44 protein-coding genes and 2 pseudogenes are annotated in these 53,891 nt (G+C 71.2%); 27 read left to right on the top strand and 19 right to left on the bottom strand.

Annotated elements, in window-relative coordinates; all coding sequences use genetic code 11:
* Positions 1 to 50: 50 nt before the first annotated feature.
* A complete protein-coding gene (locus tag ACFWVP_RS29905) occupies positions 51 to 458 on the bottom strand; it encodes a hypothetical protein (RefSeq protein WP_384501094.1) in 408 nt (135 codons plus the stop codon).
* Positions 459 to 554: 96 nt separating this feature from the next.
* Positions 555 to 1,670, bottom strand: a complete 1,116-nt coding sequence (locus tag ACFWVP_RS29900) for a chemotaxis protein (RefSeq protein ID WP_384501093.1) — start codon at positions 1,668 to 1,670, stop codon at positions 555 to 557.
* A 135-nt stretch (positions 1,671 to 1,805) separates the two neighbouring features.
* Between ACFWVP_RS29900 and ACFWVP_RS29895 the strand changes: the two genes are divergently transcribed.
* Together ACFWVP_RS29895 and glsA are read left to right on the top strand one after the other, a co-directional pair.
* On the top strand, positions 1,806 to 2,300 hold the full coding sequence (locus tag ACFWVP_RS29895) for a DUF1269 domain-containing protein (RefSeq protein WP_384501092.1): 495 nt from the start codon (positions 1,806 to 1,808) through the stop codon (positions 2,298 to 2,300).
* Positions 2,301 to 2,340: 40 nt separating this feature from the next.
* The gene (gene glsA, locus ACFWVP_RS29890; RefSeq protein WP_384501091.1) at positions 2,341 to 3,693 is read left to right on the top strand and encodes a glutaminase A; all 1,353 of its coding nucleotides are present in this window, start codon (positions 2,341 to 2,343) and stop codon (positions 3,691 to 3,693) included.
* A gap of 17 nt (positions 3,694 to 3,710) precedes the next feature.
* Here glsA and ACFWVP_RS29885 read toward each other — a convergent pair whose 3' ends face one another.
* Positions 3,711 to 4,535 carry an endonuclease I family protein gene (locus ACFWVP_RS29885; protein WP_384501090.1) on the bottom strand — a complete coding sequence of 275 codons (825 nt, stop codon included), beginning with the start codon at positions 4,533 to 4,535 and terminating at the stop codon, positions 3,711 to 3,713.
* Positions 4,536 to 4,780: 245 nt separating this feature from the next.
* On the opposite strand from ACFWVP_RS29885, the gene ACFWVP_RS29880 reads away from it, so the two are divergent.
* The 4 genes from ACFWVP_RS29880 to ACFWVP_RS29865 all read left to right on the top strand — a co-directional run bounded on the left by ACFWVP_RS29880 (position 4,781) and on the right by ACFWVP_RS29865 (position 9,680).
* A complete protein-coding gene (locus ACFWVP_RS29880) occupies positions 4,781 to 4,993 on the top strand; it encodes a hypothetical protein (RefSeq protein WP_384501089.1) in 213 nt (70 codons plus the stop codon).
* Positions 4,994 to 5,052: 59 nt separating this feature from the next.
* Positions 5,053 to 6,210 (top strand): methyltransferase, encoded by a 1,158-nt coding sequence (locus ACFWVP_RS29875; RefSeq protein WP_384501088.1) that lies wholly within the window; start codon positions 5,053 to 5,055, stop codon positions 6,208 to 6,210.
* 281 nt (positions 6,211 to 6,491) lie between these two features.
* Complete coding sequence (locus ACFWVP_RS29870; RefSeq protein WP_384501087.1) at positions 6,492 to 7,391, top strand: oxygenase MpaB family protein; 900 nt, start codon at positions 6,492 to 6,494, stop codon at positions 7,389 to 7,391.
* 27 nt (positions 7,392 to 7,418) lie between these two features.
* Positions 7,419 to 9,680, top strand: a complete 2,262-nt coding sequence (locus ACFWVP_RS29865; protein ID WP_384501086.1) for a tetratricopeptide repeat protein — start codon at positions 7,419 to 7,421, stop codon at positions 9,678 to 9,680.
* Between the two features lie 7 nt (positions 9,681 to 9,687).
* On the opposite strand, the gene ACFWVP_RS29860 is transcribed toward ACFWVP_RS29865, so the two are convergent.
* Positions 9,688 to 10,317, bottom strand: a complete 630-nt coding sequence (locus tag ACFWVP_RS29860; RefSeq protein ID WP_384501085.1) for a DinB family protein — start codon at positions 10,315 to 10,317, stop codon at positions 9,688 to 9,690.
* A 145-nt stretch (positions 10,318 to 10,462) separates the two neighbouring features.
* Between ACFWVP_RS29860 and ACFWVP_RS29855 the strand changes: the two are divergent.
* Positions 10,463 to 12,036, top strand: a pseudogene (locus ACFWVP_RS29855) (phytoene desaturase family protein).
* A 15-nt stretch (positions 12,037 to 12,051) separates the two neighbouring features.
* Here ACFWVP_RS29855 and ACFWVP_RS29850 read toward each other — a convergent pair.
* The 5 genes from ACFWVP_RS29850 to ACFWVP_RS29830 form a co-directional block, all read right to left on the bottom strand.
* On the bottom strand, positions 12,052 to 13,026 hold the full coding sequence (locus ACFWVP_RS29850) for an acetylxylan esterase (RefSeq protein ID WP_384501084.1): 975 nt from the start codon (positions 13,024 to 13,026) through the stop codon (positions 12,052 to 12,054).
* A gap of 4 nt (positions 13,027 to 13,030) precedes the next feature.
* Positions 13,031 to 13,477 carry a polysaccharide lyase beta-sandwich domain-containing protein gene (locus ACFWVP_RS29845; protein WP_384501083.1) on the bottom strand — a complete coding sequence of 149 codons (447 nt, stop codon included), beginning with the start codon at positions 13,475 to 13,477 and terminating at the stop codon, positions 13,031 to 13,033.
* Positions 13,478 to 13,775: 298 nt separating this feature from the next.
* Entirely contained in the window at positions 13,776 to 15,134 is a 1,359-nt protein-coding gene (locus tag ACFWVP_RS29840) for an endo-1,4-beta-xylanase (RefSeq protein WP_384501099.1), read from the bottom strand.
* Positions 15,135 to 15,964: 830 nt separating this feature from the next.
* Positions 15,965 to 16,606: an SIMPL domain-containing protein gene (locus ACFWVP_RS29835; RefSeq protein WP_384501082.1), complete on the bottom strand. Its 642-nt coding sequence runs from the start codon at positions 16,604 to 16,606 to the stop codon at positions 15,965 to 15,967.
* A 37-nt stretch (positions 16,607 to 16,643) separates the two neighbouring features.
* Positions 16,644 to 18,497, bottom strand: a complete 1,854-nt coding sequence (locus tag ACFWVP_RS29830) for a serine hydrolase (protein WP_384501098.1) — start codon at positions 18,495 to 18,497, stop codon at positions 16,644 to 16,646.
* A 299-nt stretch (positions 18,498 to 18,796) separates the two neighbouring features.
* On the opposite strand from ACFWVP_RS29830, the pseudogene ACFWVP_RS29825 reads away from it, so the two are divergent.
* The 4 genes and pseudogenes from ACFWVP_RS29825 to ACFWVP_RS29810 all read left to right on the top strand — a co-directional run bounded on the left by ACFWVP_RS29825 (position 18,797) and on the right by ACFWVP_RS29810 (position 23,414).
* A pseudogene (locus ACFWVP_RS29825) lies at positions 18,797 to 19,901 on the top strand (calcium:proton antiporter).
* A 163-nt stretch (positions 19,902 to 20,064) separates the two neighbouring features.
* Positions 20,065 to 21,576, top strand: a complete 1,512-nt coding sequence (locus ACFWVP_RS29820; RefSeq protein WP_384501081.1) for an acyl-CoA synthetase — start codon at positions 20,065 to 20,067, stop codon at positions 21,574 to 21,576.
* 263 nt (positions 21,577 to 21,839) lie between these two features.
* Entirely contained in the window at positions 21,840 to 22,406 is a 567-nt protein-coding gene (locus tag ACFWVP_RS29815; RefSeq protein WP_384501080.1) for a sortase, read from the top strand.
* Between the two features lie 99 nt (positions 22,407 to 22,505).
* The gene (locus tag ACFWVP_RS29810; RefSeq protein WP_384501079.1) at positions 22,506 to 23,414 is read left to right on the top strand and encodes a class F sortase; all 909 of its coding nucleotides are present in this window, start codon (positions 22,506 to 22,508) and stop codon (positions 23,412 to 23,414) included.
* Positions 23,415 to 23,436: 22 nt separating this feature from the next.
* Here ACFWVP_RS29810 and paaK read toward each other — a convergent pair whose 3' ends face one another.
* Both paaK and ACFWVP_RS29800 read right to left on the bottom strand, forming a co-directional pair.
* The gene (gene paaK, locus ACFWVP_RS29805; RefSeq protein ID WP_384501078.1) at positions 23,437 to 24,726 is read right to left on the bottom strand and encodes a phenylacetate--CoA ligase PaaK; all 1,290 of its coding nucleotides are present in this window, start codon (positions 24,724 to 24,726) and stop codon (positions 23,437 to 23,439) included.
* A 120-nt stretch (positions 24,727 to 24,846) separates the two neighbouring features.
* The gene (locus ACFWVP_RS29800) at positions 24,847 to 25,314 is read right to left on the bottom strand and encodes a DUF1348 family protein (protein WP_384501077.1); all 468 of its coding nucleotides are present in this window, start codon (positions 25,312 to 25,314) and stop codon (positions 24,847 to 24,849) included.
* A 93-nt stretch (positions 25,315 to 25,407) separates the two neighbouring features.
* Here ACFWVP_RS29800 and ACFWVP_RS29795 point away from each other — a divergent pair, with 93 nt between their 5' ends.
* Together ACFWVP_RS29795 and ACFWVP_RS29790 are read left to right on the top strand one after the other, a co-directional pair.
* A complete protein-coding gene (locus tag ACFWVP_RS29795; RefSeq protein ID WP_384501076.1) occupies positions 25,408 to 25,968 on the top strand; it encodes a TetR/AcrR family transcriptional regulator in 561 nt (186 codons plus the stop codon).
* A 54-nt stretch (positions 25,969 to 26,022) separates the two neighbouring features.
* Positions 26,023 to 26,619, top strand: a complete 597-nt coding sequence (locus ACFWVP_RS29790; RefSeq protein ID WP_384501075.1) for an alpha/beta fold hydrolase — start codon at positions 26,023 to 26,025, stop codon at positions 26,617 to 26,619.
* Between the two features lie 40 nt (positions 26,620 to 26,659).
* Here ACFWVP_RS29790 and ACFWVP_RS29785 read toward each other — a convergent pair whose 3' ends face one another.
* Positions 26,660 to 28,294, bottom strand: a complete 1,635-nt coding sequence (locus tag ACFWVP_RS29785; protein WP_384501074.1) for an FAD-dependent oxidoreductase — start codon at positions 28,292 to 28,294, stop codon at positions 26,660 to 26,662.
* A gap of 260 nt (positions 28,295 to 28,554) precedes the next feature.
* Between ACFWVP_RS29785 and ACFWVP_RS29780 the strand changes: the two genes are divergently transcribed.
* The 7 genes from ACFWVP_RS29780 (at position 28,555) to ACFWVP_RS29750 (ending at position 33,811) form a co-directional block, all read left to right on the top strand.
* Complete coding sequence (locus ACFWVP_RS29780; RefSeq protein WP_384501073.1) at positions 28,555 to 29,676, top strand: SchA/CurD-like domain-containing protein; 1,122 nt, start codon at positions 28,555 to 28,557, stop codon at positions 29,674 to 29,676.
* Between the two features lie 75 nt (positions 29,677 to 29,751).
* On the top strand, positions 29,752 to 30,195 hold the full coding sequence (locus ACFWVP_RS29775) for a cupin domain-containing protein (RefSeq protein ID WP_384501072.1): 444 nt from the start codon (positions 29,752 to 29,754) through the stop codon (positions 30,193 to 30,195).
* Positions 30,192 to 31,460 (top strand): beta-ketoacyl-[acyl-carrier-protein] synthase family protein, encoded by a 1,269-nt coding sequence (locus tag ACFWVP_RS29770; protein ID WP_384501071.1) that lies wholly within the window; start codon positions 30,192 to 30,194, stop codon positions 31,458 to 31,460. Before ACFWVP_RS29775 ends, ACFWVP_RS29770 begins: the two co-directional genes overlap by 4 nt.
* On the top strand, positions 31,457 to 32,707 hold the full coding sequence (locus tag ACFWVP_RS29765) for a ketosynthase chain-length factor (RefSeq protein ID WP_384501070.1): 1,251 nt from the start codon (positions 31,457 to 31,459) through the stop codon (positions 32,705 to 32,707). Before ACFWVP_RS29770 ends, ACFWVP_RS29765 begins: the two co-directional genes overlap by 4 nt.
* A 16-nt stretch (positions 32,708 to 32,723) precedes the next feature.
* Entirely contained in the window at positions 32,724 to 32,981 is a 258-nt protein-coding gene (locus tag ACFWVP_RS29760) for an acyl carrier protein (protein ID WP_384501069.1), read from the top strand.
* Between the two features lies 1 nt (position 32,982).
* Positions 32,983 to 33,462: an SRPBCC family protein gene (locus ACFWVP_RS29755; protein ID WP_384501068.1), complete on the top strand. Its 480-nt coding sequence runs from the start codon at positions 32,983 to 32,985 to the stop codon at positions 33,460 to 33,462.
* Positions 33,463 to 33,481: 19 nt separating this feature from the next.
* Positions 33,482 to 33,811 carry a TcmI family type II polyketide cyclase gene (locus ACFWVP_RS29750; protein WP_384501067.1) on the top strand — a complete coding sequence of 110 codons (330 nt, stop codon included), beginning with the start codon at positions 33,482 to 33,484 and terminating at the stop codon, positions 33,809 to 33,811.
* A gap of 72 nt (positions 33,812 to 33,883) precedes the next feature.
* Here ACFWVP_RS29750 and ACFWVP_RS29745 read toward each other — a convergent pair whose 3' ends face one another.
* Positions 33,884 to 34,987, bottom strand: coding sequence for a methyltransferase (locus tag ACFWVP_RS29745; protein ID WP_384501066.1), 1,104 nt, complete (start codon positions 34,985 to 34,987; stop codon positions 33,884 to 33,886).
* A gap of 35 nt (positions 34,988 to 35,022) precedes the next feature.
* Positions 35,023 to 36,105: a nitrous oxide reductase family maturation protein NosD gene (locus ACFWVP_RS29740; RefSeq protein WP_384501065.1), complete on the bottom strand. Its 1,083-nt coding sequence runs from the start codon at positions 36,103 to 36,105 to the stop codon at positions 35,023 to 35,025.
* Positions 36,106 to 36,278: 173 nt separating this feature from the next.
* Between ACFWVP_RS29740 and ACFWVP_RS29735 the strand changes: the two genes are divergently transcribed.
* Both ACFWVP_RS29735 and ACFWVP_RS29730 read left to right on the top strand, forming a co-directional pair.
* Entirely contained in the window at positions 36,279 to 36,707 is a 429-nt protein-coding gene (locus ACFWVP_RS29735) for an ACT domain-containing protein (RefSeq protein WP_384501097.1), read from the top strand.
* A 65-nt stretch (positions 36,708 to 36,772) separates the two neighbouring features.
* A complete protein-coding gene (locus ACFWVP_RS29730) occupies positions 36,773 to 37,273 on the top strand; it encodes a hypothetical protein (RefSeq protein WP_307123115.1) in 501 nt (166 codons plus the stop codon).
* Here the strand turns inward: ACFWVP_RS29730 and ACFWVP_RS29725 are convergent.
* The gene (locus tag ACFWVP_RS29725; RefSeq protein ID WP_384501064.1) at positions 37,212 to 39,476 is read right to left on the bottom strand and encodes a germacradienol/geosmin synthase; all 2,265 of its coding nucleotides are present in this window, start codon (positions 39,474 to 39,476) and stop codon (positions 37,212 to 37,214) included. The genes ACFWVP_RS29730 and ACFWVP_RS29725 overlap by 62 nt on opposite strands.
* Positions 39,477 to 39,716: 240 nt before the next feature.
* On the opposite strand from ACFWVP_RS29725, the gene ACFWVP_RS29720 reads away from it, so the two are divergent.
* A complete protein-coding gene (locus ACFWVP_RS29720; RefSeq protein ID WP_384501063.1) occupies positions 39,717 to 41,051 on the top strand; it encodes an N-acetylmuramoyl-L-alanine amidase in 1,335 nt (444 codons plus the stop codon).
* Between the two features lie 102 nt (positions 41,052 to 41,153).
* Here the strand turns inward: ACFWVP_RS29720 and ACFWVP_RS29715 are convergent, their stop codons facing one another.
* Positions 41,154 to 42,290, bottom strand: a complete 1,137-nt coding sequence (locus tag ACFWVP_RS29715; protein ID WP_384501062.1) for an aminoglycoside phosphotransferase family protein — start codon at positions 42,288 to 42,290, stop codon at positions 41,154 to 41,156.
* A 231-nt stretch (positions 42,291 to 42,521) separates the two neighbouring features.
* On the opposite strand from ACFWVP_RS29715, the gene ACFWVP_RS29710 reads away from it, so the two are divergent.
* Positions 42,522 to 44,018: a hypothetical protein gene (locus tag ACFWVP_RS29710; protein ID WP_384501061.1), complete on the top strand. Its 1,497-nt coding sequence runs from the start codon at positions 42,522 to 42,524 to the stop codon at positions 44,016 to 44,018.
* 77 nt (positions 44,019 to 44,095) lie between these two features.
* Here ACFWVP_RS29710 and ACFWVP_RS29705 read toward each other — a convergent pair whose 3' ends face one another.
* On the bottom strand, positions 44,096 to 45,541 hold the full coding sequence (locus ACFWVP_RS29705) for a PP2C family protein-serine/threonine phosphatase (RefSeq protein WP_384501060.1): 1,446 nt from the start codon (positions 45,539 to 45,541) through the stop codon (positions 44,096 to 44,098).
* Positions 45,542 to 46,089: 548 nt separating this feature from the next.
* On the opposite strand from ACFWVP_RS29705, the gene rpmG reads away from it, so the two are divergent.
* The gene (gene rpmG, locus ACFWVP_RS29700; RefSeq protein ID WP_384501059.1) at positions 46,090 to 46,254 is read left to right on the top strand and encodes a 50S ribosomal protein L33; all 165 of its coding nucleotides are present in this window, start codon (positions 46,090 to 46,092) and stop codon (positions 46,252 to 46,254) included.
* Between the two features lie 324 nt (positions 46,255 to 46,578).
* Here rpmG and ACFWVP_RS29695 read toward each other — a convergent pair whose 3' ends face one another.
* Positions 46,579 to 47,079, bottom strand: coding sequence for a tetratricopeptide repeat protein (locus ACFWVP_RS29695; RefSeq protein ID WP_384501058.1), 501 nt, complete (start codon positions 47,077 to 47,079; stop codon positions 46,579 to 46,581).
* Positions 47,080 to 47,141: 62 nt separating this feature from the next.
* Here ACFWVP_RS29695 and ACFWVP_RS29690 point away from each other — a divergent pair, with 62 nt between their 5' ends.
* Complete coding sequence (locus ACFWVP_RS29690) at positions 47,142 to 47,975, top strand: VanZ family protein (RefSeq protein WP_384501057.1); 834 nt, start codon at positions 47,142 to 47,144, stop codon at positions 47,973 to 47,975.
* Between the two features lie 2 nt (positions 47,976 to 47,977).
* On the opposite strand, the gene ACFWVP_RS29685 is transcribed toward ACFWVP_RS29690, so the two are convergent.
* Entirely contained in the window at positions 47,978 to 49,720 is a 1,743-nt protein-coding gene (locus ACFWVP_RS29685) for a glycoside hydrolase family 6 protein (RefSeq protein ID WP_384501056.1), read from the bottom strand.
* A 1,189-nt stretch (positions 49,721 to 50,909) separates the two neighbouring features.
* On the opposite strand from ACFWVP_RS29685, the gene ACFWVP_RS29680 reads away from it, so the two are divergent.
* Positions 50,910 to 53,747: a glycoside hydrolase family 48 protein gene (locus ACFWVP_RS29680; protein WP_384501096.1), complete on the top strand. Its 2,838-nt coding sequence runs from the start codon at positions 50,910 to 50,912 to the stop codon at positions 53,745 to 53,747.
* The last annotated feature ends 144 nt before the right edge of the window (positions 53,748 to 53,891 follow it).

Below are 53,891 nucleotides of genomic sequence, written 5' to 3'. Positions count from 1 at the left end.
GCCCGCACGGAGCGGGCCGGCCGCGGTACGTCCGTGAGACGGGCGCGAGATCAGCCCACCGTCGTGCGGACGACGGGCGAGACAGTGCCACCGCCGACGATCCGCAGGGCGTTCTCGCCCTTGATGCCGAGCCGCACCCGCAGACTGTAGCCGCCGTCGCCGGTGGTCCTCATGCTCGCGGGCAGGGACACCCAGCGCTTGCCCTGCTTCTGCTGGAGGGTCACCTGGGTGCCGGGGCGGATGTGCCGGGCGGATCCGTGGACACGGAACTCCTGCCAGGCCGCGACGCGGCTCAGGGTCGTCCGCGCGGTGAGCGCGGGCCGGGCCGTCACACTCTCCGCGCTCGCCCCGGACGGCGGCGCGGGGACACCGGAGGACGCGGCGGCCCCGCCCACCGCACCGGCCAGCACCACCGCTGCGAGCAGGGCCGCCGCCGACGCGCGCCTGAATCGGTCCATGAATGGCTCTCCTTCGTGCACAGAGTGATCAGTGAGATCAACTCGGAGCGCCAAACCTAGACATAATTCACATAATCCCAACGCAAGGACACGCTCTCAGAAGCGCAGAGCCGCGGCGATCCGGCCGTGACCCGCGAGGGAGTCGTCCGCGACGAACACCACCTCGCAGCCGTTGTCCAGCGCCGCCTCGATGAGCTCGTCCACGATGTCCTCGCGCACCTGGCCGTCCGCCGCCTGCCTCCCGGCGTCGTCGGCCGGCTCCAGGTGCCCGTCGGTGACCCTGGCCGTCCGCTGGAAGTGCTCCTCCACGGCCACCAGGCCGGCACGGCCCTCCCGTACCGCGGCCCACACCTCGTCGAGGCCGCCCGCGAAGGAGTTGCCGCCCCGGGCGTTGTCGAGCCGTTCCTGGATGCCGGCCGCGGTCTGCCGCTGCCGGTCCTGGAGCGCGGGGGTCAGGTCCTTGAGGAGTTCGGCCGCGGTCGTCTCCGCGGTCGTGCCCTTCGCGGCCCTGCCGACGGCCGACCTGGAGGTCTCGCCCACCTCGTCGAGCAGGGCGAGCGCGGGCGGGAGGCCGACCAGGAACAGCGGCCGCGGGTCCGCCGCCAGGACCGCGCGCAGCTTCTCGTCGACCGTACGCAGGAAATTGCGCGCGTCCTCGCTGCTGTACGTGCTCGGGGTGTCCCCGATCCGCTCCTCGCGCTGCGGGTTGGGCTCCTCGTGCGGGGCCGTGAGCGGGAATCCGCCCCTGTTCTCCTTGCGCAGTCCGTCGTTCGTCCCCGACCACAGCGCCGCGTGCTCGGCGGACAGGCTCAGGACCCAGAAGAGCTGCGCCCGTGCCTTCGCCGCGACCAGGTTGCGGGTGAGGTAGGTGTCGCTGAGGACCACTCGTTCGGGCGCGGTGCGCGGCAGTTGCCAGATCTGGTACTCGTCGGCGTCGGCGAGGATGACCAGGGCGTCCAGGGCCCGTCGCTGGTCCACCTCCTCGGCCGCCCGGTCGAGCTGCGCCCTGATCGCGGCGCGGGACTCGCGGCTCACCCGCGGGTCGGCCTCCAGCCGGTTGGCGGCCTCGGCCACCAGGTTGCGCAGCCGTACGGCGTCCTGGGCGTTGTCCGGCGCCCGGCGGTGGGTCGGCATCGTCAGGGACAGGGCCGGATAGGGCCTGGTCGCCCGAAGTTCCTGCAACAGGCCGGCGGTCAGGGCGTCCGTATCCATCGTTCCCTCCCGGAGGGTCAAGGTCCGCGGTGCTGGGGCCGCCCTGCGGGCTGGGGCGGGTCGTTCGACGAGTCAATTCATACCTTTTGATCCTAGGATGAGCGAGTTATCCCCTTTCTTTCGGAGGTATGTGCGATGTCCACGCTCACCGTGTGGAAGTTCCACTCGGCCGACGGCGCCGAGAACGTCGAAGCGGCCCTGAAGTCCCTCCAGAAGGAAGGCCTGATCAAGATCCTCGACGCCGCCGTCGTGACCTGGCCCGCCGAGCGCCCCAAGCCGAAGACGAAGCAGCTGATCAACCTGGTCGGCGCCGGTGCGCTGAGCGGGACGTTCTGGGGGATGCTCTTCGGGCTCATCTTCCTGATGCCGCTGCTCGGCGCCGCCATCGGCGCCGCGGCCGGGGCGCTCGGCGGGAAGCTCGCCGACGTCGGCATCGACGACGAGTTCATCGCCGAGGTCAAGCAGAAGGTGACACCGGGGACCTCGGCGCTCTTCCTGCTGACCATGGACGAGGTGCCGAGCCGCATCAGCGAGTCGCTCCCCGGCGGCGGGGCCGAACTGCTGCACAGCAACCTCGACACCGAGCGTGAGGCCAGGCTCCGCGACATCTTCGGCGACGACGCGGAATGACCGCGCGGGAGCCGTACGTCCGCGACCCCGGCCGGCCGGGATGACCGCGGCCGATGCCGTCACGGACGCCCTGGGAGAGCTGCACGCCCGGTTCGTCGGTGTGCGCGACGGAGAACAGGCGGACTACATCCCGCAGTTGACGCGTGCCGACCCGGGTGACTTCGGGCTGGCGCTCGTCAGCATGGACGGCCACTGCTACAGCGCGGGGGAGGCGGACACCCCCTTCACCGTGCAGTCGGTGTCCAAACCCTTCGTCTACGCGCTCGCCCTGTCCTCGCTCGGCCTGGACGAGGTGGACCGCTGGGTGGGCGCGGAGCCCAGTGGTGAGGCGTACAACGCCATCAGCCTGGAGCCCGGCACGGGGCGGCCCGCCAACGCCATGGTCAACGCCGGTGCGATCGTCACCACCGCCCTGGTCCCCGACACCCCGGAGTCCCCCGCCTTCAACCGGATCCTGGCCTGCCTGAGCCGGTTCGCCGGGCGGCTGCTGGACGTGGACGAGGAGGTGTACGCGTCCGAGGCCGCCACCGGGGACCGCAACAGGGCGCTCGCCTACCTGATCCGCAGCACGGGGACCGGGCACCTGGACCCGGTGGCCGCCGTGGACACGTACTTCCGGCAGTGCGCGGTGCGGGTGACGGCCGTGGACCTCGCGGTGATGTCGGCCACCCTCGCGTACGGCGGGGTCAACCCGATCACCGGCGAGACCGTCGTCTCTCCGGAGGTCGCCGCGCAGGTGCTCGCCGTGATGGCCACCTGCGGCATGTACGACGGCTCCGGCGAATGGCTGCTGCGCGTCGGGCTGCCGGCCAAGAGCGGGGTGTCGGGCGGTCTGATCGCCGCGGGCCCGGCCCGCTTCGGCCTGGCCGCCTACAGCCCGCCGCTGGACGCGGCCGGCACCTCGGTCCGGGGACGCGCAGCCCTCGGAGCGCTTTCGGAGCGGTACGGGCTCCACCTCATGAGGAACCCGGCGCTGCCCGGCTCCACCGTCACGCTGGCCACCACCGCCGACGCGCTGCCCTCCGCACCCTCGGGCCGGCGTGAGCGTGCCCTGCGCGAGCGGGTCGGGATCGTCGCGGCCCAGGGAGCCCTGGACTTCACCGCCGCCGAGCGGGTGCTGTACGCACTGGACGAGTCCGGACCGGAGCGGACGGGTTCCGTCGTGCTCGACCTGAGCGAGGTGACGGGGGCCGACTCCGTCGCCCTGGAGCTGCTGCACGCGGGTCTGGCGCGGCTCGTCGCGGACGGGCGGCGCGCGGCAGTCGTCGACCCGGGGGACCGGCTCGGCCCGCCCGACCTCGTCCGCGAACGGACCGGCCGCGACCTGCCGCGCTTCGCCTCCCGCGAGGAGGCACTGGAGCGCTGCGCGCAGGTCATGGCCGGTCCGGACTGAGCGTCCGGCGGCCTCGCCTACCAGATTGCCTCGACCCACTCCGGGTGGTCGATGAACGGGTTCCGGTTGTGCTGGTACTCGTCGAATATGACCTCGTTGCGGTTCCGCTCGAAGCTGTTCGGCGGGTCCTCCTGGCTCCACTGCTTCAGTACGGAGAGCCGCCCGATGTACGGGGCCGAACCGTTGTTCACGCTGTTGTTCGGTTCGAGGTCGGCCCAGGAGTCGTCGCCCTCGTACCGGACCGCCATGTACAGGATCATCCGGGCGACGTCGCCCTTGACCGCGTCGCGCGGTTCGAAGGAGTCGCTGTCGGTGTAGTTGCCGGGAGCCCCGGACACCGTGCTGCCGCCGTTGTCGAAGTCCTTGTTGCCGCGGATGGAGTTGACCTGGACGTCCTCGGGGCGCAGGTGGTGGATGTCGGTGCCGGGGCCGGTGGAGGTGCCGAAGTCGCCGTGCGACTTGGCCCAGACGTGCTCACGGTTCCACTGGCCGACGCTGCCGCCGTTGCTGCTCTTGGACTGCGAGCGGCCGGTGTAGAGCAAAACCACGTTGGAGGAGTTGGCCGGGTCCTCGTCGGTGTTCTTGAGGGCCTCCCAGACCTGGCTGTAGGACAGCTTGGTCTGGTCGCTGATGATCGTGTGCAGCGAGCTCTTGAGTGCGGTGCCGGTTTTGCCCAGCGCGTCCTGGTAGTACGTGTCGTCGAGGGCGGTGAGCGACGTCGTGGCGGCGGCCGGGGCGGTGGCGGTGGCCGCGGGTGCGGCGGCCGCGACGCCCGTGAGTACGGCGATCGAGGCGGCTGTGGCCAGTAGTGGACGCGCGTAGAAACGGCGGCGACTGGACATGGGGGGTGTCCTCTCCGGAGCAGCGGGAACCGCGCCGCCACCACCGGGTACGTGGCGGGAACGGTGCCGTGGTTGCCGAGTGATGCCTGGTGAGCCGGGAGCCTTCCACACGTACGGTGCCCGTCGTGTGAACGTTGCGTATTCATCATGTGCAGGTCAAGTGACGGGCTGGAGGGGTCCGTCGGCGCAACGGATGCGGCAACTCCGTCCCGGCGCGAGAATTGCCGCAAGGACGAGGAGGCGGCATGAGCGAAGAGTCCGAAACCATATCCGCATCCGTGCCGGAGGAGCAGGGGGTGACTCCCGACCGTCTGCTGCACACAGGCGGGAACGACCTGCCGACCGCGGAGGACCTGGTGCTCGCCTCAGGGCGGGACCTGACCCCGCAGACCCTGGAGTGGGCACGGCGCAGGCTGGCCGAGGAAGGCCGGTCGGCCCTGGACAAGCGGCTTCCGTAGGACCCCGTGGCGGGCAGCGTGCGGAACGCTCCCCGCCACTCGGTTAGCCTGAACACAATATGAACCGTTTGACGACGTCACAGGGCGCATTCGATCTCGCCCGCTTTCCCGAGGACCCGCGCGACCCGTTCCGTGCGTGGGACGCCGCCGACGAGTACCTGCTGCGCCGGCTGGAGGGCGAGCAGGACAGCGAGCCGGTCGACCTGTCCGGCACCGTCGCCGTGGTCGGCGACCGCTGGGGCGCGCTCGCCACCGCGCTGGCCCGACACCGCCCCGTACAGATCACCGACTCCTACCTCGCGCGGCGCGCCACCGAGGCCAACCTGGTCCGCAACGGCGGCGACCCGGACTCGGTGCGCACGCGGTCGGTGCGCGACACCCCGCCGGAGCGCGTCGACGTGCTGCTCGTACGGGTGCCCAAGAGCCTCGCGCTCCTGGAGGACCAGTTGCACCGGCTCGCGCCGGCCGTCCACGCCGGGACCGTCGTCATCGGCACCGGCATGGTCAAGGAGATCCACACCTCCACCCTCAAGCTCTTCGAGCGGATCATCGGCCCCACCCGCACCTCCCTCGCGGTGAAGAAGGCCCGGCTCATCTTCTGCACACCCGATCCGGCGCTGACCAGGAGCCCCAGCCCCTGGCCGTACCACTACGACCTGCCGGACGACGTCGGTGCCGTCTCCGGCCGGACCGTCACCAACCACGCCGGGATCTTCTGCGCCGAGCGCCTGGACATCGGCACCCGCTTCTTCCTGAAGCACCTGCCCGGGCGGACCGGCGCCGACCGCGTCGTCGACCTCGGCTGCGGCAACGGAGTCCTGGGGCTGTCGGCCGCACTCGCCAACCCCGAGGCCTCCGTCACCTTCATCGACGAGTCGTACCAGGCCGTCGCCTCCGCGGCGGCGACCTTCCGGGCCAACACGGGACCGGACGCCAAGGCGGACTTCCTGGTCGGGGACGGGACGGCGGACCTGCCCGCGGGAAGCGTGGACCTCGTCCTCAGCAACCCGCCGTTCCACTCGCACCAGGCGGTCTCCGACGCCACGGCCCGGAACATGTTCCACGGTGCGCGTGCCGCGCTGCGTTCCGGCGGTGAGCTGTGGGTCGTCGGCAACCGCCACCTCGGCTACCACACGCAGCTGCGCCGGACGTTCGGCAACTGCACCACCGTGGCCGGCGACCCCAAGTTCGTCGTCCTGCGGGCCGTCAAGCGCTGACCCGGCCCGGGACAGGTTCTCCCGGCCCGGCCGGGACGGCACCGCGGGTGCGTCCGCGTCCCGGGGCACGGTCCCGGGGACGCGGCGGCCCGGGGCACGATCCCGGGGACGCGGCGGCCCGGCTCCTCCGCACGGCCCCACCCCTCCCCGGAACGGGCGCGGTTGCGGTATGCATGTACCGAGGCGGCGGCGTCACCGTACGTTTCGCGATCCTACGAGCACGACCGCACCCCGGCACGACGACCCCTCCCGGTTCCCAGTCGAGCGGAAGGTACGAGCCGATGGACGAGCCCACGAGAGACGCGGACCCCGGGCTGTTCGGCCCCGGTTCCGTCACCTGGCAGATGCACGGGGACCCCATGATGTGGGTCGCCGGGGTACGCGCCCTCTACCTCCAGGCGCTGCACCCGCGTGCCGTCCGCGGTGTCACGCAGAACTCCGACTTCCGTGAGGACGCCTGGGGACGGCTGATGCGCACGGCCGGTTTCGTCGGCACCCTCACCTACGGCACCACCGAGGCCGCGGAGACGTACGGCGCCCGGGTCCGCGGGATCCACCGCCTCCTCAAGGCCACCGACCCGGCGACCGGGGAGAGCTACGGCGTCGACGAACCCGGACTCCTGCTCTGGGTGCACTGCGCCGAGGTCGACTCCTACCTCCAGGTGCAGCGCCGCTCCGGCTTCCCCCTCACCGACGCCCAGGCCGACCGGTACGTCGACGAACAGCGCGTCTCCGCCCGTCTCGTCGGCCTCGACCCCTCCCACGTCCCCGCGACGACCGCGGCACTCGCCGCCCACCTGCGACGGGTCCGCCCCGAACTCGCCGCAGGCCCCGAGGCGCGGGACGTCGACGACTTCCTGCGCAGCCCACCGGTCCACGCCCTGCTGACACCGGCGCGCGCCCTGCTCTGGCGGCGTGTGGCGGCACTCGCCTACGACTCCCTGCCCCCGTACGCCCACGAGCTGTACGGCAGGGCGGCGCCGCCCCCGGAAGCCGTCGACCGACGGCTGCGCACCACCGGTGCCACCCTGCGCCGCATCCCCGCACGCCTCCGCTGGTGCCTGCCGCCCGGACACATCGTGAAGGCGATGAAACGACTCGGTCCCGACAGCCGCCCCGCCCCGTACAAACTCCGCAGACAGGCCGCCATACTGGACGCGCCGGGGAGGGCGCAGCAGTAGGCGAAGCAACGGGGGCGACAACAGGCGATGGCGGACACCAGGCTGATCCGGAGCCGGTACCGGCTGCTCGACATGATCGGGCGCGGCGGCATGGGCGAGGTGTGGCGTGCCCGTGACGAATCGCTGGGCCGCCACGTGGCCGTGAAATGCCTCAAACCGGTGGGCCCCCAGCACGACCGGTCCTTCACCCGCATCCTGCGCGAACGCTTCCGCCGCGAGGCACGGGTGGCCGCCGCGCTCCAGCACCGGGGCGTCACCGTCGTCCACGACTTCGGCGAGTCCGAGAGCGGCGTCCTCTACCTCGTCATGGAACTCCTGGAAGGCCGCAACCTCAGCCAGCTCCTGGAGGACAACAAGCAGCACCCGCTACCGGTCCCCGACGTCGTCGACATCGCGGAACAGGTCGCCGACGCCCTCGGATACACCCATCAGCAGGGCATCGTGCACCGGGACCTCAAGCCCGCCAACATCATGCGGCTCGACGACGGCACGGTGAAGATCTGCGACTTCGGCATCGCACGGCTGGGCCACGACATCGGCTTCAGCTCACGGCTCACCGGCACGGGAATCGCCATGGGCACCCCGCACTACATGTCGCCCGAGCAGATCAGCGGCGGTGAGGTCGACCACCGCAGCGACCTCTACTCACTGGGCTGCGTGCTCTACGAGATCGCCACGGGCGTGCCGCCTTTCGACCTCGACGACGCCTGGGCGGTGCTCGTCGGGCACCGTGACACCCAGCCCGAACCACTGCGCACCCACCGCGCCGAACTGCCGGGGTTCTTCGACCGGGTCGTCCTGGACCTGCTGGCCAAGACGCCCGGGGAGCGGCCCGCCGACGCGAGCGACCTGCGCCAGCGCATCGCCCTCGGCCGCACCGGCGAACAGCCCCGCGGACCCGGGGCCGGAGGGATCCGGCTCGCCCCGCCCGTGCCCGTCCCGCACCCCGGCCCGCCGGCCGCTTCTTGGACGCCGCGGCTGCCCTCCTGGACCCGCGATATGACCACCGGGCACAAGGCGACCGGCGCGGCACACCCCGGGACCCCGCCCGTCGACCACTCGGCGGGCCTGACCGGTGCGTGGACCACCGGGCTCGGACTGCTGCCCCTCCCCGGCCCCCCGGCCGCCCGGACCCCGCGCCCCACCCCGTCGCCCGAGCTCCTCGCCACCCTGGCCGGCCGCCACAGCGCCGGGCTGAACCTGGCACGCCTGGGCCACTGGGAGGAGGCCGCGGAGGTGCACAGGTCGGTCGCGGACGCACGCGAACAGGCCCTCGGCCCCGACCACCCCGACACCCTCACCAGCCGGTACGAGGTCGCTTTCACCCTCAGCCGCACCGGACACGCGGCCGACGCGCTGCGCGCCTTCGCGCGGGTCACCGACGGACGCCAACGCTCCCTGGGCCCCGACCACCCCGAGACGCTGGCGGCCCGCCAGGAGACGGCGTACGTCCTGGGGCAGCTCGGCCGGCACGCCGAGGCCCACCAGGTGTACGCCGCCGTGCTCGCCTCCCGGGAGCGCTCCATGGGCCCGGACCACCCGGACACCCTGCGCTGCCGCCACAACCTGGCCTTCAACCTCAGCCGGCTGGGTCACGTCGAGGAGTCGTACCGGATGGCCCGCGAGGTGGCGGACGCCCGCGGCCGGCTGCTCGGGGCGACGCACCCGGACACCCTGGCCACCCTGTACGAGGTGGCGTACACCCTCGGCCGGCTGGACCGCTGGGACGAGGCCCTGCGGACGTACCGCGAGGTCGCGCGGGCCCGTGCCGTCGGCCTCGGCGCCGACCACCCCGACACCCTGTCCGCGCGCTACGAGGTCGGCATCAGCCTCGGCAGGCTCGGCCGCAGTGCCGAGGCCCTGGAGCTGTACCGCGCACTGGTCGAGGACCGCACCCGGATCGAAGGGCCCGCGGCCGCGGAGACCCTGCGCGCCCGGCACGGCCTCGGCGTCAACCTCGGACGGATGGCCCGCTGGGAGGAAGCCCTCGTCGAGTCGCGCGACGTGTGCGCGATCCGCGAACGCGTCCTGGGCCCCGACCACCCCGACACACTCGTCAGCCGCCGGGAGGTCGCCGTCGGACTGGGCTGGCTAGGCCGGTGGGCCGACGCCCTCACCGACTACCGGGCGGTCGCCGAGGCCCGCGAACGGGTCCTGGGTGTCGGCCACCCCGACGCACTCGTCAGCCGCAACGACGAGGCGTACTGCCTGGAACAGCTCGGCCGCGGCACCGAGGCGGTGGAGCTGTACCGGCGGGTCGCGGACCTGCGCGGCCCGCAGCCGCACTGAGCGCTGCTCAGGCCCCCCGGGCCCGAGCGCGGTAGAGGTCGCGCAGCAGCGCGATCTCGGCCCCTTGGTGCAGCAGTTCCTGATTGACCCACCAGACGATGTCGATGAACGGGTCCCCCGGATCGCCGCCGTGCGGATAGGTGCTGTACCCGACCGTGTCGAGCGCCGCGTCGTCGACGCCGAGCAGCGCGGCACGCCACGCGGCCGCCCCGGCCTCGAAGGCCGCGATCGCCCCGGCGGCGTCCCCGACGACCCGCTGGTCGTCCCGCGTCAGGGTGTGCCCGCCGGCCGTGTGGTCCGCGCGCAGCGTCAGCAGCTCGGTGAGGTGGCTCAGGCGCCACGCGAGGGTGGTGAACGGTGGCGGCGACGGATGAGGGGGCGGCATGGTGTCACGCCCCCATTCGCCCGTGCCGGCGAGCTGGGTCGCGGCCGGGCCCGGACCGGCGCTCCGGCGGCGGACCGACCAGCAGCCCGGCACGGGCTCCCACAGGTACTCCTCGTCCGTCATCACCGGGGCCTCGACGGCCGTGCCGTTGCCGCTGTCCACGAACGGGCCCGTCATCCGGTTCCCGAGGCGCTCGCGAGCCCGGTCGAACTGCTCCAGCAGCGGGACCAGACGTGCCGGCGGTGTGGCCATGGACTCTCCTGTGGTGAGGACGGGGCAGAGCATTTGCAGCGCGCACCCTGCCACAGCGGCACCCCGAGCCGCGCACCGTTTTCCGCGCCTGCGGCCGGTCGCAGTGCTCTGGCCGGCAGAGATCGTCCCGTGTTACGAAGGGGCCATGCCCTCGGACGAGACACACGCACCCGGCACACCCACGCACGACACCTACGACGCGGTGATCGTCGGCGGCGGCCACAACGGCCTCGTGGCCGCCGCCTACCTCGCCCGCGCCGGGCAGTCCGTCCTCGTCCTGGAGCGCCTCGGCACCACCGGGGGAGCGGCCGTCTCGACGCGCCCGTTCGACGGGATCGACGCCCGGCTGTCCCGCTACTCCTACCTCGTCTCGCTGCTCCCGCCGAAGATCGTCCGCGACCTCGGCCTCGACTTCGCCGTACGCAGGCGCACAGTGTCCTCGTACACCCCGGCCGTGCGCGGCGGACGCGCCACCGGGCTGCTCGTCGGCGGCGACGGCACCCGGGCGTCCTTCGCCGGACTCACCGGCGACGACCGCGAGTACGACGCCTGGCGGCGCTTCTACGCGATGACGGGACGGGTCGCCGAGCGGGTCTTCCCGACGCTCACCGAACCCCTGCCGGCCCGCGACGTGCTGCGGGCGCGGATCGACGACGCGGACGCCTGGCGGACACTGTTCGAGGAACCCATCGGGGTCGCCGTCGAGGAGCGGTTCACCGACGACCTCGTACGCGGAGTCGTGCTGACCGATGCCCTGATCGGCACCTTCGCCGACGCCCACGACCCCTCGCTGCTCCAGAACCGCTGCTTCCTCTACCACGTGATCGGCGGCGGCACGGGGACTGGGACGTCCCCGTCGGCGGGATGGGCGCGCTCACCGACGCGCTTGCCCTGGCGGCCCGGGCGGCCGGCGCCGAGATCCGCGTCCTGCACGAGGCCACCCGGATCGACACGGACGGCATCCGCGCGGAGGTCACGGTCCGCTCGCCCGACGGCGAACGGGTGGTCGGCGCCCGCCGCGTCCTGGTCAACGCCTCGCCGCAGGCACTGGCCTCGCTCCTCGGTGACGAGCCGCCCGCCCCTGCCGAGGGCGCACAGCTCAAGGTGAACATGCTGCTCACCCGGCTGCCGAGACTGCGCGACCACGCCGTCGACCCGCACCGGGCGTTCGCCGGGACGTTCCACATCGCGGAGGGGTACACCCAGCTCGCCGACGCCTACCGCGACGCGGCGGCGGGACGGCTGCCCGCCGCCCCGCCTTCCGAGATCTACTGCCACTCACTGACCGACCCGTCGATCCTCGGACCCGGCCTCGCGGCCCGCGGCTACCAGACCCTGACCCTCTTCGGGCTGCACACCCCCGCCCGGCTCTTCGCCGCGGACAACGGGGCGACGCGCGCGGCCCTGCTCAAGGCCACCCTCGCGGAACTCGACAGCCATCTGGAGGAGCCGATCGCCGACTGCCTGGCCCTCGACGGCGACGGCGAGCCGTGCGTCGAGGCGAAGACACCGCTCGACCTGGAGGCGGACCTGAGGCTCCCCGGTGGCCACATCTTCCACCGGGACCTGTCCTTCCCGTACGCCACCGAGGACACCGGCCGCTGGGGCGTCGAGACGGCGAACGCCAACGTCCTGCTGTGCGGGGCGGGCGCGGTGCGCGGCGGCGGGGTCAGCGGGGTGCCCGGCCACAACGCCGCCATGGCGGCGCTGGGCCGGTGACGGACCGTCCGTCGCCTACCCGCCGAACACTCCGCGCAGCGCGGCGAGCTTGCGCGGCAGGTCGTACTCCGCGCCGCCCTCGTGCCCGTTGTAGGGGAACACCTCGATCTCGGCCGGGCCGGCGTACGCGTGGTACGCCGCGAACACGGTCGAGGACGGGCAGATCCGGTCCATCAGCCCCACCGAGAACCACGCCGGAGCGGTAGCCCGCGCCGCGAAGTTCATCCCGTCGAAGTACGACAGGGTCTCCATCGCCTCCTCGACCCTGAAGCGGTGACCGGACAGCCAGCGGGCGATCTCCGCGTACGGCCCCGCGTCCGTGATCTGCGACCCGCGCCGGAAGTGGCACAGGAACGGCACGTCGGCGACCGCCGCCGCCACGTCGTCGCGCAGCCCGGCCACCGCGAGGACGAGACCGCCGCCCTGGCTGCCGCCGAGCACCGCGACCCGACAGGGGTCCACGGCCTCGTGGGCCTTCACCGCGTCCACGGCCCGTACCGCGCCGGTGATGAGCCGCCCGTAGTAGTGCCGGGCGGGATCCTCGATGCCGCGGGTGACGAACCCGGGGGAGGAGGAGCCGTGTCCGTCCGGGCCGAAATCCGGGGTGTCCGCGGTGTTCTTGCCGCCGCCGCCCTGGCCCCGGTTGTCCATGACGAGGTGGGCGTAGCCGAGCGCACTCCAGGTCAGCCAGGAGTAGGGGATGCCGCGCCCGCCGTTGTAGCCGATGTACTGCACCACGGCGGGCAGCGGCCCGGTGCGGACGCGCGGCAGCATCAGCCACGCCTTCACCGGCTGGCCGCCCCAACCGCGGAAGGTCACGTCGGAAACGTCCACGGTCGCGAATCCGGCGTCGTACGGCACGAAGGTGGCGTCCAGGTCGTGGCGGGCCGTCTCGGTGAGCGTCTTCTCCCAGAAGGCGTCGAAGCCGGCCGGCTCCTCCGGCCGCGGCCGGTACTCGCGCAACCGCTCCAGGGGCATGTCGAACAGCAAGGGTCTAGCTCCTCTTCAGGGTGAGGTCGAGGGTCGCGCCGTGCAGGTTCGCCGTGTCGGCGGTGATCCGGACGCCCCGGCCGGTGGAGGCGACGTGGACGCCCGGGTCCGCCGCGACGACCTTCAGACCGCGCCGGGCGAGGTCCACGACGACGGAGGACCGCAGCTGGGTCGGGTCCGACAGCGCCACCGTGACCGCCCGGCCGTCCGCCCGCACGACCACCGAGGCGGGTCCGTCGGCGGTCAGCTCCTGGGCGGTGCCCGCGGTCCAGAAGTTCGCGGCGAGCAGACCGTCCGATCGACGGCGCACGGCGTGCGCCGCCGTCGAGTCGGAGACGAGCTCCACCGGGGGCGCCGCCGCCCACTGTCCGGTGCGCGCGGCGGAGCTGGGCGGCTGGTTCGCCGGGCCGCCGCTCCCCCGCCGCCCGGCTCCGGGTCCGGGTCCGGTCACCGTGTTCCCGGCGGCCGGTTACGGCGTGGTGCGGGTGGCGGGCGTCCACGCGCTGCTGGACTTCGGCCCGCACGGCGGGCCGCGTGGAAAGTGAGCGGGGGTGACGGTCCGGCTCGCGGCCCGGGCCGTGGGCCTCGCCTGCCTCGGGTCTCCCTGCCTCGCGCCGCAACCGGCCCCAAGCCCCGCTGACGGCGGACCGCCCCGCCCGGTCGGGAGGACCGGGCGGGGCGGGAGCGCGGGAGGGGAGGGGCGGTTGCGGGTTTCACCTCTCCCGGCCCCGGCCGGTGACCGACTCAGTTCATGAGGCGGTGCAGGAACCGACGACAGGCGCCGAGGTGTTGCCGTTGGTGTTGACGGTGAACCCGAAGGACGTCGAGGCGCCCGCAGCGAGACTCCCGTTGTACGTGGGCCTGACCGTCATGACGTTGCCACTGGAGTCCCAGGTGGGCGAGCCGTTCCAGGTGGCGGAGACCTTCTGCGGCGACGTCACGGTCACCGGCACCGTCCAGGTGCTGATCGCCGAACTGCCGGCCTTGATGGTCACCTGCCCGTTGTAACCGCCGTTCCAGGCTGCGGTCCGGGTGTAGGTGGCCGTGCAACTGCCGGAACCGCCGCCGTCGCCGCCACCGGGGGACCCGCCGAGCGCGGCGAGCACCGCGTCGTACGCCGGCTTCTTGTCGTAGTTCCCGTCGAACAGGAGCGGGGTGCCGCTGCTGCGCCACGAGTACTTGTCGGTGACCCCCCACACCGTGATGCCGGTGCAGCGCGAGACCGCCAGGCAGGCGTTCACGACACCGGCGTACGAGGCGGCCTGGGCCGAGCCCGAGCCCTCGATGTCCAGCTCCGTGATCTGCACGTCGACACCGAGGTCGGCGAAGCGCTGCAGATTGGCGCGGTAGTCGGAGGGGACGGGGGAGTTGCTGTTGAAGTGCGACTGGAACCCGACGCAGTCGATCGGCACACCGCGCTGCTTGAAGTCCTTCACCATGTCGTAGACCGCGTTGCTCTTCGCGTTCTGACCGTCGGTGTTGTAGTCGTTGTAGCAGAGCTTGGCGCCGGCATCGGCCGTACGGGCGGTCCGGAACGCCTCCTCGATGAAGCCGTTCCCGAGCTTGTCCTGGAACGGCGAACTGCGGCGCGCCCCGCTGCTGCCGTCCTGGTACGCCTCGTTCACCACGTCCCAGGAGTCGATCTTCCCCTTGTAATGGGTCATCACCTGCGTGATGTGGTTGTTCATCGCCGTACGGAGATCGGCGGCGCCCAGGCCACCGACCCAGCCCGGCAACTGCGAATGCCAGACGAGCGTGTGGCCCCGTACCTTCATGCCCTTGCTCTGGGCGTGGCTGACGATCCGGTCGGCGGACGAGAAGTTGAACGAGTTGCGGGTGCCCTCGAGCGCGTCCCACTTCATCTCGTTCTCGGGCGTGACCGAGTCGAACTGGGCGTCCAGCGTGGACGCGTACTGCGCCTCGCCGAGGTGGTTGGCGGCCACCGCCGTGCCGAAGTACCGGCCCTTCGCCTCCGCGGCGTTGCCGAGCGTGCCGACGGCCTCCGCCGGACCGGCGAGCGACACCACGCCCGCCACGGCGAGGACACCGGCCGTGACGAGAGACAGTGCCCGCCTGGTGCGGGCCGGCAGGTGCGGGCGGACGGACATGCCGCCGGGGGATATCTGTGCCATCGCGTTTCCAGCCTCTTCTTCCGGATGCCGGGCGGATCCAACGGAGCGCCCGGGCGGGTGAGTCGGACCGTGCGAGGAGCTGTGCAGCCGCCGGTGGATACGCCGAAGGGCGCTTCCGCGGCGGGAGGCGAGCAGTGGAACAGGGGGAGCGAGGGAGAGTATGCGCCCCACGGGAAGGCGCGTCAACGGCATGTTTCCGAAATATTTCCGAGCGAATAACTGCTCATTTGATTAAGCGTGCCCATTTCACCTGCGTAGACGATGTGAGTCCGTCTCGGGATGGGACTCGCAAACGAGGGAAAGGCGTAATCGCGCGCGAGCGTTACGAAAGACATTCACGACCGCGAGCGAAAGTTTCGGTCCTTGGTGTGCGGCTTCGCGCGAGGGGTGCGAGCCGGGCCTCGCGCGATGCTGGAGTCGCCGGTCGGGGCGCAGGGTGCGGCGAGGCCGGCGGCGGTGGGGCCGTTCGCCGCCTCGCCGGCCACGTGCATGTCGGGCTGCGAGCCGAGAAACAGGCGGAAGCCGCTGCGTACGTCCGAGACCACCAGGTCGCCCGCGCGACCCGAGGCGGCGGTCCGCCGTGGCTGGCACCCCTGATCGCCGGGAGGCCCGTCAGGGCCGCATCCCGGGTCCCCGTTCCGTCCGCCCGGCGGCGCACGCCCGCCGCGCCGACTCCGGTGCTTTCCGGACCGCGGCGCGTTCGCCGTCGCCCCGTGCCCGCACCGATGGTCCCCCGGAGGCCGGGGAAGGGCGCGGGCCGTCCCTGACTCGGCCCGCGCCCGCTGTCGCGCCTCGCGGCGCCTGTCTCAACTGCCGGTGAGGGAAAGGCCGATCACGACACCCGCCGACACCGTCACCTTGCCGGGCGTCAGATCGCCCTCGCCGCTCCCGCTGTTCTGGCTGTGCCCGCGGTAACTCTGCGGCTGCTCCGAGTCGACGTCCTTGATGTGGACGACGGGCCCGAGCCGTACCTCGGCCGCGGCGGCGTACAGCGCGGCCTTCTCCAGCGCCGCGGCCACCGCCGCCGTACGCGCCTGGGCGCGCAGTTCCTTCTTGGTGCTCACATCGAACTCGACACCCTCGACCTGGTTGGCCCCCGCGTCGACGACATCGACGAGCACGGTCTCCAGGATGTCCAGATCCCGCAGCTCGATCACGAACGAGGCGGTGCACTCGTACCCCAGGAACGTGCGCTCGCCGCCGTACGCCCACTGCGACGACAGGTTCAACCGCGACGTCGACACCGCGGTGTCGGGCACCCCGTGTCCGCGCAGGACCTCACGGATCCGGTTCACCCCACCCCGGGTGGCGGCGAACGCCTCACCCGGCTTGTTCCTGGTCTGCTCGATCGCGACGCGGAGACGTGCCAGGTCCGGCGCGGCGTCCACGCTCGCCGCCCCGAACACCGACACGCCCCACGGGGCGTCTATGGACTGTGTTCCGTTCATGCCGGTCATCCAACCAGCGATTCGCCGGCCGTACCGCTCAGTCGGCGGAGAGGGTCCAGCCGGTCGCCTCCATGCGACCGGAGTCGCCCGGCCTGTTTCCGTCGAAGAGGGTGCGGCTGCCGTCCCGGACGCGCAGTCCGTCGACGTACGCACCGCGTCCCACGTACAACTGGTCGGTGGTGTACCGCCAGCGCAGCCTGACCTCCGTGCCGCGCCAGGCCGCCAGATCCGCGTCGAGACGGTGCCAGACACGCCCCGACCAGCCGGACACCGAGCCCGTCGGGTGCGGTTGATCCCGCTGGAGCTGATCCGCGTGCGCGGGGGCGGTCGTGAACGGCACCGGCTGCCACGTCGCTCCGGAGTCCGACGACGCCTCCAGGCTCAGGAAGTCCGACGCCGGCTCGGTGTCCCACCAGAGCGCGCAGCTCAGCGCCGCGCGGGCGGAGACCGGGCGCAGTGCCGGAAGCGTCAGCGTGGCCGTGGCCGCGCTCTCCATGCCGGAGAACCAGGCGGTACCGCCCCCGGCGGGACGGACGGGCACGGCGCGCGCCATCCGGTTGGCGGCCGCGACCCGCGGCGCACTGCCCGAGCGCCAGTTGCGCACGGGGTGCACGGAGTTTCCGAGGATGATGAGGAACGAATCCGTCGTCGGGTCGATGACCAGGCTGGTGCCGGTGAATCCGGTATGGCCGGCCGTGCGCGGGGTGGCCATCGCACCCATGTACCAGTGCTGGTAGAGCTCGAAGCCCAGCCCGTGTTCATCGCCGGGGAACGCGGTGTTGAAGTCGGCGAACAGCAGCTCCACCGACTCCTCGGACAGGATCCGGGACCTGCCGTACACGCCCCCGTTGAGGAGCGTGCGGGCCAGGACGGCCAGGTCCCAGGCGCAGGAGAAGACCCCAGCGTGCCCTGCGACCCCGTCCAGGCTGTACGCGTTCTCGTCGTGGACCTCGCCCCAGACCAGCCCGCGCTCCAGCCCCGACCAGGGCAGCCGGGCGTCCTCGGTGGCGGCGATCTTCGGCTTCCACGAGGCGGGGGGGTTGTACCGGGTGCGCTGCATGCCGAGCGGAGCGGTGATCTCCTCGCGGAGCAGTGCGTCCTGGGCGCGCCCGGTGACCTTCTCCAGGACCAGCTGCAGTGAGATGAGATTGAGGTCGGAGTAGAGGTACTTCGTACCCGGGGCGGAGGTCGGCACCTCGTCCCACAGGAGGCGGAGCTTCCCCTCGCGGGTGGGCGCCTTGTACAGCGGGATCCAGGACCGGAAGCCCGAGGTGTGGGTGAGCAGCTGACGGATCGTGATGTCCTGCTTGCCGCCGCCCGCGAAGTCCGGCAGGTACGAGGCGACCGCCGCCTCCAGCTCCAGCGTGCCCCGTTCGATCTGCTGCACGGCCAGGATCGAGGTGAACAACTTCGACACCGAGGCCAGGTCGAAGACCGTGTCCTCGGCCATCGCGATCTGCTGGTCCGCGGGGAACTCCACCCCCGTGTCGGTCTTCTCGTCGTAGGCCGCGTACCGCACCGCCTTGCCGATCGGCCGGTGCAGGGCCACGGTGCCGCCGCGCCCGGCGAGCAGCACCGCGCCCGCGTACCAGGGGTGGGCGGGCGAGTCGGCGAGGTACTTCTCCGCGTCGGACACGAGGCGGCCGAGCGGTTCCTCCAGCAGCCCGGCGCGCGCGGCGGAGCCCCGGCGCAGCGTGGGTCTGCCCGACCCTGGTCCCATACCCGTCCCGGTTCCCGCTCCCGTGCCCGCCGCGTCCTGCCCGGCGCCGACCGCCGTTCCCGCCGCTCCCGCGAAGGGGATCGGCGCGAGGGCGAGTGCTCCGCCCAGCGCCAGTATCCCGCCGCCCATCCTCCGACGGCTCATTCCCCGGTCCGACACGTCCCCGGCCATCCGGAACCCCTTCCCCTTCATGTCGAAAGCACCAGCGCGAAAGTAACTTCCGAAATCTCGTCCGATGATGAAACTTCCTGCCGAAGCAGAGATTACTGTCACCTCCGCCGCCCCGTACGTCTCTGACGGAACAAAGAATCTGACGCCACATCAGCAAACTGACGCGCGGCGGGACACCCACCCCCGGCCGGTGCGACGGCGAGGAGCGTGCGGCACGGCGGACCACCGTCGTGGACGACCGCCGTGGACATCCGCCTCCCACCGCGCGACTCCCGCCTCCCGCCGGCACCCTGAGTCCCATGAACGCGAGCGCGGCGGTCCGTGCCCTCACCCGCCGGACCGACGCGGTGCCGGTGATCGCGGCGGCTCGCCCTCGTGTTCAGCTGGGGACGCGACCTCTCCCCGTTCGCGGTCGCGGTCGTCGCGCTCCGCCTCGCGGGCGCGGTGCTCGCAGCCGTCCACCACGCGGAGGTGATCGCCCACCGGGCCGGCGACCCCTACGGCTCGCTGATCCTCGCGGTCGCGGTCACCGTCATCGAAGTGGCCCTGATCGTCACCCTGACGGTGGACGGCGGCCCCAAGGCGTCCACGCTCGCCCGCGACACCGTCTTCGCCGCCGTCATGATCACCTGCAACGGCATCGTCGGCCTCTCCCTCATGGCCGGCGCCTACGCGGCCGGGTCGCCGTCTTCAACGCGGAGGGCCCCGGCGCGGCCATGGCGACGGTGACGACACTCGCCACCCTCAGCCTGGTCCTTCCCACCTCCACCATCGGAAAGCCCGGCCCCGAGTTCTCCCCGGCCCAGCTCGGCTTCGCCGCCGTCGCCTCCCTCCTGCTCCACGGTCTGTTCGTCGCCGTACAGACCGTGCGGCACCGCGAGTACTTCCTGCCGCTCACCCAGGACGGCAGACCGCGTGAGGAGGACGTCCCGGCCGCCCTGCCGGGACGCGGGGCGACCACCCTCAGCCTGGTCATGCTCCTGGTGGCGCTCGTCGCGGTCGTCGGGGACGCCGAGGCCGTGTTGCCGACCGTCGAATCGGGGGTCGAGGCCGCCGGGATCCCGCAGTCCGTGGTCGGCGTCGTCATCGCCCTGCTCGTCCTCCTGCCGGAGACCCTCGCCGCCGTACGGGCCGCCCGCCGCGGACGGGTGCAGACCAGCCTCAACCTGGCCCTCGGCTCGGCGATGGCCGGCATCGGCTACACGATCCCGGCGATCGCGCTCACCTCGATCTGGCTGGACGGACCCCTGCACCTCGACCTCGGCGCCACCCCACATGGTGTTGCTCGCGCTGACCGTCGTGGTGGGCGCCCTGACCGTCGTACCCGGGCGTGCCACGCTGCTCCAGGGCGGGGTGCACCTGGCGATCTTCGCCGCGTTCGCCTTCCTGGCGATCAGCCCTTGAAGCCTCCTGAAGCCTGAAGCCCCTTGAACCCTTCTGAAGCCTGCTGGGGCCCCTGGCATCCGCGGCCGCACCTCCCGGTGACGGTCCGTCCCCGGCGCCCGTCAGCCCCGTGCCGGACGCCCGACCCTTGACCCCCGGCCCCCGGGCCGCCCAGGATCACGCCATGACAGGTGTACGCAGCAGCACAGTCGACGGTGTCGTGGCGCGCAGCGCACGGCGCGACCCCGCCCGCACCGCCGTGCGGTACCAAGGCCGGTCCTGGACCTACGCCGCGCTGGACGAGGCGGTCGGCACGGCCGCCGCCGTCCTGACCGGCGCCCACGGACTGCGCCCCGGGGACCGGGTCGCCTCCTACGCCCACAACTCCGACGTGTACCTGATCGCCTACCTGGCCTGCGCCCGGGCCGGACTCGTGCACGTACCGGTCAATCAGAACCTCACCGGTGACGACCTGGCGTACATCCTGCGCCAGTCCGGCAGCTCCCTCGTCCTCACCGATCCCGACCTGGCCCCGCGCGTCCCCGCCGGACACACCACACGTGCCCTGCGGGACGCACCGGACTCGCTCCTCGGCGAACTGGACACCCCGCGCCCCTTCACCCCCGTACACGAGACCGGCGCCGACGACCTGGTCCAGCTGCTCTACACCTCCGGCACCACCGCCCAGCCCAAGGGCGCGATGATGACCCACGGCGCCCTGGTCCACGAGTACGTCAGCGCCATCACCGCCCTCGACCTGCGCGCCACCGACCGGCCCGTCCACACGCTGCCGCTCTACCACTCCGCGCAGATGCACGTGTTCCTGCTGCCCTACCTCGCCGTGGGCGCCGAGAACACCATCCTCGACGCCCCGGACGCGGGCCGGATCTTCGACCTTGTCGAGTCCGGGCAGGCGGACAGCCTGTTCGCCCCGCCCACCGTCTGGATCGGTCTCGCCAACCACCCGGACTTCGCGACCCGCGAGCTCGGCGGCCTGCGCAAGGCGTACTACGGCGCGTCGATCATGCCGGTGCCCGTACTGGAACGACTCCGTGCCCGGCTGCCCGGACTGGCCTTCTACAACTGCTTCGGGCAGAGCGAGATCGGCCCGCTCGCCACCGTCCTCGGCCCCGACGAGCACGAAGGGCGGATGGAGTCCTGCGGCCGTCCCGTGCTCTTCGTCGAGGCGAGGGTGGTCGACGAGCACGGCAAGGAGGTGCCCGACGGGACGGCCGGCGAGGTGGTCTACCGCTCCCCGCAGCTGTGCCAGGGCTACTGGGGCAAGCCGGAGGAGAGCGCGGAGGCGTTCCGCGACGGCTGGTTCCACTCCGGCGACCTCGCCGTACGCGATCCCGAGGGCTACCTCACGGTCGTCGACCGGGTGAAGGACGTCATCAACTCCGGGGGCGTACTCGTGGCCTCACGCCAGGTGGAGGATGCTCTCTACACCCACCCCGCGGTGGCCGAGACGGCGGTCGTGGGACTGCCGGACGACCGTTGGATCGAGGCCGTCACCGCGATCGTCGTCCTCCGTGGCGAGGCGACGGAACACGAACTGATCGAGCACGCCCGCGAGAAGCTGGCCCACTTCAAGGCTCCGAAGAAGGTCCTGTTCGTGGACGAACTGCCCCGCAACGCCAGCGGCAAGATCCTCAAGAGGGAGCTGCGGGACCGGTTCTCCCCGCCGCGTTCCTGACGGCCGGGCTCCCGCCGCAGCGAGTGTCCGGCCGGTCTCTTAGCCCGTTCGCCGCCGGGCAGCTGATCGTTCCTCGGGCCCCGACCCCGCTCGGGTGACCTGCGCAAACGATCACCGGGGGTGGGATTCCTGCGCCTGGGCGGGTGAAGCCGGGGTCCACGCGTCCTGTTGCGGAGGTGACGAGCTGTGGGTTGCCTCGGGAGCGGAGCACAGCAGAGGCGCCGCGCAGACAGGCCGGACCCTGCTCCCGTTGGAGGATCCTCATGCGCAACACACGCATCGGTGCGGGTATCTGTCTGGCCGTCGCAGCCCTCGCCCTCCCGGCCCCGGCCGCGGTGGCGGCGGACGCCTCCTCGGTCCCGGCCGCGGAGGCGGTGGACACCCCCTCGGCCCGGGCGACGGTCGCGGCGGACGCCCCCGCCGGCGGACAGGGCATTCACATCCGCCCGGGGAAGGCGTCGCCGGGCACGCGGGTCACCGTCAGCACCAGAGCCTGCGGCAAGGAGATCTACGGCAAGGGCGTCTCGGAGGCCGCAGGGGACTTCCACCTCTTCGCGGGCGAACGCCCGGGCGTACTCGTCGGTGTGTTCGAGATCCCGGCAGGAACCGCACCGGGCACCGACACGGTGACCGTGAAGTGCCCGCCTCGGATCAAGCTCACCGACACGTACGAGATCGTCGGCCGCGCCCCGACCGGCGCCGTGGACGCCGGCTTCGGCGTCCCCACGGACCAGGGCATCCAACTGACGGCGGGAAGCGTCCTGCTCGCCGGAGCCGCGGCCGGGGGAGTGGTGAGGATGCGGCGCCGGACGGCAGCCGTCGGCGACTGACCCGAACCGTACGAGCCCTGTCGCGCGGGCCCCGGACGCCACACCGGTCCGGGGCCCGCGGACTCCCCACCCACCCGCGGCGAAGCAGAGGCACACGCGATGGAATCCGGGCGCAGGACCAGCACCTCACCGCAGGCGTTCCCAGCCGTCAGACACCTCGTCTGGGCCCTGGTGGCGGGCACCGCCCTGGTGATCAGCGGAACACGTGACGGGAACCCGCCGCAGCCGCCGGCCGCCCGGTCCGCCCCGGCTCCCGCACCCCCCGCCGCGGGCGGCTCGCCGGACACGGCCGCGCCGCCCGGCGACTCGTCCCCGGCCCCCGCGAGCGCCCTCGCCTACCTGGCGCCGGTCAGCCCCGCCCCCGTGCCGCCCGGCTACCTGCGCGCCGACCCAGTACCACCGGCGCTCGCGCCCCGGCCACCCGTACGCCCCGCGCCCCTGCGCCCCGTACCGACACGTCCCGCGCCGGCCACACCCATGGCGACACCGGCCCCCGCCCGAACGGCCCTCACCCGCGGTGCCACCCCGACCGCCGTACGGCCGCTGCCACGGTCGGAACCGGTCCGGCTGCGGGTCCCGTCCCTCGGGGTGGACGCACCCCTGATGAAGCTCGCCCTCGACGCGGCGGGAGCCCTGCGGCCACCGCCCGACAACAACCCGGTCCTCGCGGGCTGGTACGCCGGCGGAACCGTCCCCGGCTCCGTGGGCACCGCCGTCACGGCCGGGCACGTCGACACCCGCATGGGTCCCGGCGTCTTCTACCGGCTGGGGACCGTACGCAAGGGCGCCACCATCGAGATCAGCCGGGCCGACCTGAGCACCGCCGTGTTCACCGTCTACGCCGTCGAGGTCTACGACAAGGAGAGGTTCCCCGACAAGAAGGTCTACGGTGCCTCCGTCCGGCCCGAGCTCAGGGTGATCACCTGCGGCGGCGCCTTCACCAGGAAGTCCGGCTACCAGGGCAACGTCGTCGTCTTCGCGACCCTCACGGGCTCACGCTCACGTTGAGCTCATGAGGGCCGCGCGGTCCTCAGCCGGCGTCCCTGAGATCGACGATCCGCCTGATCTTGCCGACCGACCGCTCCAGCGTCTCCGGATCCACGATCTCGACCCCGACCGTCACCCCGACCCCGTCCTTCACGGCCGCCGCGATCAGCCGCGCGGCGGCCGCCCGCTCGTCCGGGGTGGCACCGGCCCGCGCCTCGGCCCGCACGGTCAGCGCGTCCATGCGCCCCTGCCTGGTCAGCCGCAGCTGGAAGTGCGGCGCCACGCCCGGGGTGCGCAGCACGATCTCCTCGATCTGGGTCGGGAAGAGATTCACCCCCCGCAGGATCACCATGTCGTCGCTCCGCCCGGTCACCTTCTCCATCCGCCGGAACACCCGTGCCGTACCGGGCAGCAGCCGCGTCAGGTCCCGGGTCCGGTAGCGGATCACCGGCATGGCCTCCTTGGTGAGCGAGGTGAAGACCAGCTCACCCTCCGCGCCGTCCGGCAGCACCGCGCCGGTGAACGGGTCGACGACCTCCGGATAGAAGTGGTCCTCCCAGATGTGCAGACCGTCCTTGGTCTCGACGCACTCCTGCGCGACACCGGGACCCATCACCTCGGACAGCCCGTATATGTCGACCGCGTCGATCGCGAACCGGTCCTCGATCTCGCCGCGCATCTCCTCGGTCCACGGCTCGGCGCCGAAGATGCCGACCTTCAGGGAGGTCGTACGCGGATCGACGCCCTGGCGTTCGAACTCGTCCAGCAGCGTCAGCATGTACGAGGGCGTGATCATGATGATCTCGGGCCCGAAGTCCTGGATCAGCCGCACCTGCCGTGCCGTCATGCCGCCGGACGCGGGAATGACGGTGCAGCCCAGGCGTTCCGCCCCGTAGTGCGCCCCCAGACCACCGGTGAACAGTCCGTACCCGTACGCCACATGCACCTTGTGGCCCGGCCGGCCGCCCGCCGCCCTGATCGACCGGGCGACGACGTCCGCCCAGGTGTCCAGATCGCGTTCGGTGTATCCGACCACCGTCGGCAGGCCGGTCGTCCCGCTGGACGCGTGGAGGCGCCGTACCCGGTCCTCGGGCACGGCGAACATCCCGAAGGGGTAGTTGTCGCGCAGGTCGGCCTTGACGGTGAAGGGGAAGAGGGCGAGATCGGCGAGCGTACGGCAGTCCTCGGGCCGCAGACCGGCCCCGTCGAAGGCCGCCCGGTAGAAACCGACGTTGTCGTACGCGTGCCGCAGGGTGCCCCGGAGCCGTTCCAGCTGCAGCGCCTCCAGCTCGTCGCGGCCGAGCCGCTCGGCCGGGTCCAGCAGAGCCGTCATGCGCGTGATCCTCTCGCCGGGGCGGACGACCGATCATTCGGTCGATCTTCCTGGGAGCAGTAATTCAGGATGTGCGGCGCCCTGGCAAGAGGGGCGACGTCCCCCAGGAGAAGAGGCTGGTCAGAGGCCCAGATCGGTGAGTCCCGGGTGATCGTCGGGCCGCCGGCCCAGCGGCCAGCGAAAGCGCCGGTCGGACTCCGTGATCGGCAGGTCGTTGATGGACGCGTGCCTCGCGCGCATGAGCCCGCCGCCGTCGAACTCCCAGTTCTCGTTGCCGTACGAGCGGAACCACTGCCCCGAACCGTCGTGCCACTCGTAGGCGAAGCGCACGGCGATCCGGTCACCGTCGTGCGCCCACAGTTCCTTGACGAGACGGTAGTCCAGCTCCCGGGCCCACTTGCGCGTGAGGAAGGCGACGATCTCCTTCCCGCCGGTGACCCACTCGGCGCGGTTGCGCCAGCGGGAATCCGGTGTGTAGGCGAGTGCGACCTTCTCCGGGTCGCGGGTGTTCCAGGCGTCCTCGGCTCGACGCACCTTCTGGACTGCGGACCTCCGCGTGAACGGCGGGATGAGGGGCTGTGCGGTCATGGTGTCTCCTCCGGCGCCAGCTGAGAACGTACGTTCTCCTCGTACGCTGCCGTACTCTAGGAGAACGAACGTTCTCACGCAAGGGAGCCCCCGATGGACCTCGCCCAGGCACGGTTCGCGGCGCTCGACGCCGCGGAGGACCTGTTCTACGAGCGCGGGGTCCAGGCGGTCGGCATGGACGAGATCCGCGCCGCCTCAGGCCTTTCGCTCAAACGCCTGTACGGGCTCTTTCCCTCCAAGTCGGCACTCGTCCGCGCCTGCCTGGAAGCGCGCGACACCCGCTGGCGCGCTCGGCTGGCCGCGTACGTCGACAGCCGCCCCGCACCCCGGGACAGGCTCCTCGCCGTCTACGACTGGCTCCACCAGTGGTTCTCCGAGCCGGGCTTCCGCGGCTGCGCCTTCGTCAACGCCTTCGGCGAACTCGGCGCGGTCGACCCCTCCGTCGCCGACGTGGCCCGCCGCCACAAGGAGGCTTTCAGCACCTACGTCACCGGACTGGTCGTGGCCGCCGGAGGGCCCGAGGCGTCGGCCGCCGCGTACGTACTGCTCGCCGAGGGCGCGATCGTCACCGCGGCCATCTCCGGAACACCCGACCCCGCCCACCGGGCCGGAGAGGCGGCCGCCCGGCTGCTCCAGGACACCGCACCCCGCTGATCGCCCGGGGCGTACGCGCCGCACCCGGCCGACCGCCCTGTCTGGATGGCAGGCATGCCGACCTTCCGCACATACGACGGGACCGAACTGGCCTACCACCTGGCGGGCGAGGGCCGGCCGCTGATCTGTCTGCCCGGCGGCCCGATGCGGGCGGCCCGCTACCTCGGCGACCTCGGCGGACTGTCCCGCACCCATCGGTCGGTCCTCCTCGATCTGCGCGGCACCGGGGGCCTCCGCGGCCCCGGACGACCCGTCGACGTGCCGCTGCGACCGGCTCGTCGACGAACGTCGAGGCCCCGCGCGTACACCTCGGCCTCCAACAGATCGATCTGCTCGGCCACTTGCGTCCCGCAGCCCGGCCGCGCTCCACGCCGCGATGCCCTTTCAACGACTGCGCACCCTCACCCTCGTCACCCCGAGCACCCGCCCCATCACGCCCCCGACCCGGCGGCACGGGAACGACCGGGCGAGATCACCGCACCCACGCTCGTCGTCGGCGGGGCCCGCAGCCACCTCGATCAGGAGCAACCGGCGTGGATGGCCCGCCACACACCCGGCGGGCAGTACGTCCGCGCCGACGCCGGCCACCTCGTGCGCGGCGACGACCCGGACGCGTTCCTCGCCGCACTGAAGGCGTTCGGCGTGGGGTGAAGGCACGAGGTGAACACGCCGGACGAGGTGCCGGGTGCCGTCAACCGCGGTGGAGCAGCGCCGTCAGCACCTCGTGCAGAGCCGCCTCGGTGTCCACCACCGCACCCTCGGACCGCCAGGCCACGAAACCGTCGGGGCGCACGAGCACGGCACCCTCCGGGCTCGTGCCGTGGGCCGCGGCCCAGTCCGCGCCGTCCGCGGGCTCCAGATCGGCACCCGGCTCCGAACCGATCGCGAAGGCGTCCAGACGGACCGTCAGGCGCTCCGCCACCTGGGCCGCCGCCGCACGCCACTCCGGGTGCCCGGCATCGCACAGCAGCACGAACGACCTCTCGTACAGATCCAGCGTCGACACGCGCTTCCCGTCCAGGCCGACCCACATGTGCGGCGCGCGGGTGCCGGGTTCACCCGACAGCCCCATGCCCTCGGGCACCACCGGCAGTGCGGGATCGGCACCGACCACCGCCCCCCGCACATAGCGGTAGCCGAGCGCGACGGTGAGCATGCCGCCCTTGCGCCCGCCTCCCGGCCCGGGGGACCCGGCGTAACCCGGGTGGCTGTGCTCCCCCGACCGGGCCGACGCACGCGCGCTCGTGGCCTGCGCCACCGGCAGCCGCTCCGCCTCGTACGTCTCCAGGAGCGCGGGTCCCGCCGAGCCGTCGAGCACCGCGGCCAGCTTCCACGCCAGGTTGTGAGCGTCCTGAATACCGGTGTTCGAGCCGAACGCCCCGGTGGGGGACATCTCGTGGGCCGAGTCGCCGGCCAGGAACACCCGGCCCGCCCCGTACCGCTCGGCCACCCGCTCCGCGGCGTGCCACGGGGCCTTGCCCGTGATCTCGACATCCAGACCGGGATCCCCGACAGCCCTGCGGATGTGCTCCGCGCACCGCTCGTCGGTGAAGTCCTCCAGCGTCTCGCCCCGGCCGGGCTGCCACGGCGCGTGGAACACCCACCGCTCCTCGTTGTCCACCGGCAGCAGCGCCCCGTCCGCGTCGGGGTTCGTCAGATAGCAGACGATGAAGCGCCGGTCACCCACCACCGAGGCGAGCCGCCGGGACCGGAAGGTGATGCTCACGTTGTGGAACAGGTCACCGGGCCCCGACCGGCCGATCCGCAGCTGCTCCCGGATCGGGCTGCGCGGGCCGTCGGCCGCCACCATGTAGTCCGCGCGCACCCTGGTGTGCTCCCCGGTCTCCCGGTCCTTCACCACGGCCCTCACCTCGTCCGCGTCCTGCTCGAAGGTGAGCAGCTCGGCGGAGAACCGCAGCTCACTGCCCTCGGCACGGGCCTGGCGGACCAGCACGGGCTCCAGGTCGTTCTGGCTGCACAGGCACCAGCCGCTCGGACTGAAGCGGGCGAGCCCGCCGCCCGGGTCGATCTCCTTGAACAGCCACTCCTGGTCGTCGCCCGTGAGCGAGCCCGCCTGGAGGATCCCGTGATTGTCCGCCAGCACCGAGGCGGCCTCCCGGATCCGCCGCTCCGCGCCCGCGGCACGGAACAACTCCATCGTGCGGACGTTGTTGCCGCGCCCGCGCGGATGGGTCGAGGTACTCGCGTGTTTCTCGACCAGCAGGTGGCGGACGCCGAGTCGGCTCAGGAAGAGGGAGGCGGACAGGCCCACCAGGGAGCCGCCCACGATGAGGACAGGTACGCGGTGCTCGACGTTCTCGTTCATCAGTTGCTCCAGCTCGGACGCAGGACGGATGCAGTGTCCATGCCCTCGCACGGAGGCTTCGGTCATCGCCTCACCTGAACGGTTCATAAATCTCGCGCCGCCCGTACCAGCGTTCCACGATCAGTCGCGGGAGCGAACTCGCGATGCGGGGGCGGATGTCACGCGTCAGCGGACAGGGACCTGCTGCGCTTCCACCGAAACCGACGGATGAGGACGGCCCGCCGACGTGGCCGCCGCACCGTCTCGAAGGAGAGCGAAAGATGACAACCCTCTCGGAACGGATATCTCAGTCCGCCTTCGACGGTTCGAGGCTCCGGGTCATACTGCTGCTGGACCTGCACGACGGCGCCCAGAACCAGTTCCTCGAGGCGTACGAGCACATGCGCAACCAGGTGGCCTCGATCCCCGGACACATCAGCGACCAGCTGTGCCAGTCCATCGAGAACCCCTCGCAGTGGCTCATCACCAGCGAGTGGGAGAGTGCCCCGCCCTTCCTCGCCTGGGTGAACAGCGAGGAGCACGTCGCGACGGTGCAGCCGCTGCACAGCTGCGTACGCGACACCCGCTCCCTCCGCTTCAGCGTCCTGCGCGAGACCGGTGTCGCCTTCGAGCAGCGGACCCCCGGGCCCGCCAAGGGCGGCCTCCAGGCCGCCCCGCGTCTGGGCGACGGCGTGGTACGCCACGCGCTCACCTTCACGGTGAAGCCCGGCACGGAGGAGATGGTCGCGAAGATCCTCGCCGACTACGACTCCCCGCAGGCGCGCGTCGACGAGAACACCCGGCTGTGCCGTACCTCGCTCTTCGTGCACGGCAACCGTGTCGTACGGGCGGTGGAGGTCGAGGGCGACCTGATGGCGGCACTGCGCCACGTCTCCCGTCAGCCCGAGGTCAGGGCCGTCGAGGAGGCCATCAACCCGTACCTGGAGCAGGACCGCGACCTCAGCGACCCCGACTCGGCCCGGATGTTCTTCACCCGGGCCGCGCTCCCGACGGTCCACCACGTGAAGGCCGGCCGTCACGCCGCCGCGGACGTCCAGCGGCACGCGCTGTTCTACCAGGCCAAGGAAGGCTGTGGCATGGCGCTGGCCCGGCTGCTCGCCGGCCAGGACGAGGAGGTCGCGGACGACGTCGCGAGCCCCATCGAGAGCAGCACCATCTTCCAGCGCGACGACATCGTGGTGCGGCTCCTCGAAGTGAGCGGCCCGTTCGACGCCCAGCCCACGCAGGCGCTCGGCATCGGCGGCGACCGCAAGGCCGCCATGCTCGGCCGGCTCCTCGACGGCGGTGCGAACGGCCTGCCCACCACGGACGCGGAGGCCGCGCGTTTCCTCGCGCAGGCCGAGATGAGCCTCATCACCGACCGTCGGGCCGCCGAGTCCTGAACCGAGTCACCGGCACCGGAGGGGACCGCCCCGCGATGCCGTCACACCGCACCACGCGCCTGGAGGAGAGCAGTCATGACCACGCACCGGCCCCGCATCGTGGACCTCAGCGAAACACAGCCCAACCGCAGGCGCGGAGGCGACCTGCGCGCCATGCTCACACCGACGGCGGTGGGTGCCACCAGCGGTTTCATGGGGCTGGCCATCGTCCGTCCCGGAGAGCGCATCGGCGAGCACTACCACCCGTACTCGGAGGAATTCGTGTACGTCGTGGACGGACTCCTCGAGGTGGACCTGGACGGTGAACCGCACCCGATGCGGCCCGACCAGGGCCTGCTGATCCCCCCGCACGTCCGCCACCGCTTCCGCAACGTGGGTGACGTGGACGCGCGCATGGTCTTCCACCTCGGCCCGCTCGCCCCGCGCCCCGAGCTCGGCCACGTCGACACCGAGGTCACGGAAGGCGCGGACCCCAGCGACGGATACGCACCGCCAGAACGAACGGGGGCCGCGTCATGACTCGACGTGTGGCGGTCACCGGAGTCGGTGTCGTCGCGCCCGGCGGGATCGGAGCCCCGGCGTTCTGGGACCTGCTCTCCAACGGCCGCACCGCGACACGCGGCATCACCCTCTTCGACCCGGCGGCGTTCCGCTCGCGCATCGCCGCCGAGTGCGACTTCGACCCCGTGGCCCACGGCCTCGACGACGACCTGATCGCACGCTCGGACCGGTACGTCCAGTTCGCCCTGGTGGCTGCCAGGGAGGCGCTCGGCGACGCCGGGCTCGACCTCGAGAAGGAGGACCCCTGGCGCATCGGGGTGTCCCTCGGCACCGCGGTCGGCGGCACCACCCGCCTGGAGAAGGACTACGTCGCCGTCAGCGGCAGCGGTGCGCGCTGGGACGTCGACCACCGGCCCGCGGGTGCCCATCTGGAACGGGCCTTCTCGCCCAGCACCCTCGCCTCGGCCGTGGCCGAGGAGGTCGGCGCCCACGGGCCCGTACAGACCGTGTCCACCGGCTGCACCTCCGGCCTCGACGCGATCGGCTACGCCTTCCACTCCATCGAGGACGGCAGGGTCGACGTCTGCGTCGCCGGCGCGTCCGACACGCCGATCACCCCCATCACGGTGGCGTGCTTCGACGCGATCAAGGCGACCTCGGCGAACAACGACGACCCGGAGCACGCCTCCAGGCCGTTCGACGCCCGCAGGGACGGGTTCGTCATGGGGGAGGGCGGAGCCGTCCTCGTACTCGAGGAGCTCGAACACGCCCGCGCCCGCGGCGCCACCGTCCACTGCGAGATATCGGGCTACGCCACCTTCGGCAACGCCTACCACATGACCGGGCTGACCTGCGAAGGGCTGGAGATGGCCGAGGCCATCAACACGGCCCTCGCACACGGCCGGATCGACGGCTCGCAGGTCGACTACGTCAACGCGCACGGTTCGGGCACCAAGCAGAACGACCGGCACGAGACGGCGGCGGTGAAACGGGCCCTGGGCGCACACGCGTACAAGGTGCCGATGAGCTCCATCAAGTCCATGGTCGGCCACTCGCTCGGCGCCATCGGAGCGATCGAGATCGCCGCGTGCGTCCTGGCCCTTCGGCACCAGACGGTGCCCCCGACGGCCAACTACGAGACCGCGGACCCCGAGTGCGACCTCGACTACGTGCCGCGCACCGCACGGCCCCTGAAGCTGCGCAGCGTGCTTTCGGTGGGCAGCGGGTTCGGCGGATTCCAGTCGGCCGTCGCCCTGACCCGACCAGGCGGGAGGACCCCATGAACACCCGGACACACCGGCGATCCGTCGTTACGGGGATCGGTGTCGTCGCCCCCAACGGGACCGGCGCCGGCGCCTTCTGGAAGCAGACGCAGGAAGGCGTCAGCGTCCTCGACCTGGTCTCCCGCGAAGGCTGTGAGAACCTTCCGCTGCGTGTCGCGGGCGAGGTCAGGGACTTCGACCCGGTCGAGTTCGTCGAGGAGCGCTACCTCGTCCAGACCGACCGCTTCACGCACTACGCGATGGCCGCCGCCGACCTCGCACTGGACGACGCACGGCTCGGCCGCGCCGACTACGAGGACGCCCCGTTCAGCGTCGGCGTGGTCACCGCCGCGGGTTCGGGCGGCGGTGAATTCGGCCAGCGCGAACTGCAACGGCTGTGGGGACAGGGCTCCCGCTACGTCGGGCCGTACCAGTCCATCGCCTGGTTCTACGCGGCCAGCACCGGCCAGATCTCGATCCGCGGTGGCTTCAAGGGACCCTGTGCCGTAGTGGCCAGCGACGAAGCCGGCGGCCTGGACGCGCTCATGCACGCCGCGCGATCCATCCGGCGCGGCACGGACGCCGTGGTCGTCGGCGCCGCGGAGGCGCCCCTGGCGCCGTACTCGGTCGTCTGCCAGCTCGGCTACGAGGACCTCAGCGTCTGCGACGAGCCCACCCGCGCCTACCGTCCGTTCACCTCCGACGCCTGCGGATTCGTGCCCGCCGAGGGCGGCGCGATGCTCGTGGTCGAGGAGGAGACGGCGGCCCGCCGGCGCGGGGCACGGGTCCGCGCCGAACTGGCCGGCCACTGCGCCACCTTCACCGGCGCGTCCCGGTGGGAGCAGTCCCGCGAAGGACTGGCCCACGCCATCGAGGGAGCGCTGGCCGAGGCCGGCTGCGCGCCGGAGGAGATCGACGTGGTCTTCGCGGACGCCCTCGGCGTTCCCGCCGCCGACCGGGCCGAGGCACTGGCCATCGCCGACGCCCTCGGCGCGCACGGGCGGCGCGTACCGGTCACCGCGCCCAAGACCGGCATCGGCCGCGCCTACTGCGGGGCCCCCGTGCTGGACACGTCCGCCGCGGTGCTCGCGATGGAGCACGGCCTGATCCCGCCGACGCCCAACGTCTTCGAGGTGTGCCACGACATCGACGTGGTCACGGGCCGTGCGCGCCCCGCGGAACTGCGGACGGCGCTCGTGCTCAGCCGGGGCCTCATGGGTTCGAACGCGGCCCTGGTCCTGCGGCGCCCCACCGACACCCCTCTGTGAGAAGGAGCAGTTCCTCATGACCGCTCAACTGACGTACGCAGAACTGGCCGCGCTGATGAAGAACGGCGCGGGCCTCACCGTCGACCCGCTGGCGATGGAGAGCCGTCCCGGCTCGGCCTTCGACGAGTACGGCCTCGACTCGCTCGGCCTGCTCGGCATCGTGGCCGTGCTGGAGAACCGGTTCGGCCGCCCGCTGCCGGCCGACGCCGACCGCTGCAAGACCCCCGGCGAGTTCCTCGACCTCGTCAACAACACCCTCGTGACAGGAGCCTGACGTGCCCGGACACACGGAGAACGAGATCACCATCGCCGCCCCGCTCGACCTCGTCTGGGACATGACGAACGACCTGGAGCACTGGCCGCAGCTGTTCAGCGAGTACGCGTCCGTCGAGGTGATCAAGCGGGAGGGCCAGAAGACGACCTTCCGGCTCACCATGCACCCGGACGACAACGGCAAGGTCTGGAGCTGGGTCTCGGAGCGCACCACCGACCGCCCGGCCCGCACCGTGAGCGCCCGCCGGGTCGAGCCCGGACCGTTCCAGCACATGGACATCCGGTGGGAGTACACCGAGGTCCCGGGCGGCACGAAGATGCACTGGCGCCAGGACTTCGCGATGCGGCCCGACGCGCCGGTCGACGACGCGTGGATGACCGACAACATCAACCGCAACTCCCGCGTCCAGCTGGAACTCATCCGCGACAAGATCGAGCAGCGCGACCGCGAGCGCCGCTCCGCCTCGGTCCCGGCCAACTGATGCCCCGAAAGGCAGCCAGATGCACCACGCACTGATCGTCGCCCGGATGGCACCCGAGTCCGCCCCGGACATCGCCGAGCTCTTCGCGGCCTCCGACGACACCGAGCTCCCCCACCTCGTGGGGGTCAACAGGCGCACGCTGTTCCAGTTCGGAGACGTCTACCTGCACCTGATCGAGTCCGACCGCCCGCCGGGCCCGGAGATCGCCAAGGTGACGGAGCACCCGGAGTTCAAGGCCGTCAGCGAACGGCTCACCGCCTTCGTGAGCCCCTACGACCCGCAGACCTGGCGCGGTCCGAAGGACGCGATGGCCCAGCAGTTCTACCGGTGGCAGCGCGACGGCGCCTGACACGCGGACGATCGCCCCGGGTCCGGCACCTTCGTGCCGGACCCGGGGCGATCGCGTGGTGAGCCCGGGACGTCAGTCCGGTACGACGCACTCGAACGCGTGCAGATACGCGTTGACCGGGTGGATCTCGCCGATTCGCAGACCGGCCTCGGACAGCCGGCCGACCAGGCTCTCCCTGGTGTGCTTCGCGCCGCCCACGTTGAGGAGGAGCAGCAGGTCCATGGCGGTGGTGAACCGCATCGACGGGGTGTCGTCGACGAGGTTCTCGATGATCACGACACGGGCGCCCGGACGGGCCGCGGCGACCACGTTGCGCAGCGTCCTGCGGGTGCTCTCGTCGTCCCACTCGAGGATGTTCTTGATGATGTAGAGGTCCACGTCGACCGGGATGTCCTCACGGCAGTCCCCGGGCACGATCCGTACGCGGCCGGCCAGTTCACCGCCGTCCCGCAGCCTGGCGTCCGCGCGTGCCACGACACCCGGCAGGTCCAGGAGCGTGCCGTGGACCGAGGGGTGCTTCTCCAGCAGACTCGCGAGCACGTGCCCCTGGCCGCCACCGATGTCCGCGACCGAGGACACCCCGGTCAGGTCGAGGAGTTCGGCCACGTCCCGCGCGGACTGCACACTGGACGTCGTCATGGCCCGGTTGAAGATCTGGGCGGACTCGCCCGCGTCCTGGTGGAGGTAGTCGAAGAAGCCCTTGCCGAAGGTCTCCGGGAAGACGCTCCGGCCGGAGCGCACCGCGTCGTCGAGGCGCGGCCAGACCTCCCAGGTCCAGGGCTCCGTGCACCACAGGGAGATGGACCGAAGGCTGTTCGGGTCGTCCTCGCGCAGCAGCCGGGACATCTCCGTGTGGACGAACTTCCCGTCCTCGGTCTCGCTGAAGATCCCGTAGCAGCTCAGGGCCCGCAGCAGCCGCCGCAGCGGTACGGGCTCGGTGTTCACGACCAGGGCGAGCTCGGCAGCCGTGGCGGGTGTCGTGCCGAGCGCGTCGGCGACGCCCAGCCTGGCAGCCGCACGGACGGCAGCGGCGCAGGCCGCCCCGAACGCGAGCTCCCGCAGCCGCATGGCCGGTGGCGGGGCCTGGGAGGCGGGGGCGGAGGCGGCGGGCGCCGAGGGGACGGTGAGGGAAGAGGTGACGGGCGTGGTCTCGGGGGTGGGACTGACAGTGGTCATACCGTCTCGTTTCTCCTGGTGCGGTGGTGCCGCCGTTACTCGGCACACATCCCGGCCGGTACAGATGTCCCGCACGTGTTGCTGACGAAGGTGTTGCCCTTCCCAGCGGTGTCACGGTTGGCCAGGTCGGCCGGCTTGTTGCCCTGCACGAGGTTCCGCGTGACGCTGTTGTCGGTGTTGAGGGCACCCACGAAGCTCTTGAACAGCAGGATGCCGCCGGAGAGCGGGGTGGCACCCACGTTGTCCCGGACGACGTTGGAACGTACGACCGTGCGCTCGCTGCCCGTGAGGACGATGCCCGAGCCCTGGATGGCCGACAGCCGCGGCGTCGCCGCGCAGAACTTGTTGTTCCTCACGATCCGGTTGCCGCTGATCGTCATGGCACCGGCCGCCGGCTTGGACTCGTCACCCACGACGAAGACACCGCTGCAGTTGGCGGTGATGCGGTTGCTGTCGATCACGAGGTTCCTGACCCGCCGGGCGGTGACGCCGATGCGGTTCCCGCTCAGGGTGTTCTCCCGGATCTCCGTCCCCCGGGTGTCGGTGGCCCCGCCCTCCTCGCTGACCGAGTTGGCGACGAAGACGCCCGCGTCGCCGTTGCCGGTGGCGGTGTTGCGCAGGAAGGCGGCACGGGTCGACCGCTCCTGGGCGATGCCCCAGGTGCCGTTCTTCACGGCGGTCACCTGGCGGACCGTGAGTCCGTCGGTCCAGGAGGCCCAGATGCCGCTCTTCTTGAATCCGGAGACGGTCAGCGAGTGGATGCCGACGCCGTCGACGGTGTGGCCCTTGGTGCCGATGACGCAGATGCCGTTGCCCCCCGTGGCGCAGGCGTTGGCGGCCCTCGTGGTGGTCGCGGCCGGCCGGATCACCGTTCCGTCCCCGATGCCCCGCAGGGTCAGGCCCGGCGTCTTGATCAGGACGCTCTCGCGATAGGTGCCGGGCAGGACGACGATCGTGTCGCCGGGGCTCGCGGCGTTCACGGCGCTCTGGATGGAAGCGCCCGGACGCACCACGTGGTCGGCGTGCCCGGCGGCGGCGGTGGGCACCGTGGCCGAACCCAGGGCTGTGGCAGCGGTGACGGTGACACCCACCAGGCATTTGATGTGTTTTCTTCTCATGAGCCGAAGCTATGGGCGATGAACCCCCACTGCCACGCAAGGTGAGCGTATGGATACATGGCGTGCCTGAATGGCTTACTCGCCCCGCCGCGCCCCGCATCAGGGCGACCGGCGCGGGGGCGCGGGCGGTCTCGTCCGACGTCGAGGGCGCGGACAGCCGTAGCGTGGTGTCCATGACGGGCGAGCGAGATCTTCGAACACTGCTGCGGAGCATGCGACCGGATCTGAACCCCGGCCGCTACGTCTTCACGACCGTCCCGGACGGGGGGATGCCCACCGGGGTCACCCCCGTGGCCACCGTCGCCGAGCGCGAGGGGCTGACGCTCGTACTCCCCGAGGCGGACGCGGTGGCGGCCGGCCTGGCGTACGACTTCGTGGCCGGCTGGATCACGCTGCGTGTGCACTCCGCCCTGGACGCCGTCGGGCTCATGGCCGCGGTCGCCCTGGCCCTCACCGACGCCGGGGTGAGCTGCAACGTGGTCGCCGGATACCACCACGACCACCTGTTCGTCCCGTACGCGCGGGCGGCCGAGGCCGTCGAGGTGCTGGAAGCGCTGGCCGCGGAGACCGGCCGGCCTCCGGCGCCCGCACGCCCGGCGTGATCCGCGCGGCAGGTCCGAGGGGCGCCCGGCTCAGCAACGTGAGCCGGGACACGTAACATGGCCCCATGTCCTTCCTCCGCCGCCGTAGCGCCGCCACACCCGCGGGCCCGGACTTCGACGTCCTGGCCATGGACCCGGGGGACTGGCCCGGCAACCTCGGCGCCGGTCTCCTCCCCGCACCCGACGGAAGCTGCCAGGGCGTCTTCCTGCGGTACGACCTGTTCGGCGGCCGCGGCCCCGCGATGATCATCGGCAATCTGCCGGAGGGCTCGCCGGCCCGAGAGACCGAGGAGGGCCAGGTCCCCTTCGAGGTCGCACAGCTCCTCCTCGCACTCGAGAACGACGAACCGGTCGAGGTGACCGGCACCGAGGACATGCCCGTCATGCAGGGTGACAGCCTGCTGATCGTGCGCCGCGTCAAGCTCTCCGAGAGCCGTATCTCCTGCGTTCAGTTCGACAGGAGCGACGGCGTGCTCGTCACCATCGCAAGCTGGGACCGCCCCATCACCGACGATCTGTACGCACTGCTGAAGCCACTTCCGGCCGAGCTGTTCCAGCAAGGCTGAAACGTCCCTGTGTGGCCAGCAGCTGTGTCACCTTCGCCGCCGACGTACCGAACCCCGTGGGACCGCTGAGGTGCCACGGGGTTCCCGTGCCCCGCCGCAGATCCTCCTCGCGGTAACGCCGGCAGTCCCGGTGCCAGATCAGGATGCCCGCCATCCAGTGCTGGAGCTCCACGACATAGCCCGCCAGGATCTCCCGCGCCTCCGCGTCCAAACCGAAGTCGTCGTACATCACCGGGAGTTCCTGTTCGGCGACGTGCTGGAACTGGCGCATCCGTGAGTTCATCAGATCGTCCACGATCGACACTCCCGTCGGATAGTCCACCCCGAAGAAGTTCTGCACTACCAGGACGCCGTTGTGCACCTCGCCCTCGTACTCGATCTCCTTCTGGTACGAGAACAGGTCGTTGAGCAGACAGGCGTAGTCCGCCGCCGCGTTCTCCAGGGACCGCAGCGGACCGCTGCGGTAGACCGCGTCCGGCACCTTCCTGCCGTGTCCCAGCCGGCACAGGCTCATCGTCAGATCCGAACCGAACGTCGCCCGGCGCATCTCCATGTAGTCCACCGGATCCGGGATCCGGTTCTGCGCCTGGTTCGCCAGCTCCCAGAGCCAGCTCGCGGTCATCGACTCCACCGCCTCACGGAAGGCACGCCGCGCACTCCCGTCCATCGGTCCGGCGGTCCGCTCCCAGAGGTCGGCCAGACCTCGCTCCAGCGCGTTGACCGGATCCGGCACGGGCGCGCCGTCCAGCGGCATGAACAGCGACAGCCGCTCGTTGGCCAGCCGCGCCCCGGCCAGGTCACGCGTCCGGCCGTGCACCACCGGGAACCAGTCGTCGCCGTACGTCCCCCAGGTCAGCCACCCCGAGGACAGATCCAGCTCGTCCGGTGTGGCATCGGGCTGCAACCCCGCCGCGCAGAGCGGCAGATCCGTCGCGACGAGCCGCTCCTCGTCCCAGATGTGCGAACCCGGCACACCCGGCTGCGCCTCCAGCAGCCCCATCCGGCGCGACCAGTCCACGATCCGCACCCGGGCCCCGTCCAGGTGCGGGCTCAGCGTCGTGGTGAACGGCATGTCGAAGTCGGGCAGCAGGGACGGGCCGACATGCCGGTAGGGCACATGCGTGTGGCTGCGCAGCCGGGCGGACTCCGCACGCGGCGTGAAGCGGAGCGAAGCGGCGGCCATGCCGAAGCCGGGCACGCTCTCACCCGCGCCACCGCCGTTCATGTAGCGGCTGGAACGCATGTGCCACTCATGGCCGCCCGACTGCCAGTCCTGCAGCCCCTTGACGTACGCGAGGACGGACAGCGTCTCGTCGGGGGTGAGCCCCTTCTCCGCGCAGAGCGGCCCGAGCTCCGTCAGAGCGGTGTTCTCGAACTGCTGGAGGCGCGAGGTCAGCAGATCGTTGACCGCCTCGGCCGCCTCCTGGGTGGAACAGCGCAGGAACGTCTCCAGGACGAGCACCCCGTTGCTGTTCTCGCCCTCGTCCTCTACCTCCCGCTGGTACGAGAACAGGTCGTTGCGCAGGTGTACCCCGTCGGAGAACGCGTCCCGCAGCACCCTCAGCGCACGCGCGTCGGCCAGCGACGCCGGCACCTCAGCGGCCGCCGCGAACTCCACCAGCCCCGCCGACCACGGCGCACCGCCCACCTTGCGCCGCATCTCGATGTACTCGACGGGGTTGGCGATCCGGCCCTCGTTGATGTTCGAGAGCTCCCACAGGGACTCGTTGAGCAGATTCTCCGTGGACTCCGCGAACCTCGCCCGCCAGGCATCGGACATGCCCGGCACGGTCCGCGCCCAGAGATCGGCCAGACCCGCCTCGACGGGATTCGTGGGCTCCGGCGTAGCCGCACCCCGCTCCATCGGCATGAAGGCGGGCAACCGGTCCAGATACCGTTTGCCGCCCTCGCGGTCCGGGGTGCGTTTGAACAGCTCCAGGAAGTGGTCGTCGAAGAAGAAGACCCACACGTACCAGTCGGTCACCAAGGAGAGGACCTCGGCCGAGCAGTCGGGATGGGTGTACGCGCACAACAGCGCGTAGTCGTGGGCCTCCAGGTCCTTCTCCTCCCAGATGCCGGATCCCTCCAGCATCCCCATCCCGCGCGCCCACTCCCGGGTATGGCCGCGGGCCACCTCCAGATGAGGGCTCAGGCGTGCCGGATACGGCACATAGAAATCCGGCAGTGAGAAGGGCTGTGCCATGAGTACGTCCGGCCTTTCCGAGAACTCCGCGCGGTCCGCGCGAACCTTTCCTGTCGGCGCCAGCACTACCCTTCGGCCATCCGGGGCACGCACCGCGCGAAATAGTCACACAAGCTCAGGTCCCGCTTCACGCTGCACTATTGACTCACCATCAACTCGCGTCACAGAGTGTCCGCCGACGACGAACGCTGAGATCACCCCAGGAACGGCCCCGGTACGCCCGGCCCAGGAAGGGTTGCCATGACGTCCAAGCAGAGGACCAGGACCGCGCTCGCACTGACCACCGCGGGGGCGCTGAGCCTCGCGCTGCTCACCCCGGCCGCGCACGCCGACGCCGGCACCGTACGCCCGGAGTGCCCCAGGAACCTGGAATGCGACTGGGTCCCCGCGGCCTACCGGCAGACCGGGGATCCGGCCGACAGGGAGACGTACGGCAACTACGACACCGCCGACCGGCCGGGCACCAACGCGATCGGATTCATCGTCCTGCACGACACCGAGGTCGACTACGACACCACCCTGAAGATCTTCCAGAACCCGCTCAGCCAGAGCTCCGCCCACTACGTGGTGCGTTCCTCCGACGGCCACGTCACCCAGATGGTGAAGAACAAGGACGTCGCCTGGCAGGCGGGCAACTGGTACCTCAACACGCACTCCATCGGCATCGAGCAGGAGGGTGTCGCGGCCGAGGGCGCCAAGTGGTACACCCCCGAGATGTACCGGTCCACGGCCGGACTCGTACGCCACCTGGCGGCGAAGTACGACATCCCGCTCGACCGGCAGCACATCCTCGGACACGACGGCGTCCCACCGACCGGCGCCGCCGGGACGAAGAACATGCACTGGGACCCGGGACCCTACTGGGACTGGAACCGCTTCATGGCCCTGCTCGGCAGGCCCACCGCACCCAGCGCCCCACGGAGCAGCGAACTCGTCACGGTCGGCCCCGACTTCGCGAAGAACGAACAGGCTTTCCGTGACTGCGAGAAGGGCGTCGACCTGCCGCTCCAGGGAAGCAGTGCGGTGCCCTTGCACACCGGGCCGTCCGCCGGCGCACCCCTCTTCTCCGACCCCGGGCTCCACCCGGACGGTTCGCCGGGCACCAACTGCGCCGCCGACTGGGGCAGCAAGATCAGCGCCACCCAGCAGGCCGTCGTCGCGGACCGGGCGCCGGGCTGGACGGCGATCTGGTGGTACGGGCAGAAGGCATGGTTCCGCACCCCGGCCCGGACCCACGTCACCGTCCCGACGTCCGGCTACGTCGTACGGCCGAAGGCGGGCAGGGACGACGTACCGGTGTACGGAGTGGCGTACCCCGGCAAGGAGGAGTACCCCGCGGACTTCGTGAAGCCCACCGTGGGCAGCCCGCTGGTGTACACCATTAAGGCAGGGCAGGCCTTCCCCGGTGGCGGCGAGGCGCCCACCGGGTACTATTACGCACCGACGATCGACGCGTCCAAGCCGTACGACCACACGTATTTCCGGGGGGCCGAGAAGTATGTGACGGTCCAGATCGGACACCGGATCGCCTTCGTGAAGACGTCCGACGTGGACGTGGTGCGCGTCGGCTCCTGAACCCGGGCCGGGCCTGATGCGACCCGTTTACGGCGCACTGCGGGACCCGTGTGTCGGCACCGGTCCCGCAGCGCGCATCCCCCGTCGGTCAGGTCGCAGCGGTCAGCGCGTTCCCACGGCGGCGCGCACCGCACGCCGGGCCATCGCGCAGTCGTCGTGCAGCCTGCGCAGCAGCAGCCGCTGTTCCTCGCTGGAGGAGAGCACGCCCTGCCGGGCCTGGCCGCTTCCGGAGGGCGCGCCTTCCCGCATCGCCCGCTGTACAGCCGTCTCGTACGTACGGATCTCCCGGGTCAGGACGAGCATCAGATTGACCAGGAACGCGTCGCGCGAGGCCGCACCCTTGGACTGTGCCAGCTGGCTGATCTGGCGCCGCGCCGTCGGCGCGTCACCGAGCACCGCCCACATGGTGGCCAGGTCGTAGCCCGGGAGGTACCAGCCCGCGTGCTCCCAGTCGACCAGCACGGGGCCGGTCGGCGGCAGCAGGATGTTGGAGAGCAGGGCGTCGCCGTGGCAGAACTGGCCCATGCCCTGCCGGCCGCCCGCGTGGGCCAGACCGTGCAGCAGCTTCTGCAGGTCACCCAGGTCGCGGTCGGTGAACAACCCCAACTCGTGGTAGCGGGCGATCCGCGAGGCGTAGTCCAGTGGGGCGTCGAACAGACCGGCCGGGGGGCGCCAGGCGTTGATCCGGCTGACCGCACCGAGGGCCGCCCGGATATCCGCACGCGGCGGCGCCTCGGCCGGATGCCTCGTCAGTGCCGCGACCCTGCCGGGCATCCGCTCGATCACCAGTGTGCAGTTCTCCGGGTCCGCGGCGATGAGCCGGGGGACCCGAACCGGCGGGCGGTGCCTGACGAAGGCGCGGTATGCAGCTATTTCGTGCCGGAACCGCTCCGTCCACGCGGGGGAGTGGTCCAGTAAGCACTTGGCCACCGCGGTGGCGCGGCCGGTCGTGCCGACGATGAGGACGGAACGCCCGCTGCGACGCAGCACCTGTACCGGGTTGAACTCAGGACAGATGCGGTGCACGGAGGCGATCGCCATCCTCAACTGCGCGCCCTGGGGGCCGGACAGGTCGAGTCTGCCGCTCAGCGGTTGGGTGCCCGGCCCCGCCGCCCGCCGGGTCCGACCCGGGCCCGCCGTCGGCGAAGCGGCGCGGGGGTCGAGATACGGCCCGCCGCCCGCCCCCATGGGACGGAGCGGCCGGGGCGGGGCGGACACGGAGGACGATGCTGTGTACATGGGCGGTACAGATCCCTTCGTGCGCCGACAAGTTGCGTGCGCCAACCCGGCCGGCGGCCGTTCGGCACCCTGGGGAGTACCGAGGGCTGCCGGGCGGGGTGGCGCTTTCCTACCTGACACCTGCCTGCGGGTGGCAGACCATCTGGCGGACCCTGGCGAACCCTGGCGAATAGTCGCTCAGCATCTGACAGGAGGTTAGTGTCAAGTCAGCCGAGAACCTGGGGGCTTGAAGTGACCGGAGAACCCAACACCCGTCTTTCCGACCTGTTCGGCCTGGCCGGCTGGTCCAAGGGCGAACTCGCGAGAATGGTGAACAGGCAGGCGGCGGCCATGGGCCATCTCCAACTCGCCACCGACACCTCGCGGGTCCGGCGCTGGATCGACATGGGGGAGTCCCCCCGCGATCCCGTGCCCGAAGTGCTGGCGGCTCTGTTCACCGAGCGGCTCGGCCGTGTCGTGACCATCGAGGACCTTGGGTTCGGCCGGCGCGGGCGTGTGGGGAAACGGCGGGAAACCGGGACGGAGAAGAATCCCGACGGATTGCCGTGGGCGCCCGAACGGACGGCAGCGGTCCTCACCGAATTCACGGGAATGGACCTCATGCTCAACCGACGCGGCTTGGTGGGCGCGGGCGCCGCGCTCACCGCTGGCTCAGCACTCACCGGCGCCATGCACGACTGGCTGCACTCCGAGCCCGCTCCGGCGGCCCGGACCGTAACCCTCAACGACCCCCTGTACGCCGACAACGCCGGCTTCGACCGGTATGAGGCCGCGCCCATCGGATCCGAGGAGATCGAGGCCCTGGAGCACTCGGTCGAGGTGTTCCGGGCCTGGGACGCCTCCCGGGGCGGCGGACTCCAGCGCAAGGCCGTCGTGGGCCAGCTCAACGAGGTGGGCGGCATGCTCGCCTACCGGCACCCCGACCACCTGCAGCGCCGCCTCTGGGGCGTCGCGGCCAATCTCGCGGTCCTCGCGGGCTGGATGTCCCACGACGTCGGCCTCGAACCCACCGCCCAGAAGTACTTCGTCATCGCGGCACACGCGGCGCGCGAAGGCGGCGACCGTCCGCGCGCCGGTGAGGCACTCTCCCGTGCGGCACGCCAGATGGTCCACCTGGGCCGGCCGGACGACGCACTGGACCTGATGAAGCTCGCGAAGTCCGGTTCCGGGGAGGAGACCCTGCCGCGTACGCGGGCGATGCTCCACACCATCGAGGCCTGGGCACAGGCGTCGATGGGCCGCGGGCAGGCCATGCGGCGCACCCTCGGCGAGGCCGAGGACCTGTTCGTCTCGGACAAGGGCGACGTGCCCCCACCGAGCTGGATGCAGATGTTCGACGAGGCGGACATGCACGGCATGCAGGCGCTGGCCTTCCGCACCCTGGCCGAGCACGATCCGTCGGCCGCGACCACCGCCCAGCGCCATGCGAAGCGGGCCCTCGACCTGCGGATGAACGGCCGCCAGCGCTCCAAGATCTTCGATTACATTTCGCTGGCCTCGGCATGCTTCATCGCCGACGACCCCGAGCAGGCGGACCGCTACGCACGTCTCGCCCTGGTGTCGATGGGCGAGACCTCGTCGCACCGCACCTGGGACAGGCTGCGCGAGATGTACCGGCTCACCGGCCAGTTCGCGGGGTACGCGAAGATCAAGGACCTGCGCCACGACATCGAACTGGCGCTGCCGCAGGTCGCGTTCGGCAAGAAGTCGCGAGGCTCCCAGGTCTGAGGCCGAGCCCCGTCACGGGGCGTATCGCGTACCGCTCCCGCTCGTCAGTATCCCGGGCAACGTGGTCCGGCGACACCTCATGCCCCGACCCGGGCCACCAGCACGCACGCGTCGTCCAGCCGTTCGTTCGCACCGAACTCCTCGACGACCGTGCGGACACAGTCCTGCGCGGTGCGGGCCTGTGCGAATCGCGGTGCCAGCCCCAGGAGCGCCTCCGGTCCCTCAGGTCCGGCACTCCGGCTGCTCCGCCGTGTCAGTCCGTCCGTGTGCAGCATCAGCACATCGCCGGGCAGCAGAGCCACCTGGTCCTGCTCGTAAGCGACCCCGGACGCCGCACCCAGCAGCACACCGTCCGGTGCGGGAAGAGGGCGCCCCGACCCGTTGCGGAACAGTAGCGGCGCGGGGTGTCCCGCCTGTGCCCAGGCGAGCGTCCCGGTCGCCGGATCGAAGCGGCAGCACACCGCGCTGCCGAGGGCGGGTTGCGCCGAACATTCGATCAGCTGGTTCAGATGACCCATCACGGCACCCGGCTCGATGCCGGCCACGGCCAGACCCCGGAGTGCGCCGAGCAGCATCGCCATGGCCGAGGTGGCCGGGATCCCGTGGCCGGTCAGGTCTCCGACGGTGAGCATCGTCCGGCCGTCCGGCAGCCGCAGCGCGTCGTACCAGTCGCCGCCGATCAGGTCGCTGGATCCGGACGGCAGGTAGTGGGCGGCGACATCCAGTCCGCCCGCCCCTCGGCCGGGTAAGGGCAGCGAGCCGCGCCATGCCGGCAGAACCGCCTCCTGCAGCTCCACCGCCACCCGGTGCTCGGCCTGCGCCATGCATTCCCGGTGCCGCAGCGAGTCCCGGGTCCTGCCCACGATGTGCTGGCCGCGCCGGAGTCTGCTGACATCGCGCAGGACCGCCCACATGGAGGCGGTGCAGCCGTCCGAGTCGAGCACGGGCTCGCCCATCATGTGCAGCGTCCGCATGGTGCCGTCGGGCAGCAGGATGCGGAACTCCCCGTCTATCGGCCGACCGTCCACCAGGCAGTCCGTCACCATCGACGTCAGCAGGGGCTGGTCCTCACCGAGGAGTACGGACGGCAGATCGTCCAGCGACAGGCCGCCCGCCTCCCGCGACCGGCCGAAGATCCGGTACAGCTCGTCGGACCAGGTGACCTCGTCGGTGAGCAGATTCCACTCGGCCGTGCCGACCTTGCTGAGGAGGGAGCCCGCCGCGGGCGGGCCGGCCGGCGCCCGCCGGGTGGCCTCCGGGGCGGGATCGGCGGCCGGCTGGGCCGGGATGCCGTCCCGGAGCTGCCCGAGATGCTCGCCGAGGTCATCGAGCTGATGGACCGCCAGCTCGCAGAGCGCTCGCTGCCACCGCAGCTGGGGGTCGTCCTCGTCGATGACCGTGGTGTCACGCCGCACGGCGTCCACGTCTCCGCGCAGCCGCCGGGTCCGGTTGATCAACGCGTCGACGGCATCTCGCTCGGGCGGCTGTGGGGCGGGGCGGTCCGCAAACTGATGGGACGGCATCTCGTACTCCGATACAGGCGCGGCACGGTCGGTTCGTGGGGGTGGACCGAACACGACTGTTGCACAGGCCGCGGGAGCCCGTAAGGGATTCGGCAACACTCGATACGTTGTTGCTTCCGGCATATGCCGTCGGCCGTGTGAAGCGGAGGTCCGCCGAACACCCTCGCGCCTTTGGGGGAGTTGACGCAAGTCATCCGGCGCGAGGGGGCCGTTGCGCGCCCGCGCGTGCGGCTCCTGGGCGGCGCACCCGGCCGGGATCAGGGCATCCGCGCCGGGCGGTGGCCCGGTGGGTCGGCGGGGTGCGCCCGGTGTCGGAACCTCTGACCGCTTCGGTGTTCGAAGTCAGGAGTGATGTACGTCAGTCGCCGGTTCGAAGGGTTACATCCAGGCATCGGATGCGAGCCTCGTCGCGTCGATGTCCATGCCTGGCATGGAGATCTTGTCGCCGGGTCGGGAATGACCACGCGCCGGACCGCGTTGTCATCGGCAGAGTGAAAACGACACCCATTGCCATCGAGAGCAGTGGGGAGCAACCCTCTGGAGGCCCCGTGGCACGCAGTGAGACCAGGCCCGTCGTCCTGCTCCGGTCGACCGCCGGAACCGGCCATACCTACGTCACGCGCAAGAACCGCCGCAACGACCCCGACCGGCTGGAGCTGCGGAAGTACGACCCGGCATGGGGCGGTCACGTGCTGTTCCGTGAGGTGCGCTGAGCGAGACCGGTGGCATGTCGGTGCGGCTCCGGCGGGCCGGGCGGCAGCCCTCGACCGGGGCGGGTGAGCTTCGTATCGTCCCTGGTCGTGGTGGTGTGAGTCACATCGCCGGGGGTCGATTCCCGGGAACGACCGGCGGTGGTTTATCGTTCATCTATACGTCGGAGTGAGCGGGTGGAACCCGTGCGGCGGCGACCGCCCTTCACCCCGCGCACAAGCCGCCCCGGCTGGATTCCCCCGATCCGGCCGGGGCTTCCTTCTTCCCGGTCGTACTACCCCGTGGCCTGAATCATTCACGGGGCCGGACCCCGCTGACGGCATCCCTCACATGATCCGGGTCAGATCCGTGGCGTAGTACTCGATGGCGGGCCGGTACCGCTGGACGTGCGGGCTGTCGCTCGTCGCCGCGACCAGGTTGAGCAGGATCCGCATGGCCTCGTGGTGCTCGCCGGTGTTGAACAGTGCCATCGAGAGGAACGTCCGCAGCGCGCCGTCGTCGGGGAATTCCGCCACCCCCAGGCGCAGCGTCTCGACCGCCTGCCCGAACCTTCCCAGTACCCGGTAGGTGCTGCCGAGCCCGAGCAACGCCCCCCGGCGGTCCTCCTCGCAGAGGCCGCCACCCTGCAGGCAGCGCTCGTAGTACGGGACCGCCTCGGCTTCCAGGCCGAGCACATCGTGGACCCACGCCGTCTGGTAGGCCACGTCCACCGCGTCGGGAAACGTCGCGGTGAGGGCGAGCAGGCGTTCCCGGGCCTGTTCGGGATGGCCCTCCTCGCGCAGCCGTACGGCCTCGGCCAGCAGCTCGTCCTTGCTCTGTGCGCTCATGCGCACATCGTCGCATTCGGCCGCGGGGTGTGGCCGCCGGGGTTGGGGGCATCCGTTCCGCCATGACTGCAGAGGCGGATCGTAGTGCACGGCGCAGAAGACTGGGCCGTCGTGTGCTCCGCGCGGCGGCGTTGACTGTCGCGTTTCTGGGGCTCGTGGCGTTCTCGGTCGTCCTGGCCAGGATCACGCTGACCCCGTCACCCGCGTCGGAGGACCTCGTGACCTCCAATCTGCGGCCGGGGCGGTCCTTGCGGCAGTACGCCGAGGACTACACCTTCCTGGCCGCGTGCAAGCAGGCGGGCGGGAATCTGCTGCTCGGCGCCCCGTTCGGCGTACTGCTGCCGATCATGGTGCCGCGCAGGCTGCGGATGATCAGGATGGTCCTGCTGACCGTGCTGGTCATGTCGGTCGTCGAGCTCGCGCAGGGCGCGCTCGTCGCGGGACGGGCCTTCGACATCGACGACGTGATCCTCAATACGAGCGGTGCGCTGCTGGGATACGCGCTGGTCGGCCGACGGATCAGCCACCGCTACCACACCCTGACGGACGAGCCGCCCGTGGCGGAGCCGGCGAAGACCCCGCCCGCGGCGAAGAGGGGGGCGGCGCGGACCACCGTCAGGACCGAGGTCGCGCGAAAGGCCCGGGCCGGCACGAAGGCCGTGCGGGCGGGAAAGACCGGGACGGAAAGCAAGGCCGGATCAGGCGGCAGGTCGGCCTCGGCCGCCGAGTCCGCATCCGCCGCCAAGTCCCCATCAGGACGCACGTCCAGCAAGTATGGGGCCGCGACGCGCCGTAGCGCGTCCGCGCCGGTGGCTCGCGGACGCGCTCTGTTCGACCGGTGGCGCGGTCGTCGGCCGGGCCCGGACGGGGGAGCGCCCGGAGCCGGCCGACGGTGAGACTAGAGCGCCGGGTGGGCGTTCTTCATGAGCTCCTGGAACTGGGCGGAGAACCAGTGGCCGGAGACCGGAGCGTTGGGCAGCGCTCCGGAGAGGTTGTTGCCGTTCCGTGCGTTACCCGTGTACGTGGGGTCGCACATCCGGTCGAATCCCTTGCCCTCGTCGTTCGGGATCGCCTTGCTGGAACCGTCCGACTCCCCCGGCGGCTTCATCCAGACGTACGCGTCGATCCCGGCGGCGGGGGCGGCCTGCGGCCGTTCGCCCAGACCGGCTCCGGACTGGTTGCACCAGTTGCCCAGGTGGATGCGGCGGTCGTATCGGCCCCCGTCCACGTAGGTGTCGACGCTGGTGGTAGCACCCGGTCCGGCCGGCCGCTGCGTGCCGCCCCAGCCGTTGCGCGAGGTGTCGATCAGCATGCCGATGCCGGAGTTGAAGCCGACCGAGACGAGCTCGTTGCGGAATGCCTGGGCGAACGACTGCTCGTCCGTGTAGCGGTTCCAGTCGACCCACTTGGACTGGCGGACGGACGTCCCGTTGACGGAGTCGCTGATGGAGAAGTGGTCCTCCGTCAGCGCGCCGTAGTTGGCCGTGTTGGTGATGAAGCCGTGCACGTCGTTGACGGTCGCGCCCTCGGCGGTCGCGGCGGCGTGGAACGTGTCCGCCGACGGGCCGAAGTTGTCGTCCCAGCCGATCCAGCCGTGGTGCCCCGCGTCGACGTAGTTGTAGACGTTGGGCGCGTCAGCGAGCTTGTTGAGCGCGTAGCCGACGCCCTTGACGTAGTTGCCGTTGGCCTTCATCACGTCACAGGCAGGAGTGGCGGTGGCACGGCTGCCGGTGTTGGTGACGAGGTTGGGCAGCGAGTCGATCTCGACCGTGGTGACGATGCGCAGCCCCGCGTACTTCGCGTCGGCGAGTATCGCCGCGATCGGGTCGATGTACTCCGTCTTGTAGCGGCCGATCTCCGTGGGGCCGAGCTCGCCGTTGGAGGCGAGGGCCGCACAGTCACGCCCCGGCAGGTTGTAGATGACGAGTTGGACGACGAGCTCGCCGGAGCCCTTCTGGGTCAGGGCCTCGTCCAGGTGGTCGCGCAGTCCCATGCCGCCGTTGGCGCCCTCGATCGCGGCGATGCGGTCCAGCCAGACACCCGTCGGCTGGCCGGCGATGCGGCTGCCGCCCGGCTCCGCGGCGGCCTTCGCCTGCCACTCCGGGTTCACATAGACGTCGGCACCCTCGTACGGGTTGTTGACACGGTCGCCGGTGGGCGGGTCCGTCGGGTCCGGCGGGTCGGTCGGTCCCGGCGTGTCGCCGTTGCAGGTGACGCCGTTCAGCTTGAAGGTCGCGGGAACGGCGCTCTGACCGTTGCCCGTCGCGTTGAAGCCGAAGGAGGCGGAGGCCCCCGAGGCGAGAGAGCCGTTGTACGAGGCGTTCTTCGCGGTGACGGCCTTGCCGCTCTGGGTAACGGTGGCGTTCCAGCCCTGGCTTACCTGCTCGCTTCCGCCGAAGGACCACTCCAGCTGCCAGCTCGATATCGCCGCACCCGTGTTGGTGACGCTCACCGCGGCCGTGAGACCGCCGTTCCACTGGTTCTGGATCTTGTAATCGACGGTGCAACCGGCCGCTGCGGCGGCGGAGGCTCCGAACGGTGCCGCCGCGACGGCGGAGCCCGCGGCTGCGGCGACGAGTGCTCCCGCCGCGATGAGTGCCGTTCGGGATCGGCGCAGGGTGGTGCGGCTCGTGCGGCTCATACGAATTCCGTTTCCTCAGCTGTCGAGGGCGCGCGGATGGCGCGGCCCGATTCCGTACGGGTGGGGATAGCGTCGTAGTCGCTGGTCGTGGGCGGGCCTGTAGAGCTGTCCCAGGTGTTCCAGGTCCGCCGTGGGTGATAGGTCCGTGGTCGCCCGAACCTCCGCGTGACCCGGCGTCTGAAGCCGTGGACGCGCAGGTGTTCTTGCCGAACCCGTCTGTGACGAGGGGGACTTCGGCGGGGACCGTAGCGAACGTAGAGACCCAGCGGTCTTTCGTTCGCACGGACATCGGTGTGATGGAGGTGCCGTGCTCCGGCGGGACGGCCCGCCGGGTCGTGCGGCTTGCGATCAGTGGGGCCGGTCGGATCCGGCTACCGGATCCGCGTTGCAGAGCGTGCCGTTGAGCGAGAACGCACCGGAGGGGGAGCCCGCACCGAACACGCACCAGCTCCGTACGTCAGGAGGCCGGCGGAGACGTCCGCACCGTTCGCGGGCGTCCCGTTCCAGCCTTCGCCTGCCGCGGACACGGCCCTGCCCGGCGGCGACCGCAGGGCGTTTCGCCCTGAGCCACCGTCCGTTCCCCGGGCAGAGCGGATCCGAGGCTCCGGCCACCGGTAGCGGAACCCGGGCCGGCGAGCGTGACGGACCTCTGGAAGCCGCGGTCCCACTGATGCGAGGTGCTGTTGCTCCACCGTGCATACGGGGCGGATCCGGAGGCCGGCACCACGGGAACGGCGGCGAGGCCGACCGTGGTGAGCGCTGCTCCGAGGAGCAGTCTGAGCAGGTGCGATAAGTGCGGAGATGTCGCATGAGCGACTCCTGACAGACCGGGCGTGCCCCCTACGGCACGTCGACTGGTGGAACCGCTCCCACTGGTGAGGCTTGACGTTAGAGCGTCAAGTGGTGTCGGTCAACACACCCGTTCCCATCTCTTGCTATCGAAATAATTCGACTCTTCACGTCTCTTGACTCCGATTTTCCCCGTCCCCATGCTGGGAGCGCTCCCACTGGTTCAAGGCTTGTGCACAGCCCCGCACACCCCCATGTACGCCGAGCCGCGAGGAGGTACCCGCGCATGCCGACGGGAACCGCACGAAGAACTTGGTTACCGAAAAGACCCGGCCGAACCGGAGCCGGATCCAGACGGTTGTGGACAGCGTTCGTGGCCGCGTTCGCCCTCCCCCTGGGTATGACCGCCGCGGCCGGCACCCCCGCCCAGGCCGCCGCCGTGCAGTGCAGCGTCGACCAGAAGGCCAATGACTGGGGTTCGGGATTCAGCACCGAACTCACCGTCACCAACCGGGGCTCCGCCGCGATCGACGGCTGGACCCTGACCTACGCCTACGCGGGCAACCAGCAGCTCACCAACGGCTGGAACGGCACCTGGTCCCAGTCCGGAAAGAACGTCACCGTCAAGAACGCGGCCTGGAACGGCACCATCGCCGCCGGGGCCGCGGTGACGACGGGCGCGCAGTTCTCCTACAGCGGCACCAACGCCGCTCCCACCGCCTTCGCCGTCAACGGCACGGTCTGCGCGGGCGCGCACCAGCCGCCGATCACCGTACTCACCTCTCCGGCGGCGGGCGCCGTCTTCTCCGCCGGAGACCCGGTCCCCCTGGCCGCCACCGCGGCGGCCGCGGACGGAGCGGGGATCAGCAAGGTCGAGTTCTACGACAACACGACACTGCTCGGCACCGACACCACCTCCCCCTACACGTACAGCGCCCAGGGCCTCGCCGCCGGCAGCCACTCCGTGTACGCCAGGGCGTACGACAGCCTCGGTGCCTCCGCGGAGTCCACCCCGGCGGGCATCACCATCGCCGCCGGCCCCGCCGTCGTCGCGACACCGGCCCAACTGGGCGTCCAGCAGGGCAAGTCGGGAACGTTTGACGTGAAGCTGTCCACCAGGCCGACGGCGAACGTCACCGTCACGGTGGCGCGGTCCGCGGGCAACTCCGGACTGAGCGTCAGCGCCGGGGCGAGCCTCACCTTCACCCCGTCGAACTGGTCCACGGCCCAGAAGGTGACCGTCTCGGCCGATGCCTCCGGCACCGGGGCCGCGACGTTCACCGTGACGGCGCCCGGCCACGGCAAGGCCGAGGTCACCGTCACCCAGCTGGCGGCGGCGAAGGAGTACGACGCCCGCTTCCTCGACCTGTACGGGAAGATCACCGACCCGGCGAACGGCTACTTCTCCTCGGAGGGCATCCCCTACCACTCCGTGGAGACGCTGATCGTCGAGGCCCCCGACCACGGGCACGAGACGACGTCGGAGGCGTACAGCTACCTGATCTGGCTGCAGGCGATGTACGGGAAGATCACCGGGGACTGGACGAAGTTCAACGGTGCGTGGGACACCATGGAGAAGTACATGATCCCCACGCACGCCGACCAGTCCACGAACTCCTTCTACAACGCCTCGAAGCCCGCAACCTACGCGCCCGAGCACGACACGCCGAACGAGTACCCGGCGGTGCTCGACGGATCCGCGGCTTCCGGCTCCGACCCGATCGCGGCCGAGCTGAAGAGCGCGTACGGCACCGACGACATCTACGGCATGCACTGGATCCAGGACGTCGACAACGTCTACGGATTCGGCAACTCGCCCGGGAAGTGCGCGGCCGGCCCCACCGACACCGGACCGTCCTACATCAACACCTTCCAGCGCGGATCGCAGGAGTCCGTCTGGGAGACCGTCACCCACCCGACCTGCGACAACTTCGCGTACGGCGGCGACAACGGCTACCTGGACCTGTTCACCGGAGACGCCTCGTACGCCAAGCAGTGGAAGTTCACCAACGCCCCGGACGCGGACGCCCGTGCCGTGCAGGCCGCCTACTGGGCCGACATCTGGGCCGAGGAGCAGGGCAAGTCGAGCGAGGTGGCGGCCACCGTCGGCAAGGCGGCGAAGATGGGCGACTACCTGCGCTACTCCATGTTCGACAAGTACTTCAAGAAGGTCGGCAACTGCGTCGGCCCGACCACCTGCCCCGCGGGCAGCGGCAAGGACAGCGCGCACTACCTGATGTCCTGGTACTACGCCTGGGGAGGGGCCACCGACACCTCGGCGGGCTGGTCCTGGCGCATCGGGTCCAGCCACGCCCACGGCGGATACCAGAACCCGATGGCGGCGTACGCCCTGAGCTCGGTCGCCGACCTCAAGCCCAAGTCGGCCACGGGCCAGCAGGACTGGGCCAAGAGCCTGGACCGGCAGCTGGACTTCTACCAGTGGCTCCAGTCCGACGAGGGTGCCATCGCCGGCGGCGCGACCAACAGCTGGAAGGGCAGCTACGCGCAGCCGCCGGCCGGTACGCCGACGTTCCACGGCATGTACTACGACGAGAAGCCCGTCTACCACGACCCGCCCTCCAACCAGTGGTTCGGCTTCCAGGCGTGGTCCATGGAGCGCGTCGCCGAGTACTACCACGAGTCGGGTGACGCCCAGGCCAAGGCCGTGCTCGACAAATGGGTCGACTGGGCCCTGTCCGAGACGACCGTCAATCCGGACGGCACCTATCTCATGCCGTCCACGCTCAAGTGGTCGGGCGCGCCCGACACCTGGAACGCGTCGAACCCCGGTGCGAACGACGGGCTCCACGTCACGGTCGCCGACTACACCAATGACGTCGGCGTGGCAGGCGCCTATGCCAGGACCCTGACCTACTACGCCGCCAAGTCCGGTGACGCGGAGGCGAAGACCACGGCTCAGGCGCTGCTCGACGGCATGTGGGAGCACTACCAGGACGGAGCGGGGGTGGCCGTGCCGGAGACCCGCGCCGACTACAACCGCTTCGACGACCCGGTGTACGTCCCCAACGGCTGGACGGGCGCCATGCCCAACGGTGACACCGTCGACAACGACTCGACGTTCCTGTCCATCCGGTCGTTCTACGAGGACGACCCGAACTGGCCGAAGGTGCAGAGCTATCTGGACGGTGGGGCCGCACCGGTCTTCACCTACCACCGGTTCTGGGCCCAGGCCGACATCGCACTGGCTCTGGGGGCGTATTCCGACCTCCTGGAGTGAGTGACCGAGGGGCGGGGGGGGCCCGCCCGCCCCCCGGGCCCCCCCCCCCCCCCCACCGAGCCCCAGCCCCCACAAGAAGAAGGGGAGTGGGCCCCCCCGCCCCGCAGAAAAAACCCGCGGCGGGGCAACCGCAAACAAAAACAA

It is taken from the genome of Streptomyces sp. NPDC058637, from assembly GCF_042717325.1.
Taxonomy (GTDB): Bacteria; Actinomycetota; Actinomycetes; order Streptomycetales; family Streptomycetaceae; genus Streptomyces.
The sequence above is the reverse complement of the archived record's forward strand: the minus strand, read 5'-3'. Positions and strand labels throughout refer to the sequence as shown.

What these genes read in the sequence shown, in the direction of transcription:
- ACFWVP_RS29905 (WP_384501094.1), bottom strand. Translation starts at nt 458, where the DNA reads ATGGACCGATTCAGGCGCGCGTCGGCGGCGGCCCTGCTCGCAGCGGTG.
- ACFWVP_RS29900 (WP_384501093.1), bottom strand. Translation starts at nt 1,670, where the DNA reads ATGGATACGGACGCCCTGACCGCCGGCCTGTTGCAGGAACTTCGGGCG.
- ACFWVP_RS29895 (WP_384501092.1), top strand. Translation starts at nt 1,806, where the DNA reads ATGTCCACGCTCACCGTGTGGAAGTTCCACTCGGCCGACGGCGCCGAG.
- glsA (WP_384501091.1), top strand. Translation starts at nt 2,341, where the DNA reads ATGACCGCGGCCGATGCCGTCACGGACGCCCTGGGAGAGCTGCACGCC.
- ACFWVP_RS29885 (WP_384501090.1), bottom strand. Translation starts at nt 4,535, where the DNA reads ATGTCCAGTCGCCGCCGTTTCTACGCGCGTCCACTACTGGCCACAGCC.
- ACFWVP_RS29880 (WP_384501089.1), top strand. Translation starts at nt 4,781, where the DNA reads ATGAGCGAAGAGTCCGAAACCATATCCGCATCCGTGCCGGAGGAGCAG.
- ACFWVP_RS29875 (WP_384501088.1), top strand. Translation starts at nt 5,053, where the DNA reads ATGAACCGTTTGACGACGTCACAGGGCGCATTCGATCTCGCCCGCTTT.
- ACFWVP_RS29870 (WP_384501087.1), top strand. Translation starts at nt 6,492, where the DNA reads ATGGACGAGCCCACGAGAGACGCGGACCCCGGGCTGTTCGGCCCCGGT.
- ACFWVP_RS29865 (WP_384501086.1), top strand. Translation starts at nt 7,419, where the DNA reads ATGGCGGACACCAGGCTGATCCGGAGCCGGTACCGGCTGCTCGACATG.
- ACFWVP_RS29860 (WP_384501085.1), bottom strand. Translation starts at nt 10,317, where the DNA reads ATGGCCACACCGCCGGCACGTCTGGTCCCGCTGCTGGAGCAGTTCGAC.
- ACFWVP_RS29840 (WP_384501099.1), bottom strand. Translation starts at nt 15,134, where the DNA reads ATGTCCGTCCGCCCGCACCTGCCGGCCCGCACCAGGCGGGCACTGTCT.
- ACFWVP_RS29835 (WP_384501082.1), bottom strand. Translation starts at nt 16,606, where the DNA reads ATGAACGGAACACAGTCCATAGACGCCCCGTGGGGCGTGTCGGTGTTC.
- ACFWVP_RS29830 (WP_384501098.1), bottom strand. Translation starts at nt 18,497, where the DNA reads ATGGCCGGGGACGTGTCGGACCGGGGAATGAGCCGTCGGAGGATGGGC.
- ACFWVP_RS29820 (WP_384501081.1), top strand. Translation starts at nt 20,065, where the DNA reads ATGACAGGTGTACGCAGCAGCACAGTCGACGGTGTCGTGGCGCGCAGC.
- ACFWVP_RS29815 (WP_384501080.1), top strand. Translation starts at nt 21,840, where the DNA reads ATGCGCAACACACGCATCGGTGCGGGTATCTGTCTGGCCGTCGCAGCC.
- ACFWVP_RS29810 (WP_384501079.1), top strand. Translation starts at nt 22,506, where the DNA reads ATGGAATCCGGGCGCAGGACCAGCACCTCACCGCAGGCGTTCCCAGCC.
- paaK (WP_384501078.1), bottom strand. Translation starts at nt 24,726, where the DNA reads ATGACGGCTCTGCTGGACCCGGCCGAGCGGCTCGGCCGCGACGAGCTG.
- ACFWVP_RS29800 (WP_384501077.1), bottom strand. Translation starts at nt 25,314, where the DNA reads ATGACCGCACAGCCCCTCATCCCGCCGTTCACGCGGAGGTCCGCAGTC.
- ACFWVP_RS29795 (WP_384501076.1), top strand. Translation starts at nt 25,408, where the DNA reads ATGGACCTCGCCCAGGCACGGTTCGCGGCGCTCGACGCCGCGGAGGAC.
- ACFWVP_RS29790 (WP_384501075.1), top strand. Translation starts at nt 26,023, where the DNA reads ATGCCGACCTTCCGCACATACGACGGGACCGAACTGGCCTACCACCTG.
- ACFWVP_RS29785 (WP_384501074.1), bottom strand. Translation starts at nt 28,294, where the DNA reads ATGAACGAGAACGTCGAGCACCGCGTACCTGTCCTCATCGTGGGCGGC.
- ACFWVP_RS29780 (WP_384501073.1), top strand. Translation starts at nt 28,555, where the DNA reads ATGACAACCCTCTCGGAACGGATATCTCAGTCCGCCTTCGACGGTTCG.
- ACFWVP_RS29775 (WP_384501072.1), top strand. Translation starts at nt 29,752, where the DNA reads ATGACCACGCACCGGCCCCGCATCGTGGACCTCAGCGAAACACAGCCC.
- ACFWVP_RS29770 (WP_384501071.1), top strand. Translation starts at nt 30,192, where the DNA reads ATGACTCGACGTGTGGCGGTCACCGGAGTCGGTGTCGTCGCGCCCGGC.
- ACFWVP_RS29765 (WP_384501070.1), top strand. Translation starts at nt 31,457, where the DNA reads ATGAACACCCGGACACACCGGCGATCCGTCGTTACGGGGATCGGTGTC.
- ACFWVP_RS29760 (WP_384501069.1), top strand. Translation starts at nt 32,724, where the DNA reads ATGACCGCTCAACTGACGTACGCAGAACTGGCCGCGCTGATGAAGAAC.
- ACFWVP_RS29750 (WP_384501067.1), top strand. Translation starts at nt 33,482, where the DNA reads ATGCACCACGCACTGATCGTCGCCCGGATGGCACCCGAGTCCGCCCCG.
- ACFWVP_RS29745 (WP_384501066.1), bottom strand. Translation starts at nt 34,987, where the DNA reads ATGACCACTGTCAGTCCCACCCCCGAGACCACGCCCGTCACCTCTTCC.
- ACFWVP_RS29740 (WP_384501065.1), bottom strand. Translation starts at nt 36,105, where the DNA reads ATGAGAAGAAAACACATCAAATGCCTGGTGGGTGTCACCGTCACCGCT.
- ACFWVP_RS29735 (WP_384501097.1), top strand. Translation starts at nt 36,279, where the DNA reads ATGACGGGCGAGCGAGATCTTCGAACACTGCTGCGGAGCATGCGACCG.
- ACFWVP_RS29730 (WP_307123115.1), top strand. Translation starts at nt 36,773, where the DNA reads ATGTCCTTCCTCCGCCGCCGTAGCGCCGCCACACCCGCGGGCCCGGAC.
- ACFWVP_RS29725 (WP_384501064.1), bottom strand. Translation starts at nt 39,476, where the DNA reads ATGGCACAGCCCTTCTCACTGCCGGATTTCTATGTGCCGTATCCGGCA.
- ACFWVP_RS29720 (WP_384501063.1), top strand. Translation starts at nt 39,717, where the DNA reads ATGACGTCCAAGCAGAGGACCAGGACCGCGCTCGCACTGACCACCGCG.
- ACFWVP_RS29715 (WP_384501062.1), bottom strand. Translation starts at nt 42,290, where the DNA reads ATGTACACAGCATCGTCCTCCGTGTCCGCCCCGCCCCGGCCGCTCCGT.
- ACFWVP_RS29705 (WP_384501060.1), bottom strand. Translation starts at nt 45,541, where the DNA reads ATGCCGTCCCATCAGTTTGCGGACCGCCCCGCCCCACAGCCGCCCGAG.
- ACFWVP_RS29695 (WP_384501058.1), bottom strand. Translation starts at nt 47,079, where the DNA reads ATGAGCGCACAGAGCAAGGACGAGCTGCTGGCCGAGGCCGTACGGCTG.
- ACFWVP_RS29690 (WP_384501057.1), top strand. Translation starts at nt 47,142, where the DNA reads ATGACTGCAGAGGCGGATCGTAGTGCACGGCGCAGAAGACTGGGCCGT.
- ACFWVP_RS29685 (WP_384501056.1), bottom strand. Translation starts at nt 49,720, where the DNA reads ATGAGCCGCACGAGCCGCACCACCCTGCGCCGATCCCGAACGGCACTC.
- ACFWVP_RS29680 (WP_384501096.1), top strand. Translation starts at nt 50,910, where the DNA reads ATGACCGCCGCGGCCGGCACCCCCGCCCAGGCCGCCGCCGTGCAGTGC.